A 57,671-nucleotide genomic window follows, 5' to 3' on the forward strand; every position below is an offset into this window, starting at 1 on the left:
GATATCTTTTGTAATAGTTTTTGCTACACCTGTAAATGTCATCGCACCTAAAAAATTCATAATAGCTGCCATAATAATTGCATGTCTAGGCTTTAGAGCTTTTGTTGAAACAGCCGTTGCAATAGCGTTTGCTGTATCGTGAAATCCATTGATAAAGTCAAAAGCTAAAGCGCAAATGACTACTAAAATGGTCAGTATCAAGAGTGTATCCATGATCAAACTCCTTACGCGTTCTTCATAATAATTGTTTCTAATACGTTTGCAACGCTTTGGCAGCTATCTGCTACTTCTTCAAGCTCTTCGTAAATCTCTTTATATTGAATAATCTTAATCGGATCTTTTTCACGAGAGAATAAGTTCTTAATCGCATGACGGCGAATATCATCACATTGTGACTCGTAATCCTTAATCTTAATCGCATTTGTACGAATGTCGACTAATTTTTTGTTAGACATTAATTCAACAGAGTTTGCAATCTCAATTGCACATTGATTAATTGCTTCAACGAATTTAATCATGTATTCATCAGCTTCTGTAATAGAATACATTTCGAATAGACCAGCACTGTGATCTAATCCGTCTAATACATCATCCATACTCATTGCAAGTTGTAGGATGTCCTCACGTTCAATAGGAGTAATAAACGCTTTGTTTAGCTCCATAATGATTTCGTGAATAAATGAGTCACCTTTTGACTCATATTCTTTCATGCGCATAGAAAATTCTTTTAAATCGCTAGCATTTTTAATTTTATACTCAACGAAAAACTGCGCGCCTTCTTTTAAATTTTCGGAAACGTTCATTAGCATTTCAGAAAATTTATCTTTTTTTGATTTAAAGACCATTATTGTTACCCCCACAAAAGTAATATATGTAAAATATATTGGCTAGTCAATTCTAACAAAAAACTGTCGTTTTTTAAAACATTTTATCGAAAAATTTACAAAAACTTAACATAACTCACATTGTTGCATTAATAATATTAATACTTAATGGTGAATATCTTACTTGTAGAATGTCCTTTTCTTGTAAAAAGTATGAATGTGAAAGAAAAGCTTTACACTATAGGAACCACTACGTTATTATAATAAATTTAAAAGGAGGTATATTCTTCCTTTTTAAAAAAAGAGTGTAAACAAACGAAGGAAGTGAACAAATGAAATTGAAGAACACTCACTTTAAAAAAATGCTTGAGTGGTTCAACAAGAGGAAGAAACTTCGTAATTCATTAATTGTATTAGGGAGTTTGTTCGCTACTATATTTATTGCTATAAATATAATAATTTCCATTCAAGATATATCTGCATTAAAACAAGCTGTTCCGCAACCGACTTTAATTTACGATGCAAATAATGAAGTTGCGACCAAATTAGCTTCTTCTAAAACAGAAGGTGTTAAAAGGAAAGATATTCCAGATGTTATGGTGCAGGCAATTGTTGCTGTAGAGGATAAGGAGTTTTTTAAGCATCGCGGTATTGACTATAGTGGAATTATAAGTGCCGTTTTTAAAAATCTCACCGCAGGAGAAGTTGTAGCAGGTGGCAGTACTATTACACAACAACTTGCGAAAAATGTATTTTTGACACAAGACCGCACATACTCACGTAAAATAAAGGAATATTTTCTAACAAAAAAAATAGAACGTACTTATACAAAAGATGAAATTATTGAAATGTATATGAATCAAATTTATTTTGGCGAAGGCGCTTGGGGGATCAAGAGAGCGGCTAAATCTTATTTTGATAAGGATGTAAAGGATTTAACAATTTCAGAAGCTGCAACGATTGCGGGATTGATTAAAGCTCCATCTGCGTATTCGCCCTATAAAAACTTTAATAAATCAATTGAACGACGGAATGTCGTATTAAGTTTAATGAAAGAACAAGGATATATTTCTGAAGAACAGTACAATAAAGAAAAAGAGACAGGGCTTGTATTAAGACGTGGTGTTGATGACAAATATAAGGGGAAATATTCTCAATATGTAGATTATATTATTAGAGAAGCAATGGACAAGTATGAATTAACACAAAATGAAATTTTAGCAGGTGGTTATCGCATTTATACGGAACTTGATCCGAAAAAACAACAAGCTGTAGAAGATGTTGTGAATAATGATAATTATTTTAAAGATAGTGGTTCAGATCAGCTCATGCAAACTGGAGTGGTTCTTATGAATCCGAAAACTGGCGGTGTTCCGGCTTTAGTTGGGGGCCGAGGTCCGTATCAATTTTTACAGTTTAATCATGCAACGCAATTAAAAAGGCAGCCAGGTTCAACATTAAAGCCTCTTGCTGTGTATGTGCCAGCGTTAGAGGAAGGATATGAAGTATACGATGTATTAAAAGATGAACCGTTTAATATCAAAGAATATGCACCACAAAATAGTGATCATACGTTTCATGGTAATGTGACTATGTATGAAGCTGTGGCAAAGTCGTACAATGTTTCAGCTGTTTGGCTATTAGAGCAAATAGGATTAGATAAAGGATTGAATTCTTTAGAGCGATTTGGTATCCCATTAGAGCCTGAAGACCGTACGTATCCGATTGCTTTAGGCGGGATGCATGTAGGGACTTCTCCATTTGTAATGGCTCAAGCATACAGTGCGTTGGCAAATGATGGTGTTCAAGTGGAAGCTCATGCCATTAGAGAAATCCAAAATGCTGAAGGGGAAACAATTGGAAAATGGTATAAGAAAGAGACACGTGTAACGAGTGAGAAAATTGCTCAAAAGATGACATACTTATTAAAAGGTGTTGTCGAAAAAGGAACGGGTGAAAAAGCGAAAGTTAATAATATTGATACCGCAGGCAAGACAGGGACTACCCAGCTTGTAAATGGACCAAGCACTGGTGCGAAGGATTCGTGGTTTGTTGGATATACACCGGATTTAGTAGGTGCGATTTGGGTAGGATATGATAAAACAGATAGCGAGCATTATGTTCCGGGAGGGAGTCAAATTACGACGACGATGTTTCGGGATATTATGAAAAAGGCGAATGCAAACCCAGCTCAAAAAGCATTCCAGTTATCGCTAATACCTGAGGCTGACTACAAAAAACAATTGCAAACAATTGAAGAGGAAAAACGAAGAAAAGAAGAAGAAAAGCGAAGAAAAGAAGAGGAACAACAAAGAAAACAAGAGCAACAAGAATGGTTTGATAAAGTGAAGGAGTGGATTCCATCATTATGGTAAAAGAAAGAGGCGAATAACGAGATTCGCCTCTTTTTTCTGTGGAAAATAAAGTGGAAATTTGATTAGTGGGATTTTGGCAATCTCCACTGATTATTAGTCCACACCAATCGGGATAGATGATATTACTCGTTTAATGTAACATTTGCATTACCAAAATATTGAGAATCGTATGTGACGATTATTTCCCCCCTACTAATAGGTTCATAAGGCAATTCTTCTTCGAAATGACCATTATTTTCATTATGGATAGTAAGCGTTATTTCATCAATGTCTTTATTTTTATATTGATCTTTAATTGTTTCAGCAATTTGAAGTAGGTTTTCGTAACTAGAAGCTTTTGTAATAACCATTCCTTTTATAACCTTTTTTTCGTTATGAGTATCAGAAGAATAAGGGACGCTACTTTGCTTTGTATACAGAAGTTCGTATGGAACTGTTTTTCTCTCTGCTTTTGATATAGTGGAATATTTTAGAGTTAAAGAAAATCCTACACATAAAATAATGCATACCATAAGACCAATCCAAATGCGTATTAGTGATATAACTCTCATTTTCATCCCTCTTTCATATCTTTGACTTCACTATTTATCATACAAAATGAGGATTAAGATAGAGTAAATTTGAGGTAAAGAAACGTAAAGAAGGAGCACTTATCCTCCAAAATAAGTGCTCCTTTCTATTTTAGCAAGAATAATTAAGAGATAGAGAAAGATTTATATAATACAAAGAAGAATAGGATAGAATAAAAAACTACACGCCAATTGTTAAGTTGTATCTAACAATTGGCGTGTAGTTCGTGGAACAGTCTATTATTTGTATTGATTTATTCTTTCATGATTTGTGCTAGGGAAAATTGGAATAGAAATAGTGAAAGTTGTACCGTTTTGATTACTAGTCATTTTTAATGTACCGTTATGATTTTGAATAATCTTCTTCGTTACTGATAAGCCCAATCCTGTTCCTGAATCTTTTGTTGAGAAGAATGGATCAAAGATATATTCTTGAATAGCTGGAGGAATACCAGTTCCATTATCTGTGAATGTAATCCGGACGAAGTTATCTAGGCGATAACTAGTGATTTGAATAGAAAGAGGTTTTTCACTTTGAGCATCGACAGCGTTTTGAAATAGGTTTAAAAAAACTTGTACGAGTTCATGACGATCAATATTGACTAAAATATCATCTAAGTCATTAGAAAACTTATAATCAATTGAAATGTTATGCAAAAAGACTTCACTAGCTAGTAACTGTTGAATATACTCGCGTAAAAATGTATTAATGGGAAATGATTCTCTTGTACATTCGCGTGTTTTTGAAATAGCTAAAAATTTTGTAATAATACTATTTGCACGATCTAATTCAGGAATAAGTAAATTTTTAAATAAGTCTTTATTAGATGAAGAAACACTATCTTGTAAAAATTGTAAGTATCCCCGTACTGTTGTAAGTGGGTTACGTACTTCATGTGCAATCCCAGCTGCAATTCGCCCTGCTAATGAAAATTTTTCTGCATCACGTTCTGTGTTCAAATAATGGAAGACGCTAATTACTCTAAAAATCTCTCCGTTATAATCACGAATAATTCGGTTATTTACAATACCGTAGTTTTTGTCTAAAACCTCTTCATTATATATTTCAGTTCCTGTTTTTAATGTTTCAATAGCTTTAATTTTTTCTTCAGGCAAGTTTAGCAATTGTTGAATTGGCTTTCCAATGATTTCATTTCGTATTACGCCAAAATCATCTGCAGCAGCTTGATTACATAAAGTGATATTCCCTTTACTATCAATAAAGGTCACATGATGTGAAAAAGCGTCAAAAATATGAAGAAAGTGTTCTTCAAGTTGTTCAAATAAAAATAATGAATCGCAAGTAAGTTGAAAATCAGCCTCTTTATTCTCTTTTCGTATGTTTTGAATGGAATGGGTTGTTTTTGTTTTTTTTATTTGTAAACCAATATGTGGACTTTTATATGTGAAATGATGTGGCAATTGATTCACAAGTTCTTCATAAAAACGTACTTTATTTTCTAGTTCTTCAATTCGTTTTTCATGAGATAAAATAGCATCGTTTGGAAGCATAAATAAGTAACTCCTCAATTTAAAAATTCTTCCATCTAGTATATCATATTTTTATACGGATACTCTTAAAGAAAGAGCTACTTAATAAAACTGATTAGCCGAAGTGATTGGGGAGTAGGCAGAGTGAATGCAAGATGAAGGTAGAAAGGGAGGAATATGTTTGCTTTTCATTGGAGTGACAGGGTGGGGAGATCATGATTCTTTATATATAAATCCCTATGAAAATAGAAATAAATTACGAACATATAGCGAGAATTTTCCCATTGTGGAAGTAGATAGTTCATTTTATGCGATGCAACCTGCACGAAATTATACAAAATGGGCGATGGAAACACCAAACGATTTTTCTTTTATCGTAAAAGCATATCAAGGAATGACAGGACATATGAAAGGTGAGATTCCTTTTTCTACGTTCGATGAGATGTTTGATGTGTATAAACAATCCATTCTTCCTTTAATAGAGGCGAATAAATTAAAAACCATTTTATTTCAATATCCACCATGGTTTGATTGCAAAAAGAAAAATGTAGATTTCCTTCGATATACAAAAGAAAAAATGGAAGGTTTCCCGTGTGCAATAGAATTTCGAAATCAAACATGGTTTTATCCAGAAATGAGAGATAAAACGGTACAGTTTTTAGAACAGGAGAAATGGATTCATACGATTTGTGATGAGCCACAGGCGGGAATAGGTTCGGTACCACTCGTGTTAGAAGTAACGAATTCGGATATGGCTTTAATACGTTTTCATGGAAGAAATGTTCATGGATGGCTTGATAAAGGGGAAAATTGGAGAGCGGTTCGCTGTTTATATCGTTACAACAATAAAGAATTGGAAGAATGGGTAGAACGACTAGAGCAATTAAAAAAGAAGACAAAAGACATATACGTACTATTTAACAATAATTCAGGGGGGGATGCAGCGGATAACGCGAAACAGCTTATGGAAATGATGAACATTACATATGGTGAGCCGAAACCTGAGCAATTAAATTTGTTTGAATGATAAAACAAGAAAGGCACTGTACAAACAGGGGGAATGTACAGTGCCTTCCTATATGAAAAAGAGGGGTAACAATGTTACTGAGCGTTTGGTTGATTCATCAATTGTTGGCTTCGTAATAAATGATAATGGTTATCATTATCATTGTCAATAGTTTTTCGAAAAATAAGTAAAAAAATTTTTATATTTTGAATAGAAATAAAAAAGAACAGCGATTAATGCTGTTCTTTTCCGTTGATGAATTGTTGTAAATCAAAAGGAGTTATCGCTTGGATAAATTCTTTTGAGATGAGTGTTTGAACAAGAGTGCTCTCAGAAATGCTGGCACCTGTTTTCTTTTCGTAAGCTTGTTTTAATAAATCGAGTTTTTCAGCCGTTTCTTGTGGTAATTCAATTGTAAGTGTGTTCATAATTTCTCCCCCTTATTATTAGAGTACCACTACAATATAAGAGAGACAAGAAAAGAGAACATAAAAAAGGTTACCAAATTTTCAAATGGTAACCTTTTTTATGTATAAGAGGTATTAAGCAATACCGATATACTTTAAAGTTTTTGATGGAGTACTATGATCAAAGAAGTGTTGTAAAAATGCAATGTCAACACCTGATTTGTATGCACAATAGCCCCAAGTTTTTCGAAGTGTATGTGAGCTAATCCCTTCTAATCCAACTTCTTTTGCAGCTTTGTTTAAAATGTACCATGCATGTTGTCTCGTAATAGATTTTGTGCCTTTTTGAGACTTTAATAATGGCTCATTACGTTTCCAAGTTTTACGTTCTTTCATGTAGTCTTCGATTGCGTGCTGTAAGTCTTCATTTACAGCAAACCATTTATGTTTCTTTACTTTTTCATTGTAAAATAAAATGGAATGGCGAACATTTTCATTTTCATCGATTACATCACTAACTTTTAATTGTAAGATTTCACTTACTTTTAAGCCAGAATTTACAGCTAATACGAATAATAAGCCATCACGTTTCGAAGATTGTAAAAGTATATTTTTGATAGTTTCTAATTGTTTTTCATTTTGAATAGGTTGTCCTGCTTGTTTCATTTCACGCACTCTCCTCTTTTATATGTGTAAAGGAAAGGATTAACTTGTTTCTTACTATAAAGGGAGAGTGTGAATTTCATGTGAACTCCTAGTGAAATTAAGACAAATTATTTGACTTCTTTTACTTTTTGTAAATTAAAATAAAATACAACGCTATTAGTCGTATTATATACACCGTATTCGGCGTGATGGAGATCTAAAATGTTTTTCACAATAGATAATCCAAGGCCAGTACCTCCAGTATGACGGCTACGAGAAGCGTCTAAACGATAGAATCGATCCCAAATTTTTTCCAGACTTTCTTCTGGGATAGGATTTCCTGTATTTTCGATTTCAACTTGTACTGTATCTTCCATTTCTATAACAGAGACTTGAATTTTTTCTCGATCTGGCGTATAGCGAATGGCATTGCTTAGTAAGTTCACAACTACTTGCTCAATGCGACTACGGTTCGCTATAACAAATATAGAAGAGTCTACATCGATGTTCACTTGTAAATGCTTTTCCTCCATGCTAAATAATAACTTTGTATAGACTTGTTGAATTAATTCACCGATTGAGAATGTCGTCATTTCTAGTTTGTACGTGCCAGATTCTAATTTTGCTAATTCTAACATTTCAACAATTAGTCTGTTCATATTTTCTGTTTCTTCTAAAATAACATCGGTATAATAGGTCGTATCTTTACTAACGCCATCTTTAATTCCTTCTGCAAAACTTCTAATTACACTGAGTGGTGTTTTTAATTCGTGTGATACACCAGAAATGAATTCTTTTCTTGTCTTTTCCAATTGACGTTCACGTTCAATGTCTTGTTGTAATTTTGTATTGGCGACATTTAATCGATCGATTCGGTCTTTTAAGTTTACTGATAATGTATTAATACTACCAGAAAGCCCGCCAATTTCATCATCTGCTGTAACAGGTAATTTCTCGCTAAAATCAAAATTAGCCATTTTTTTTGTAACGCGATTAATCTTAATTAATGGCTTTACAATGATTTTTGAATAGTAGAAGGATAACAAAATAATCACGAGAAATACAATGATTAAGGCATAGACATAATAATCTTTTAAGACGAGCATAGCTTCATTGACAGGTTGTAAAGATGCTATCGCAAAAGCGTATTCTGTAATTTTTCCGTTTTCCATAATAGGTTTTACAAAGATACTATTTTTTATATTCTCTCCGCCATCTAGTATATAAGTGTTTAATTCCTGTGAGTTAGCAGTTCCATCTCTAATAATCTCTGCAAAATATTGAACGGCTTGTAATGTTTCAAGATCATTTGCAAGACGAACATCTGCTTTAGTTGGAAGCTGTAACTTAGATACAATACCAGTAAACTCAATTTGAGTTGGAGTTTTGTATCGGTTTGTAAGTCTATTTTTAGAAGGGTTGCCATTAATGGATTGAAAATCTGAGTTGACATTTTCGTTTTGCCATCGATTATAATTCGTTGTCAATTCTAGTGGCGTTATTATATTATCTTGTACAAAACCGACGACGTTTATCACTCCATCTTTTTTCAATCCTAAGTTTTCGAATTTATTATATTCTTCTGGTGTTAAAAGATTATTGAGTGGAATGGAATATGTTTTATTATTTTTAGGATTAATAACATCAATATAGAAATTGTTGTCACTTTTAATAATGCCGTTCGAATTTAAAAATTGCATTTCAGCATTTGTTTTATCATGAAATTCTTGTTTTAGTTTTCTAATCTCTTCATAACTTTTATCACTTTTTTCATAATTATCTACGAATTTTTCAAAAGCAGTTTGAACGGTTTTTACTTTTTTATTAATATAAAATTTCTCTAAAAATAGAGATTGTCCTAGGAAAAATAGGAGGAATATGATTGTGAATAATGTTGACGTTAATAAGAATAGTTTAAAGACGATACTTCTGTTTTTCACTGCGTCACCTCTTATGAGAAATACTGTAAATGATTACTTTATTATAACAAACGTTACAAGAAAGTAGAGGAGAAAATCTGTCTCTTCTGAAAGTAGTTTTTTATATAAAGTCATATAAAAAGAACTCGCCAGACGTATGACAAGTTCTTTAGTGTGTTACTGTTGAATTGCTGCATCTAAAGCGATTTCAATCATTTCGTTAAATGTAGTTTGACGCTCTTCAGATGTTGTTTCTTCGCCAGTGAAGATATGATCGCTTACTGTTAATACAGATAATGCATTGACACCATATTTCGCTGCTAATGTGTAAAGAGCAGTTGTTTCCATCTCTACTGCTAATACACCGTAATCCCCAAGTTTTTTAACCATGTCCATGCTTTCGCGGTAAAATACATCTGCAGTTAAAACATTGCCAACACGAACGTGTAATCCTTTTTCAGTTCCTGCATCGTAAGCTTTCTTTAAAAGGTCAAAGTTTGCAGCTGGTGCAAAATCAAAACCTGGGAATGTTAAACGGTTCATATTAGAATCAGTACAAGCTGTCATTGCAATAATAACGTCACGTACTTTTACGTCTTTTTGAATTGCGCCGCAAGTTCCAACGCGAATTAAATTTTTAACTCCGTAGCTTTGGATTAATTCGTTTACATAAATAGAAATAGAAGGAACACCCATACCTGTACCTTGAACAGATACACGTTTTCCTTTATAAGTTCCAGTGAACCCTAACATACCACGCACGTTATTATAGCAAGTAACGTCCTCTAGAAATGTTTCAGCGATATATTTTGCACGTAATGGATCACCAGGTAATAGAATAGATTCAGCGATTTCACCTTGTTTTGCTTCAATATGTACACTCATGAAAAGTCCTCCTTATAATGTATTGATAGAAATCAATATCATTTGCATTATACACTACGAATCCGTTCAATTAAAATCTTTTTAATTATTTGTAATATGTTCAAAATAGGAGGATTTCATAAATCATAATCTAGAATATATATGTAAGAAGTTTTGTATGAATAGAGACAGTAAAAATGGTAGGTGATGTTTTGAAAAACCTTGTCATTGGACTTGTTGCGTTGTTATTTGTTGTAGTAGGCGGATTTTACATAAAAAAGTATCAGGAAACCACAGAGACTGTAGGTGATGTTCAGGAAGTAAAATGGGATGTGTCAAATGGAAAGGGAAATGAGAAAGTTGATATTTTATTTCAATTGCGAAATAAAAATAATAATGAAGTTCGTGGTGTGAATGATCAAATTCGGGCAGTTATTGTAGATGGGCAGTTAAAACATGTACAACAAATGAAACCTACATTTGCGGGGAATGGTTCATATAAGTTATCTTCCAAAATAGCGAAAGATGAAGGGTATACAATATTTTTATATGAAGAAGAAAATAAGTCCGTAGAATCATTCGCTAAGAAAGATTTTGGGAAAGAAAAAGAAGAGAACAATAAGAAAAAGGTGAAAACCCAAATTGATAGTGTACTTACAAAAAAAATAGGAGAGTATGAAGTTTCTCTTTTATTTGGTGCATTGCATCCGAATGAACCGGCGACGTTAACATTTCAATTCCAAGCAAAAAAGGGTGAAAAATTGAAATTACATTCAGAGAGAGGAGAAGTGGAGGCGCTCTATATCGTGGACGAAACGAGAGAAAACTTTTTATACGCAATACCAGTTGATACAGATGAGCAATTACAATATCGCATTACATTTCCTGTAGAAGGAACATATAAAATATGGGGAGATTTTTATATAAATGGTAAGAAATATGAAAAGGAATTTATTGTACAAGTTCAAAAAAGAAAAAACAGCTAAATGTTTAGCTGTTTTTTCTTTTTCCTATTAATTTTGTTACAGAGAGCATTGTAATTGGTAAAGAATGATTCTTCCTAAATGCTAAATATTTACCGCTCCATGCTGGTTTATATTTTTCTTTAAAGTGTCGTAATCCGCTGAAACTATACGTATAACGAACATTATTAAAGATTGCAGCAGCAACTCGTTCAGACCAAAAAGATTGTGTTGATAAACCAACATTTGAAAGTGGTGCCATACCAATATTAAAGGAGTGGTAGTTATTTTCTTTTGCCCAGTGGAATAAGTGGATGAAAATTGCATCCATAATTCCGCTAGGCGCATCTGGATAATAGCGCATTAAATCAACAGACAGTGATCCGCTTTGATATACGGGCATAAAGGTTGTGAATGCGATGATTTTTCCTTCTGCATCAGATAATGTAGCGATAGGAGCACGGCTAATATATTCACGATCGAAGTATCCGAGTGAAAAACCTTTCTCTTTTTTCCCCCCAAGCCATGCATCTGAAACTTTCCTTAACTCTTCATATAATTCGTCTGAGAATGGCGGCTCATGAATAGCGAATGTATAGCCTTCTCTTTCAAAACGATTGAAAGTAGCCCGCATACCAGCGCGTTTTTTTCCTGTTATTGTAAATGTATTTAAATCAACGACAGCTTCTTCACCAAGTTTAAAGAAGTTATAACCAAAATCATGGTATAAACTCATCCATTTACTTTCGATTTGATAGAATACGCAAATGTATCCAAATCGATCAGCCTCAGCTAAAAACTCTTGCAACACAGTACGGTAGGATGATGAATCACCAATTGGATCACCTAGTACAACAAGACGTTTCCCAGTTATGGAGAAGAGAAGGAGCGCTTTCCCATCACTACTGAAGAAGCATTGTTTATCTCCTAAGAAGCCTAAATGACTAAGTACATTTCCGCCATGTTCATCTAAAAAGTTTTGCAATCTTTTATCGTTAGCTGGTTGCCCGGGAAATTCATTTCGATAACGATTGGCAATGAGTGAGCCAATCAGTAAAAAAGTAGGAACGAAAAAGGCAGCGGCTAATGCGCTTCGTTTCACTTGTGTAATATTACGAACGACAAAATCAGGTTTAAAAGCTTCTTTTGCACCTGCAAATAAAATACCTAGGTTTTTATATAAATATAACGTTACAAGTAAGAATATAAAAACTTTTACGATATCAGAAAGGGAGACTTCTATTTTCTCGCGTACAAATCTTTTTCGAAGCATATATAATACAGCGAGTACGATTAATAAAATAAATGTTTCTTCAATATCAATTCCTTTTAGTGTATTAAAGATAGCCGCTCCAATTAAAGAAACAATCGTCATATAATAAGAACGTTTTGTTCCGTAATATATCCCACGTGAAAGGATTAGGAGGAGAATACCGAATGTTAGCGATAAGCTAAAAGAAAATTGAATGAGATATTTTGGAGCTAGAATATGTAAGGCGTGCGCCCTGTTTATACTTGTTGGTAGAATGGTCGACAAAATAACCATTAAGCCAGCAAATACTGTTAAAGCAGCAGATGCCCATGAACCTAGTTTTCCTAAAAAGTCACGCTGCAAAGTCCATATAACACCAGTTGTTTCTAATGCAGGCGCAATAAAAGGCTTATCTTCAAATTTTTTAATGGCTGCTCCAGTCATTTCAAAAGCTGCAAAAATGAGACCGAGGCAGAAAGGTAAGATGTAATAGACAAGGCGGTATAATAACATAGCAGGCAGTAATACACCTGTATCAATGCCGTATTGTCCTAGTCCAGTTATGAAGACAAGGTCAAATGATCCAAGACCACCAGGAACAAGACTTACGACACCAGCTAAAGCAGCAATGACATACACACCTAAAAACTTTTGAAATTCGATATCAATTCCAAATAATATTAAAATGACGTACATAACAATACCAGCAGATACCCATTCGACTAATGAAACTAATGAGTATAAAACAGTAGGATTTTTCTCTTCTGCTTCTTCTTCTAGTCCTTCGGTTTGTTTTGTTTTTCTATTTTTAAGTTTAGAAAAGCCAATGTATATAGGGACGAAAAGAGCAAAGAAAATAAGAACAGGCCATAGCCACGGCTTTTCATGTAAAATAAAGCGAGTGTCTAATATTCCGATAAGGCCGAGGAATGAAAGAATGGCCAACCCGTTAATAAAGGCAGTTGTCATCCAGGCGATACTTTTAATAAGTTTGCCATTTTCCTTTATGTATGGACGGTACAGCATCGTGCGCACACCAGCTCCAACGAGACCGCCAAATCCGATAAATCCATTTAAAGTATTAGCAATCCATGAGATACGGAAAATCTTTTGGACAGGTATATCAGCCTTTAAGTAACGAAGCATCACATAGTCATAAAAGAACATTGTTGATACAGCAAATGCACCAAGTGTAATTGCTAAAAAGACTCCTCCAGTTGGAATATTTTTAATGGAATCAATCGCTTCTAAGAAAGAAATGCCTGCTAATTCTTTTTTTGCTTGAAAAAATACAATTGTTAATACAACAAATGGGAAGATTATTTTCCCGATTTGTAAGAAACGTTTCCATGAAAACGACATAAATACAACTCTCCTTGTATAAGAAAACTGAGACAATATTATTATTATGACAAACTTCAATAAAAATAAAAAGGTAAATTCCTGTATAGGGAAGCTATTTTTTATATAGGTATATTTAAAAGAATATTTCGTTTGTCAGAAAATTAGGTTAAAATAAAGTGAAAGAAGGAAGAGAGGGGAAACAGATGATAATAATAGGTTATGCGGGGTATGAATTAGAGAAAGCAAAACCTAATACATCAGAAGATTTTTTTAATAGATCTGAAGTGACATACATATTAAATGGTAAGGAGAAAACTTTTTCAGTTTTATACGTTCGATATTTTGAAGAAGTTTTACAAGAAATTACTCTTTTTGAAGGAAATCCAGTATGTAAAGTAGAAGAACAAGACATATATTTGCGGGATATTGTAGCGATATCTTGTTTAGTAAAAGATAAGGAGCTTCGCACACAAAAACGTTTGTATCTCAATAATATAGAAGAATTTCAACAATATTTTGATGCCGATACAGTGGTGAAAGTACAAGAAATATTGGCTGAATTACATAAAAATAAAAGAGTAGAAATTGCGTGAAATGGCAAAGGAGAGAGAAGAAATGTCTAATTTGATGGTTGAAAATCAAACAGAACAAGTTTCTATGTTTTTAGAAGATGTTATTACTTTGATAACCAATTATGTAAATTATCATACGTTGCCTTCTTTATTAGAAGAGACACCAGCAGGGAACGAGCAATATTATAAAGGGTTATTAGCATCAATAAGACGTCTTCTCGTTTTTTGTGAAGAGGGACATGATGCGTGTTTTGTTTTATTGAATAGCCAGCCATTTCGAAAAACAGCAGCTGAAAAAATTTTGTATAAGATTTATCATCAAGTAATTGCAGAGTTTTTTTCACCAAAGAGCGATCACTGGTATGAAAATAGTCGTTCTGCATATACAGGGAAAAACTCTATCGTTTTTCAACAAACACCACCTGCATCTATAGGGCAAGTGATGAAGAGTTTAGAAGGTAAATTTCAATTGATGCGTGAAGAACTAGAATATTATGAGACGGATTACCAAACAAAGATGTTACACAAATACTAATTAAGGAAAAGAAGCTAAGAGGACTTAGTTTCTTTTCTTTTTGTACAGTTATATAAGGGATTTTCTTTGAATATATTTAAGTGGATAGCATTAAGGAGGTGTAACATGAGTCAGCAAGGTGTATTTACAGATTACTTTCATGAAGTAGAAAGCTGGTGTGAAAGTGTTCTTCACGTATTAGATAGCCGTGCAATGGAAGTGTATGATGTCCATATGCTTGCTTATAAAATTCAAACGTTATTAGAGCGCATGAAAGAGCATGAATACGATACAGATGCGGAGTTTATGTATGAAATAAGTGATGATGTAGAACATATTCAGCATCACCTGCAGGAAGTATTTATGCAGGACGAGGGCGAATATGAACTGCATGAAAGAGGGGATAGTGAACGGGCTGTTCCGATTGGAGGACATACACTTCCCCCATTACCTTATCCGTATAATGCGTTAGAACCGTATATTTCTAGAGAGATTATGATGTTACACCATGATAAACACCATCGCAGTTACGTGGAAGGATTAAATAAGGCAGAGAAGATGATGGAAGAAGCGAGAAAAACCAATCAATTTGATTTGATTAAGCATTGGGAAAGAGAAGCTGCTTTTCATGGATCAGGTCATTATTTACACACAATATTTTGGGGTAATATGAAAAAAGATGGTGGTGGAAGTCCAAGAGGTGCTTTTTCACAACAGATCGAACAAGATTTTGGGAGTTTTTTACGTTTTCAAAAACATTTTACAGAAGCAGCCTCAAAAGTAGAAGGTTCAGGCTGGGCGATTCTCGTTTGGGTACCCCGATCTGGAAGGTTAGAAATTTTGCAGAGTACACTTCATCAATTATTTACACAATGGGATACGATACCACTCCTTGTACTAGATGTATGGGAACATGCGTATTATTTACAATACCAAAACCGAAAAGATGAATATATTAAAAATTGGTGGAATGTTATAAATTGGCCTGACGTAGAAAAAAGATTTGAAAGTGCGAAACAAATTGAATGGACACCGTATTAGACGCATATTTTATGCGTCTTTTTTATTAGAAGGAGAAGGAAGATTTCGTTCATATTTTAAAAGGCCAAGCATACACTTGTACAAAAAGTGCCAAAAGGACGTGGGGGGAAATATGAGACGAATTTGTGTAATAATCACGCTTTTTATTATGTACGCAAGTGTTATGCCGATTCCTACATATGCAAAAATGAATAGCAATGTGAGTGCTCGAAATGCAGTATTAATGGAACAACACTCTGGTCGTGTATTATACGGAAAAGCAGAGCATGAACCACAAAAAATTGCTAGTATAACAAAAATTATGACAGCATTGTTAGCTGCTGAATCAGGAAAGATGAAAGAACTAGTATCAGTTAGTAATGAAGCAGTACGAGTAGAAGGATCGGCAATTTATTTGAAACCTGGACAAAAAGTGAAGTTAGAAGATTTAGTCTACGGACTTATGCTTAGGTCTGGTAATGACGCAGCGCAAGTAATTGCTGAAAATGTGGGTGGGAGTATAGACGGGTTCGTATATTTAATGAATGAAAAGGCAAAAGAAATTGGAATGAAAGATACTCACTTTTCAAACCCTCATGGCCTGGATGGAGATGGATCACATTATTCGTCGGCTTATGATATGGCACTTTTAACGAAATACGCAATGGGGAACGAGACCTTTAAGAAAATTTTTGGGACAAAAACGTATAAATCAGATTCTTGGGATTATCCATGGAAGAATAAACATAAGCTGGTGACGTCTTATTATGAATTTGCAACAGGAGGAAAAACGGGCTTTACGAAGAAAGCGGGAAGAACGCTTGTTACAACGGCATCAAAAGATGGACTAGATTTAATAGTCGTAACTTTAAGTGCTTCTAGTGATTGGGATGATCATATGAATTTATTTGACAAAGGGTTTGAACGTTTCAAGCAAACAAAAGTTTTAGGACAAGGAGCACTCGCTGAAATAAATGAAAAGAAATATGCCAATCATGTTTATACGAAAAATAGTTTTTCTGTACCTTTAACAGAAGAGGAAAAAAAGAGCGTGGTATTAAAAGTTGAACTGGATACAAGTGTAAAACTTATGGACGGAGTAAAGGTTGGAAAGACAGATGTTTATGTTGGTAATGAGAAAGTTGGAGAACGGAATTTATTTTATAGTAAGCGGAAGTTAGTAGCTACAACAGGAATGTATTGGAATAATGTGAAAGAAATTTTTTCTTACATGATAGGTGTTGGGAACGATGGTTAATCTAGTCTGGGCAGCGATGGCGGTCATAGGGATTGTGTATGCCATGATAAACGGAACGATGGAAGAAGTAACTAAAGCTATATTTGAAGGATCAAAAGATGCGGTAACGATTTGTATAGGACTTATTAGTGTTTTAGTATTTTGGCTTGGTTTAATGAAAATTGCAGAGGAAGCAGGGTTGTTAAAGAAGTTAGTTACACTTTTTATGCCGATAGTAAAAAGATTGTTTCCAGAAATACCAAAGGATCATCCGTCAATGGGATTTATTCTATCCAATATGATGGCGAACTTTTTTGGATTAGGTAATGCAGCAACCCCCCTTGGTATTAAAGCGATGGAGCAACTGAAAGAATTAAATGGAGGAAAGGATTCAGCAAGTCGTTCTATGGTGACGTTTCTAGCACTAAATACATCTGCTATTACATTAATTCCTACTACTGTCATTTCGATTCGAATGACTTATGAATCAGCGAATCCTACTGAAATTGTTGGGGTAACATTCATTGCACAAGTACTCTCTATGATAGGAGCAATTTGGATTGACCGCTATTTTTACCGAAGAAGGAGTAGAAAGGGGCGGAAAAAATGAGTATTGTAAATACAATTTCATTATGGGTAATCCCTTGTGTAATCGGTTTTATCCTTTTATATGGCACGATAAAAAAAGTTCCGACGTATGAATCGTTCGTTGAGGGAGGAAAAGAAGGGATTCAAATTGCAGTTTCAATTTTACCGTTTATGGTTGGAATGCTTGTATCCATTTCGATTTTTCGAGCGTCTGGAGCGTTAGATGCGATGATATCTGTAATGAAGCCGATGTTAGACTTAATTCACGTCCCAGCGGAAATTGTTCCACTAGCACTTATACGTCCAATTTCGGGATCTGCTGGTTTAAGTATTACGACTGATTTAATTGCGACATATGGGCCGGATTCGTTTATTGGGAGATTGGCTTCCACGATGCAAGGGAGCACAGATACGACTTTTTATATTTTAACAGTATACTTTGGAGCTGTTGGGATTAGGAAAATGGGAGATGCATTAAAAGTAGGATTGTTTGCAGATTTAATCGGAATTATTTGCTCGATTGTGTTTGTTTCTCTATTGTTTCGGTAATACTATTCATTTTTTGTGCTATTTCGCTTATAATACGTATACGACCACTATTAACGTGTAGTTTAATAGTGGTTTTTTTATGTGGTATTTTTGACAAAATGATGAACTTTTATTGTGAGAAATATGAAAAATGTGGACAATAATAAAGGATAAAAACATGGTTTGACCTTTATATGTTTATTATCATCGCTATGTTGTTTAAGTGAGATAGAGTGAATAGCCGCAAAGCGTATGCGGTTGCCAAGTCTTTCTAATGTAAGGTAAGATAAATTCGAGGTGAAAAAAAGAAATGGAACGATTACAAAAAGTGATTGCACAAGCAGGTATTGCATCGAGAAGAAAGGCTGAGGAATTAATTCAGCAAGGAAAAGTGAAAGTTAATGGGAAAATAGTGAAAGAGTTAGGAACAAAAGTAACTCCTCAAGATAAAGTAGAAGTAAATAACATCCCTCTTGAAAAAGAAGAACCTGTTTATTTTTTACTATATAAACCAACTGGTGTAATTTCAAGTGTATCAGATGATAAAGGAAGAAATGTTGTAACAGACTTTTTCCCTGAAATTAGACAACGTTTATTCCCAATTGGACGTTTAGATTATGATACGTCTGGCGTATTATTGATGACAAACGATGGAGATTTCGCGAATGTATTAATGCATCCGAGATATAAAGTTGAAAAAACATATGTTGCGAAAATTAAAGGGCCATTAACAGGTGAAAAAATTCGCATGTTAGAACGAGGTGTTGCATTAGAAGATGGAAAAACAGCACCAGCAAATGTGAAAATTATTTCTTGGGACAAGCGTAAAGAGATGGCAATTGTACAATTAACGATTCATGAAGGACGTAATCGTCAAGTACGTCGTATGTTTGAAGCGTTAGATTGTAAAGTAGTGAAATTAAAACGTGAACGTTATGCTTTCTTAGAAGTAGGGAGCCTGCGACCTGGTGATGCAAGAGAATTGACACCACATGAGGTGAAACAGTTACGTGCGCTTGCTTCTACAAAGCCAAGATAAGCTATAGAGTTAAAATTTCACCAGTGGAGTGCTCTGCTGGTGATTTATTCAATACAACATTTACAGAAAATAATACATACATTTGTCGAAGAAAGGAGAGGCAATATGAAAAAAAATCGCTTATTATTTCGTGTAATCATTATGCTCATTTTATGTGGTGCTGTAGGATTTACACTCTATCAAGGATTTTTCGCTGATAAAGAGAAAATGAAAATCGGAAAAGAAGCACCAAATTTTGTTGTGACGGATTTAGAAGGAAAGAAAATTGAGTTAAAGGACTTAAAGGGAAAAGGGGTATTTTTAAACTTTTGGGGAACTTGGTGTAAACCTTGTGAAAAAGAAATGCCTTATATGAATGAATTATATCCAAAGTATAAAGAAAAAGGCGTTGAAATTATTGCGTTAGATGCAGATGAAACAGATATTGCAGTAAAGAATTTTGTGAACCAATATGGATTGAAATTCCCAGTTGCAATTGATAAAGGACAAAAGATTATAGGGACATATGGAGTGGGCCCATTACCGACAAGCTTTTTGATTGATAAAGATGGAAAAGTAGTGGAGCAAATTATAGGTGAACAAACGAAAGAACAGTTAGAAGGATATTTAAAGAAAATTACTCCGTAAGAAAGAAAGCCTTTACATACGAGGTGCATACCAATAGTGCCTCTGGTTTAAAAATTCTGAGTATTGCGGTAACTTGAGGTTAGAATATACAATAGTACATATAGATACAGGGGCGGTGAGAGTGTTGAAAGAAATTAAGTGTGAATGTGGACATGTTAATCCGATAGGAACCGTTTTTTGTGAAGCTTGTGGGAAACCATTTGAAAGCAATGAAAATGTAAAACTATTGGATATGCGCTATGAGGGGAGTGCTCGGAGATCTCTCACGCAAACAAAAACGATAGTCGATAAAATTTGGAGCTTTTTCTCTTCTGTAAAAGTGGGCGTATGGCTAATCGTAATTACTTTAGCTGCTTCAGCGATAGGAACTATTTTTCCGCAAGAAATGTACATAACTCCAGGGATTGCACCAGCTGAATATTATAAACAGGAATACGGATTTTTAGGGCAATTATACTATCAATTAGGATTTAATAATTTATACGGTTCATGGTGGTACATGATGTTAATTGCTTCTATAGGGATTTCACTAGTGATTTGTAGTTTAGATCGTGTCATTCCGCTTTATAAAGCTTTAAAAAAGCAAGGTGTAAAAAGACACCCAAGCTTTTTAAAGAGACAAAGATTATACGGGACTGGCACTCCGCAAGATGGTGACTTGGAAAGATTACAAATGAATTTAAAGAAAAGAAACTATAATGTAAAAGTGGAAGACGGAAATGTTTTAGCGGAAAAAGGACGTTTTTCACGCTGGGGTCCATATGTAAATCATATCGGTCTTATTATCTTTTTATTCGGTGCAATGCTACGTTTTTTACCGAGTATGTATGTAGACGAAGCACTTTGGTTACGTGATGGTGAAACGAAAGAAATACCAGGAACTGATGGACAATACTATTTGAAAAACGAAAAATTTATAAAGGAAGTTTATGATAAGAGTAAGGATAAAGAAGTTTATGATGAGGCAATTGATCGTGTTGGTGATAAAATGATTGCGAAAAACTTCCAAACGAATGCTGTATTATATAAAGCGGTAGGAGAAAATATAGCAGGAGAAAAACCGAAACTGGAAAAAGTAAAAGACGTGGAAATTCGAGTGAATGAGCCACTGAAATTTGATCGATTTGCTGTTTATCAAGTGGATTATAAAGAAAGTGAATTTAAAAGCATGTCTTTTAATTTACAAAATAAAGAAACTAATCAAAAGTGGGGACCGATTAAAGTAAATTTAGCGAATCCAACAGAAAAATACGATTTAGGAAATGGTTATTCTCTAGAGCTATTAAGTTATTTCCCAGATTTTTATTTTGATGAGAATGGAAAACCGAATACAAAAACGAAATTACCAAACAATCCTGCATTCGTATTTAAAATGTTTACGCCTGAGACGCCAGATGGTGAAGTGAGTTTTGTTGGTATTCAGCAAAATATAGAACCTGATGGGAACAATAAATATAAAATGTCATTCGCAGGTGTGGAAATGCAAAATGCAACAGCACTTACTGTAAGGAAAGACTTAACGCTTTGGATTCTCGGTATTGGAGGATTTATATTTATGGTTGGTGTGATTCAAGGTATGTATTGGAATCATCGACGTATTTGGATACAACGTGTTAATGATGAATGGTGGGTTGCAGGGCATACGAATAAAAATTGGTTCGGTTTAAAGAAAGATATTGAAAGAGTACTAGAAGGTACAGCAATTCCGCAACCAAATGATAAAGTAATTGATAAAAAAATTAGTTAAGGTGGGGAAACGATATGGTGCAAATAAGTAGTAACTTTCTCTTTACCGCATTTATTTTATATTTAATTGCAACTCTATTTTTTGGGGGAGCAATTAAAGAAAAGGGTCATAAATGGGCAAATATAGGAATAACAATCACAATTTTAGGATTTATTGCACAAACAATATATTTTATTACAAGATGGATTGCATCAGGTCATGCACCAGTTAGTAACTTTTTTGAATTTGGTACATTTTTCGGTATGATGCTTGTTGGGGCATTTATTGTGATGTATTTTATGTACCGCGTAAGTATAATTGGATTATTTGCATTACCAGTTGCGCTTTTATTAATTGCCTATGCAAGTATGTTCCCAAGGGAAATATCTCCGCTTATTCCATCTTTAAAAAGTAATTGGTTACATATTCACGTGACGACTGCAGCTGCAGGACAAGCGATTTTAGCAATTAGTTTTATTACGGGCGTGATGTATTTATTGAAAAATGTAGATCAATCAACGAAAAGTAAGCGTACATTTTGGCTAGAAACGGTAGTATTTACACTTGTTTGTACAGTAGGATTTATTGCGGTAACAACGGTATTCTCTAGTATGAAATATGAAGCGAAGTTTCAATGGGTTGATAAAAATGAACAACAAGTTGAGATGAAGTATAATCTTCCGGCTTTAGTTGGACCGCATGAAGGAAAGCTATTGACAGAAAATAAATTAGAGCCGACAGTTGAAGTTCCGGCGATTGTAAATGCCAAAAAATTAAATACTGTTATTTGGTCAGTGATAGTTGGAACGCTACTTTATATTGTATTAAGACTTGTTTTACGCAAACGAGTATCAGCGGCACTTCAGCCGTTAGTAAAAAATACAAATAGTGATTTATTAGATGAAATTGGATATCGTTCTATAGCAATTGGATTCCCAATATTTACATTAGGGGCGTTAATCTTTGCGATGATTTGGGCTCAAATCGCTTGGACACGTTTTTGGGGCTGGGATCCAAAAGAGGTTTGGGCGCTTATTACTTGGCTCTTTTATGCTGCGGTACTACATTTACGCTTATCAAAAGGATGGCATGGAGAGAAATCAGCGTGGTTAGCAGTAATTGGTTTTGCAATCATTATGTTTAACTTTATTGTAGTAAACTTAATTATCGCGGGTTTACATTCATATGCATAGAGAAATAAAATAGGAGAGTGTATGTCACTTTCCTATTTTATTTTTGTCAACTTTTCTTCTTTTTTGAGAAAAACATGACAAAGTAGCGGTTGATTTTGTAAAATGATGTCGAGGACATTATATACTGTTCAAAAAAAATACATAGTTTTGGAAAAAAATTGAACAAAATTTATTATTCTTGTGAAGCATAGTATGGGAAGTGAAACATTTAGAGGATTGCTTAAATAAACGAGAATAGCGCAACATAATAGTGTAGAAGGGTAGGTGTGAACCGTTGTTGTAAAAATACGCAGCGGGTAGAAATGGAAAATGAATCAAGAATTTTAATTGTAGATGATGAGGATCGTATCCGCCGTTTATTAAAAATGTATTTAGAAAGAGAACAATACACGATTGAAGAGGCAGATAATGGTGATACAGCTTTAGAAATGGCGTTACAAAATGATTATGATTTAATCCTATTGGATCTTATGATGCCTGGTAAAGACGGTATCGAAGTGTGCAAAGGGGTTCGTGAGAAGAAAGCAACACCAATTATTATGCTGACAGCAAAAGGTGAAGAAGTAAATAGAGTACAAGGGTTTGAAGTAGGAACTGATGATTATATTGTGAAACCATTTAGCCCGCGTGAAGTAGTGCTGCGTGTGAAAGCGGTATTACGTCGTTCTGTACCAACAACATTCTTTACACAAGATACAACGACAAAAGATGTTACTGTATTCCCGCATTTAACAATTGATAATGATGCACATCGTGTTACAGCAGATGGAAATGAAGTGAACTTAACACCAAAAGAATATGAATTACTGTTATTCTTAGCGAAAGCTCCTGATAAGGTATTCGATCGTGAGCAATTGTTAAAAGAAGTATGGCAATATGAATTCTTCGGAGATTTACGTACAGTTGATACGCATGTAAAGCGTTTACGTGAGAAGTTAAGCAAAAAATCACCAGATGCAGCGAAGATGATTGTTACCGTTTGGGGCGTAGGTTACAAGTTTGAGGTTGTGAACGACTGATGCTTTGGAGAAGTGTAGTAGGGAAGTTATGGATGACCATATTACTTCTCGTTTCGTTTGTTCTTGGATTTGTTGCGATTTTACTTTCACAGTTTTTTAGAACGTATTATGTTGATATGAGCGAAGCTAGACTTCAGAAAGTCGCGACAAGTGTTTCAGAGTTAATTGAAGAAGGTGCCGATGTAAAAACGATTGAAAATATCGCGTACAAATTCTCTGATCCACTTTCAAGGATCATTATTGTAGAAGATGGTAAGGAAATATCTTCTTCGCCGAAACAAGAAGGGTTAGTCACTCTTACAATGGATGATTTGAAAGAAGATAAAGAATTAGCGGCTGTTTTTACAGACAAAAAAGAAATTAAGAATAACATTAGAAAAGCTTCTAATAGTAGAAAGATTAAAAATACTGAAAATGATATTATGATCGTCGGGAAACCGGTGCAGTCAAAAAATCAAAGTGCTGTGTTCGTATATGAATCTTTACAAGTTCCGATACAAGGTATGGAGAGAACGACTGACTTCATTTTCTTATCAGCAGGTATTGCGATTATTTTAACAACGTTCTTCGCATTCTTCTTATCTACGCGAATTACAGCACCACTCCGAAAGATGCGTGAGGTTGCTTTTGAAGTGGCGCGTGGAAAGTTTGATGCGAAAGCTCCTATGGTATCTCAGGACGAAATTGGTGAGCTTGCAACGGCCTTAAATCAAATGGGTAAGCAGTTGAAGTTTAATATGAATGCTTTGCAGCAAGAAAAAGAGCAGTTAGCTAGCATTTTGAGTAGTATGGCAGATGGAGTTATTACGTTAAATCAAGAAGGTGAAGTTGTTGTTATTAATCCACCGGCTGAACATTTCTTACAAGTTTGGCAAGAAGAGAAAGAGATAGAGCTCAGTAAAAAACTACCTTCTGAACTTGTTGAACTATTCCATCTTGTTGTAGAAAGTGAGCAACAACAAGTTGTTGAAATTAATTTGCAAAAAGGGAACTACGTAGTTCTTATGACGCCGCTTTACAATCAAACGAAAATTCGTGGGGCTGTAGCAGTGTTGCGTGATATGACGGAAGAACGTCGTCTTGAGAAGATGCGTCAAGACTTTATTGCGAATGTATCACATGAACTTCGTACACCGATGGTAATGCTTCAAGGGTATAGTGAAGCGATTTTAGATGATATTGTGCAAACGAAAGAAGAAATTAATGAATTTGTTCAAATCATTTATGATGAATCTGTTCGTTTAGGTAAACTTGTAAATGAGTTATTAGATTTAGCGCGTATGGAAAGTGGTAATGTAGAGTTACATATAGGTGAAGTAGATATTCATCCATTTGTCGAAAAAATTGGTCGTAAATTCCAAGGGATTGCAAAGGATAAAGAAGTTGAACTAACAGTTGATTTCCGAAGTCCAATTGAACAATATCCGTTTGATGCAGACCGTATGGAACAAGTGTTGACGAATTTAATTGATAATGCAATCCGTCATACGAATGCAGGTGGGCATGTGACACTTGTAATTGATACGAAAAATAATGGCCTTACTTTCGAAGTGCAAGATTCAGGCGCAGGCATTCCAGAAGAAGATATTCCATTTTTATTTGATCGTTTTTACAAAGCTGATAAAGCAAGAACACGCGGGAAAAAAGGTGGAACGGGACTCGGGCTTGCGATTGCTAAAAATATTGTTCAAGGTCATGATGGGAAAATTTCTGTCACAAGTGTTGTTGGAGAGGGAACTACATTCTCTGTATATTTACCGAATCGTATAATTTAGATATGTGTTTTTAAGGTTGATAATGAATAAAGTTCTACTGTTGTTTATTTTTTTGTAAACTCAATTAAATAAATAATAGTAGGACTTTTTTTCTATCTTAGTCGAAATAAGAATAATAAGAGAGGTGCTGTGAAGAAATGAAATTATACACAAAGACAGGAGATAAAGGAACAACAAGTGTAATAGGTGGTAGGGTGGATAAAGATGATATTCGTGTAGAAGCATATGGCACAATAGACGAGGCGAATTCTCATATTGGATATGCAATGACTATGCTCCAAGATCAATCTTTTGGAGATATTTACAAAGAACTTGAAAATATTCAACATGAACTATTTGATTGCGGAGGAGACTTGGCGATAGTAGAACAAAAAATTCCTTATAAAGTGACAATCGAAATGGTTGAAAGTCTAGAAAGAAGGATTGATTTGTATATAGAAGAAGCACCACCATTAGAGCGCTTTATTTTGCCCGGTGGTAGCGGGGCGGCAGCTGCTATTCATATTGCGCGTACTGTTGTAAGAAGAGCAGAGCGCTCTATAGTATCGTTGCAAAAAGAAGGGAGAATAAATGAAGTCGTCCTAAAGTATGTAAATAGATTATCTGATTATTTGTTTGCGATAGCTAGAGTGATAAATGCTCGATTACAAGTAAAAGATGTGGAGTATAACCGCAGTGCATTAGTTTTTCGTGATAGAAAAGAGAAGGAAGTGGAGTGATTCACTTTCTATTTTCGTATACTTTTTTCTGTAATATACCAAAATAGAGAAGGTATGGCGGTAATTAGAAAACGGAGGATGTATATGAAAGTGTTAAAATATGGCGTCATGTTATTGGTTGTATTGTATTTATCTCAATTACATGTTTACGCAGAAGAAAATCGATGGACATGGCCTGTTGAAGGTCAGATAAGTGATTATTTTGGGACAAGGCATGGGAAACACTATGGTATTGATATAGCAGCACCGATCGGAGCACCTGTGACAGCTATTCAAGATGGTAGGGTGACAAAGTCTTATTATTCAAGTAGTTATGGAAACGTTGTATTTATTAAACATGGAGAATATGAGGCTGTGTATGCACATTTAAATAAGAGATATGTAGGCCAAGGGGATTATATTTCAAAAGGAGAAATACTCGGAGAAGTAGGAAATACAGGAGAATCGCGAGGTGCGCATTTACATTTAGAAGTTCATCAAGGAAGATGGACGATGGCGAAAAAGAATGCAATGAATCCATTGGTTGTTTTAAATGAACAAAGGAATGAAGTCGTCTCTTCATCATTATATGTCGTGCAAAAAGGAGATACTTTAGTCGGTATTGCACGGAAATTTAGTATGACGATTAAGGAAATTAAAGAAAAAAATGGGTTGCAGCAAGAGCAAATTTATCCAAATCAACAATTATACGTGAAGTAAAGGGACCGTCAAAACAGTATAACTTTTGAATAGATTTATTTTCTTTTTTGATAAGATTATGATAGTAAATGAATTTATATCGACGTTTCGACAAGGAATATCGATTTAACAACAAAATATAACAATAAGAGTAACCTATTCCAAATAGAAAACCGTCCCAAAAGATATTTTGGGACGGTTTTTTTTACCAAAAAATAAAGACACATATAAATCCAGAAATAGCTAAGTAGCTATATAAGTAAAAGACTTTTGTTCTTGTTTTCTCTTTTGTCCGGAACAGTACAATCGTCGGTTCAATTAAACCGATTGTCAGACAAAGTAGGCCAAGTAGCATACAGCCAATTGAAATAGAGTACAGGGCGATTTGTGGTGCTTGAAATGGAATCATCCATTTTAATAAAAATGCAATAAGTGCAGTGTAGCAAATGCTGCCGATGTATTTATTCAATGGTGTATTAGAACGAAAACCAGGAAGTTTTTTTAAGAAAGAGCGGGAAACAACTTCTGTTTGTAAAGATGTATGCTCTTCGATAATTTTTTGAGCTTCTTTTCCTTTTTGGAAAAGGGATAAAATCCAGTTTCGCTCGCCTTGAAAAATAAATTGAGAAGTTGTCAAATAGTGATCAACCTTCACTTTCTTCCAACTCTTCCATGGATGACGCTCACACAATTTTAATTTACTTTCTGTTTTTTTATCATACTGATAAATACTGATGCCATCTTCATCGAAAGCAGCATAGTATGTCCCGTTTGAGAATGTGCCTAAATCAATTGGACAGTAGAAAAGTAATTCTTTTTTTAAGTAAAAGTATTCTTTTCTTAAGTTTTTTTTCATTGCTTCTCGAACAGAATGTCTCTTTTCTTTCTTCATGACATTTCCTCCATAATTCAGAAAATGTTCTTATCTTAACAATTCAACATCTTATCACTTTTCATTATATATGACTAGGGGATTCATAAGAGAAATACCGAATAATAAAAAATATGGATTGTATTGTAAAATATTTTGCGATTTCTTTTAATTGAAAAAGTAAATAACTAATTTTAAATAAGTTACAATTTTTTAGTTCACAATGATATGAGGTTGTTGTATAATGAAGTGGAAAATAGAATATCGGTCTATCTTCGGGGCAGGGTGAAAATCCCGACCGGCGGTGATGAACTAGTTATAATTTTGTTCTAAGCCCGCGAGCCGTTAAGGCAGGATTTGGTGTGATTCCAAAGCCGACAGTATAGTCTGGATGGGAGAAGATGGAGGTTCAAGCGTTCAAAAAAGATATGTATTTGAACGTCTGTTTGATGTGCCTTAAATTCTCCCTTTGTGTAAAACACAAAGGGTTTTTTCATTCTATGAAAAAATAGGCATAGCAGAACCTTTCCACTTTCCATGAGATGATCGATGGAAAAGGAGAGAGAAAGATGAAACAAAAAAACAGTGTAGTGCAGATGGTGAGTGTAGCGATGCTAAGTAGTATTGCATATTTACTGATGATGTTGGATTTCCCGTTCCCAGGGCTTCCGCCATTTTTAAAAATTGATTTTAGTGATGTACCAGCTCTAATTGCAGCAATTATTTTCGGACCAATTGCGGGGGTAATTGTAGAGGCGATAAAGAATATTTTACATTACGGGATTCAAGGAAGTTTAACGGGAGTGCCAGTTGGAGAAATTGCTAACTTTATTGCAGGATGTTTATTTATTGGACCGGCAGCTTTCTTATTTAGAAAGTATCGTACTGTCAAGAGTTTAACGACAGGATTAATGCTAGGGACAATTACGATGGCACTAATTATGAGTGTATTGAATTACATCATCATATTCCCAGCTTACACTTGGTTTTTAAATTCACCAGCTATGTCTAGTGAGGCGATAAGAACAACAGTTGTAACGGCAATCTTACCGTTCAATTTGATTAAAGGTATTGTTGTGACAATTGTATTTGTAGCGTTATTCTCACGCCTGAAAGTATGGGTGTTTGCAAAAATGAAAAATGCATAAAATATAAAATAAAACCATTAGTAGTATGGAACTACTAATGGTTTTTTATTAAGTAGAATGAAAACAGAAAACAAAAAATACCCCTCATCAATATGAGGGGTATTTTTTGAAGTTAATAAAAGACTATTCGAATTTTAAAGAGTCGCCGTCAAATGATTCATCAGCAACTTTAATTGAGTCAGTTGGACAACCTTCGAATGCATCCATCATATCTTCAATTAATACATCTGGAATTTCAACGATACCTTGGTTATCGTCTAAAGTTACAAATGCAATACCTTCATCATCATAGTCATAAATGTCTGGTGCAGCAGCGCCACAAGCACCACATGCAATACAAGTATCTTTATCAACGATTGTATATTTTGCCATCTTTTTTCCCTCCTGATAATATGTATGTGAAAAGCTCGCCATAAAAATTATAATCTTATTGTAAAACGGTTTTTAAAACTTTTCAACATAAAATTATAATGATAATGCTTATCAATTGGGGTGTCAACTTGTTTTTGAATTATGTCATAAGATTTTCAAAATACGTAAATGCTATTTCGTTTGATACAATAGAATATATACAAGTATATGGTGCCAATATGATAAGTTTAATGAGTAACAGTAGACGGTGCCAATCATAGTAAAAAAGAATTGGGTTAGATTGGAAGGTGGAAGCGGTAATGCAACTACAATATACTTTATTGTATTGTTTAAAACAATTGAATGGTGAAAGAACCGTTTCTTCTATTTATTATTTGTTAAAAGGAAAACGTTCTTCGCAAACGTTACAAGATGGAAATATGTTCCGGATATCTTTTTTGTTTGGGATATACAAATCTTTAAATAGATCTAGCTATGATCAGGAAGTTGCAAAGTTGTTGCAAGCAGATTTTATTCAAGAAGTACATGAAAATACATATGTGTTAACGGCTACAGGTAAAGCACAGTTACATAAATGGGAAGATGCTTATGCGTTTCCAACTCATTTACATGGTTTGGATTATGGCGAATTAGGTGAAACGTTTTGGAAAAGATTATCACTAATTATTCAAACTATATCAAATTTACAACAGAATAATACGAAATTTATCCCGATTCAACAAGACACAGAAATAATGGTATGGGTGAAGTATTTTCTAACGGGAACACCATATAAGAGAAATGAATTGGCGAAAAGGTTATGGAAAGAAATATATACTATTCTAGAAAGAAGTAATGTGGTAGAAGCGACGATTGTAACATATCGACTAACAGGATATGAACGTATCGGCTGTACATTGCAACAATTAGCGGAAATTACGAAACAAGATATATTCAGGGTGTATTTTTTATTTTGGGGGACAATTCACTTCTTTATACAAGTAGTTCGCGATAAAGAAAATGAATTTCCACTATTAGCTGAAATTATATCTTATCCAAATGAAAGAGCTGAATTATTTAGTTTATCAACGAAAAAAACATATAATTTCTGGAGACAAGGGCGTTCTTTAGAAGAAATAGCGACAATTAGAAATTTAAAGGTTGCAACTATAGAAGATCATTTTGTTGAAATTGCTTTGCGGGAAAATGAATTTTCCATTGAGATGTTTATGGAAAAATACAAAATAGATAAAGTGAAAAAAGTAATTGAGACATTACAAACACGTAAGTTGCGTGTATTGAAACAAGCGGTCGGAGAAGATATCTCTTATTTTGAAGTCCGTCTTGTATTGGCGCGGATGGAGGGTATAAATGAAACTTGAGGAATATTTATATAAGTGGTTTGGATATTCTGAATTTCGTCCAGGACAAAAAGGGGTTATTACAGACATATTGGAAGGAAAAGATGTGATAGCAATGCTTCCGACTGGAAGAGGAAAATCTATGTGCTATCAACTTCCGGGCTTAATACAAGAAGGAACAGTACTTGTTGTATCACCATTACTATCTTTGATGGAAGATCAGGTTACACAATTAAAGTATGTTGTGAAAAACCGAGTAATTGCATTTAATAGTTTTCGGACATTAAATGAAAAAAGAGAAGCAATGAAAAAATTAGCTTCTTATAAATTTATTTTTGTTTCACCAGAAATGTTGCAATCGGAATTATTAATAAGAGAATTGAAGAAAGTTCATATTTCATTATTTGTTGTTGATGAAGCTCATTGTATTTCGCAATGGGGCTATGATTTTCGTCCGGATTATAAAAAGTTAGATCAAGTAATTGATAGCATAGGATCTCCTACGGTACTAGCATTAACGGCCACAGCGACAAAAGATGTACTGAGAGATATAGCAGAGAGTTTAAATTTAAAGAACGTCGAGCAGCATGTGTACTCTATTGATCGTCCAAATATTGCAATGGAAGTGCAATTTGTAGAGACGATAGAAGAGAAAAAAGAGGCGCTTTTGGACCAGGTAATGTATTTACAAGGACCAGGGATTGTATATTGTTCAAGTAGAGCGTGGACAGAACGTTTAACGGAATACTTACGAGGAAAAGGTGTTACTGGTGTAGCTTTTTATCATGGTGGCATGGAACATGAAGAGCGTATGTTAATTCAACAGCAGTTTATGAATAATCAGTTGCAGCTTGTAATATGTACAAGTGCTTTCGGTATGGGGGTAAATAAGTCGAATACGAGATATATTATTCATTTCCATTACCCGACTAATATAGCCTCCTATTTACAAGAAATCGGAAGAGCAGGAAGAGATGGTGAATCAAGTATAGCCATTTTACTATGTAGTCCGCTAGATCACGATTTGCCAATTTTAATAATTGAGGATGAATTGCCAAGTAAGTCACAAATACAATTTTTATTTTCGTTACTACAAGAAAGAATGTTTCAAACGAAAGAATTACGAATAGAAGATGTAGAGGGAATTTGTTATAATGCAGCAAGATTTAATGAACAATATTGGCGTTTCATCCGCTATCATCTCGAACAGTTTGGAATCATACAACAGCAAAAATTAATATTGGAGAGCTTGTCAGATGAAATAATGAACAGATTAATAGCCGAAGTAGAAATAAGGCTACGTAATAAATATAGTGAACTAGAAAATATGAAGTCATGGATACAGGTTAAAGGATGTAGACGTGAATTTTTGCTGCAACAGTTCGGTTATAGAAAAGAGAACGAGTTAAAAAATTGCTGCGACTATTGTAGTATTACAAAAACAGATTATAAAAAAAGACAAGCGCAACAATCGGATTTCGACTATAATTGGGAAACAGAGTTACAAAAGCTTTTTGGCCTAGAAAAGATGGAGGAATGATGAACATTCAAAGGCATAATATTGAAGATATGAGCCCGAAGGAAATAAGGCTGAATCTATATATAACACAGTTGATTATTATTGGTATTGGCTGTTTACTAGCGTATATATTATTTCAAGATACAAAAGCAGTGTATAGTCTGTGGAAATGGGAACCTGTGTCCATCCTTATAATAGGTGGCTTGTTAGCGATTGGTATTGTGTTATTAGATTATGTTGCGATGCGAGTATTTCCAGAGTCTTGGTTTGATGATGGTGGTATTAACGATAAGATGTTTCAAGGAATGTCGGTAATGCATCTACTCGTTATTACATTCATTATCGGCTTTGCAGAAGAATTTTTATTTAGAGGTGTCGTGCAGACTCACTTCGGAATTGTAATAGCGAGTTTAGTATTTGCAGTGTTACATATTCGGTATATCACAAAGCCATTTTTGTTTTGTTTCGTCTGTTTCATTAGTTTTGTCTTTGGTTATGTATTTGAATGGACAGGAAATTTGTTTATAACAATCTTTGCACACTTTCTTGTTGATTTTATAATGGGACTCCAATTAAGAAAATAAATGGAAGGTGGTGGTGAACAACATGAGGAAACGAATTCCTGATTTTGAAGAGGAATTAGAAGTTGAGCGAGTGGAAGAAAATGAAGGTTTACCGCCGCGTAGTGAAATTCATAGAAATAAAGAGAAAAAACAAAAGTTTAAAATGAATCACATTTTCGTCCGGGTTTTAACATTTCTATTTATATTGCTACCGATTAGTATTTTATGGTATACGGACAAATATATTCAGGTGAAAAGTGATAGTAATAATGCTGGGAAAAGTGCGTTTGAAGTAATTTTCTTTGATACAGCGAAATCTGAATCTCAGAAACAGTCTGAGAAAGTGGCGACGCATACGGTGAAAGAGGGAGAAACTTTAGAAAGTATAGCGCAGCAATATTTTTCAGATGAAAATGGGATTGAAGTAATTAAAAAGTATAATAATTTACAAGAAGATGAAGTGAGTGTTGGTCAAGAATTGAAAATTCCGATAAAAGATAAATCCACAAAGCAAGAGAGTTAGTAAAATAAGCGATTCACAACTTGTTCTAAAAATGGAGGATTGTCTTTATGAGGAGGGGAGTAAAAATATATGATATGGATAATATTATTGAGTACTCTCATATGCATCGGTATTATATTCCTTCTTGTAATGTATAAAGAAGCGATGCGTAATACTGTATTGGAACATACTTTAGTATTTAAAGAATTTCCGGAAAGTTTTCAAAAAGTGAATGTGTTTTTTATTTCTGATATTCATAGAAGAATCGTTTCAAGTTCGTTAATTGAACAAGTAAAAGGAAAAGTAGATCTCGTCATTATTGGTGGTGATTTAGCAGAAAAAGGCGTGCCCTTATCGAAAATTTCTGCAAATATACAAAAGTTAAGAGCGATAGCTCCTGTATATTTTGTATGGGGAAATAATGATTATGAGATTGAATACCATGAATTAGATGCTTTGTTATTAGAAAATAATGTGAAAGTTTTAGATAATACAAGAGTTGTATTTGAATCTGAATTAGGAGAGAAAATTTGCTTACTCGGTGTAGACGATGTTGGATTGAAACGTGATCGTTTAGATTTAGCCTTGGCCGATTGTAAAGAAGATGGTTTTCGCATTTTAATTAGCCACAACCCTGATATAGTAAAGAAAATGACTGGAAAAGAACAAATTTCACTCGTGTTAAGTGGACATACACATGGAGGGCAGATTCGATTATTTCCGTCTAAAAAACATTTAAAGGGTGGCGTGTATAATTATTCAAATATGACTCTCTTTGTTAGTAATGGGTATGGAACAACATTGATTCCACTTCGCTTTCGAGCACCTGCTCAAACACATATCATTACATTATGCGGAGGGAAATGATGCCAACTCTAAATGGAAAATATAATATAAAAGCTGTTTCGAATATAATTGGAATTCAGCCGAGTACGCTTCGGGCATGGGAAAGACGATATCAAGTTATTGCCCCAAAGCGAAATCAAGCGGGGCATCGTTTATATACAGAAGAGCATATTCAAATTTTGGAATGGTTAATGGAAAAGGTTTCTTCCGGTATGATGATTGGACAAGCAGTTCAGTTATTGGAAGGGAATCGTTCGCAGAGCAACATTCAAAAAGAATTACTTTATGATAAAGAAGTTGTTTTAGTGGACGATTTACTACAAGCTTTGTTAAAATTTGATGAAATTACAACTTCTGTATTATTAAACGAGGCTTTTAGTATATATTCAACAGAAAAGGTTGTTACAAGTATTATTCTTCAAGTGACTAACAAATTATTAATGTTAAAACATAATAATGAGATTACAATGGTGCAATTTCAATATGTAGTATCATTTTTACAAACCCGTCTAGGAATGGTGTACCATAATGCGTCATCATTTTCTTCCTTACACAAAGTTATTGTTTTGGAAAATAATATGTTGAAAGGGTTTGTTTTCTCAACGTATTTACGCTTAAAAGGATATGAGGCAATATATATTAGGACGAGTTTAGAGGAAGATGGTACTCTGGTAGCTGTTGAACAAATACGCCCAAAATATTTATTTGTATCTTTTGAAGAAGGACGAGAACTTAAAGAGGCGATGAATTTTGTTAATTTGTTACAAGAAAAAAGTAAGAACCTTTCTGTTGGACTTATAGGGGAAATAGGAGCTCGAGATCAGTTGAACAGGCAAACGATCCTAATCGGTGATAAGAAAGAAGAATGGGATGAATGGTTAAAAATGTCAGAATAGTTGTTCGAAAAGAACCATCTATTTTCTATTTCATATAATAAAAATTAGATTCATTGGTTACGTAGGGAGGGTATGAGATGAGGCTGGAACGATTAAATTACAATAAGATAAAAATTTTCCTAACATTTGACGATTTATCTGAACGAGGATTAACGAAAGAAGATTTGTGGAGAAATGCACCGAAAGTACAGCAATTATTTCGTGATATGATGCAAGAAGCAAATAAGGAATTAGGATTTGAAGCAGATGGTCCGATTGCAGTTGAAGTATTTTCTCTACAAGCACAAGGCATGGTTGTAATTGTAACGAAAGAACATCAAGAAATGGATACAGATGATGAGTTCCGTGACGAGTTTATTGAAATGCAAGTGACTCTAGATGAAAGCGAGCATATACTGTATGAGTTTGCTGCACTAGACGACATAATTAACCTGTCGAATCGCTTATATAACCTTGGTGTAACTGGCGGAAAGCTGTATATGTGGGATGGGCGTTTCTATCTTTGGATGGAAGAAGAGGAGCAAATTCAATTACTGAAAGCGGATTTTATAGCTATTTTAGCGGAATATGGTAATCCGTCTACAGCGACCATTTATCGTATAATGGAGTATGGTAAGGAATTAATGGCTTCTCAAGCAATCGAACAAATACACAACTATTTTGTGAAGAAAGAAAACCTCAGCTAATGTCGAATAGCTTGAGGTTTTCTTTTTATTTCGCCAAGGATAGTGAAATTGAAATTTTGAAAACAGAGCGATGAAATAAAGTTGATTGTAGCTGTTTGTTTACGTTTTTCTTTAGTAAATATATTCGTTTTTCTTTAGTAAATATATTCGTTTTTTTATACTGTAATTGATAAAACTAAAAAATATTTAAATATTTGAGTATTTTACTTTTCTAAAAGTAATAAAAGGACTATAATAATAGTGAAAACGCTTGCAACAGAAAATAGTTTGTATATATTTGTTAGCGTTTTCTATTGCATTCCAAATTTAAGGGTGTATACTAGGCAATGAAGGTTTACTAAACAAGTGAAATTACAGGGGGTTTACTTACTATGGTAGCCGAAAAGGGAACTCAAACAAAAACACAACAACAAAGGGAACAACATTTTGAACTATTGAATTCGACACAAATTGTTATTAGTGAAGCATTAGAAAAATTGGGTTATCCAAACGAAGTATATGAATTATTAAAAGAACCAATTCGTATGATGACAGTGAAAATACCAGTTCGTATGGATGACGGGACTGTTAAAATATTTACAGGATATCGTGCGCAACATAATGATGCTGTTGGTCCAACGAAAGGTGGAATTCGCTTCCATCCGAATGTAACAGAAAATGAAGTGAAAGCACTTTCAATCTGGATGAGTTTAAAATGTGGTATTGTTGATTTACCATATGGCGGAGGTAAAGGTGGAATCATCTGTGACCCACGTGAAATGTCATTCCGTGAGTTAGAAAGATTAAGCCGTGGTTATGTACGAGCAATTAGCCAAATCGTAGGTCCGACGAAAGATATTCCGGCTCCAGATGTATTCACAAACTCTCAAATTATGGCATGGATGATGGATGAGTATAGCCGTATTGATGAATTTAATTCACCAGGCTTTATTACAGGTAAACCGCTTGTATTAGGTGGATCACATGGACGTGAAACAGCAACGGCGAAAGGTGTAACAATTTGTATTCGCGAAGCTGCAAAAAAACGCGACATTGATATTAAAGGTGCACGCGTTGTTGTTCAAGGATTCGGTAATGCTGGTAGCTTCTTAGCTAAATTTATGCATGATGCAGGTGCGAAAGTAATTGCAATTTCAGATGCTTACGGTGCATTACATGATCCAAATGGATTAGATATTGATTATTTATTAGACCGTCGCGATAGCTTCGGTACAGTAACAAAACTATTTAATAATACAATTTCAAACAAAGAATTGTTAGAAATTGATTGCGACATTTTAGTTCCAGCTGCAATTGAGAACCAAATTACAGAAGAAAATGCTAATAATATTAAAGCGAAAATCGTTGTTGAAGCTGCAAATGGTCCAACAACATTAGAAGCAACTAAAATTTTAACAGATCGCGGAATTTTACTTGTTCCAGACGTATTAGCAAGTGCTGGTGGTGTAACAGTATCATACTTTGAGTGGGTACAAAATAACCAAGGTTTCTACTGGACTGAAGAAGAAGTAGAACAACGCTTAGAAAAAGTAATGGTAAAATCATTTGATTCTATTTATGAAACAGCACAAGTTCGCAAGGTGAACATGCGCTTAGCGGCGTATATGGTCGGTGTTCGTAAAATGGCTGAAGCAAGTCGCTTCAGAGGTTGGGTATAAAATATTATATCTTGAGAAAACGTGATTTCCTTTCGAGGGAATCACGTTTTTGTGTTGAAGTATTAAATGAGGTGGTGCATATGGGCAATGAAATGATGGAGCGAGTAGAACAATTAGAAGAGAAAGTTAAGGTGTTAGAGGGTGAACTTGCAAGAGCTAAAAGCGCTCAAAAAACAAGTATCGTTCGGATGTTCGGAGGAGGATTATTGTTTTTAATATTTGGCATGGTTATAGTAGGGCCAACGATTGCTTTTGTAATCTCGATTCTTACTTGGCTTGCTGAAAAATAAAATAAAAAATAAAAAGAACGCTTGTTCTACACGAACAAACGTGCTATACTCTCCTTAGATAAACAAAACGGAAATGATTTTAAGGAGAGATAAATGATGAAAATGACAGTAGACCAAAGATTTATGATGCCAGCAGATGTTGTGGAACGAGTGGAAGTATTACGAAACAAGAAAAGTAAGCGCGGCACATTATCACAATCAGTAAATAAATTTTTCGGTTTAGATACGAAAGAAGATTGTGTTTGGTTTTACGGTTTTTATGGAGTCGCTGTAAGTATTGTGTTATTTATGGTGTTCACATCAAATATTTTCGATTTTCTCTTCGCGTAAGAAATATGCTATAAGGACATTGCTACCGAATACATATATAAGGAAGTAAGGTAATCTTCTAAAGCGGGAGTTGGTAGTAATGGCGATGTTTCCTATAGAGCGTAATTATATTGGATATGGAAGTTCACGACCGGGCATTCCTCTTTCTAAAGTAAGGTTTATTGTAAGTCATGATACAGGAAATCCTGGTAGCAATGCGATAGGGAATCGAGATTACTTTAATGAAATACAACCGAAAGCTTCGGCGCATACATTTATAGATGACAAAACAATAATGGAAATCATCCCTATAAATGAAGTTGCATATCATGTTCGATATGGTGTGCCGACAGATAATGACTTATATGGTTATGATGCGAATAAGGCTGCCATTGGGGTGGAACTTTGTTATGGCGGTGATGTTAACTTTTGGGAAGCATATACTCGTTTTACTTGGTATCATGCGTATTTATGTCAAAACTTCGGCTTGAATCCGAAAAAAGATATCATATCACATAAAACACTTGACCCAGCTAGAAAGATTGATCCTGAAAATGTATTAGGAAAACAAGGTATTAAATTTCAGCAGTTTTTAGCAGATGTCTATCGGATGTATGTTTCGTTTAGATGACAAATATATGAAAAATGAATACAATAAAGATAGGTGCCTACTGCTGTAAGTAGGTTTTTTCTTGTTTTTATAAATAGTGCACAGGTAGAAGACTAGGAGTGAACCGAGTATGCAGAAAGAAACAGCTATCATAATTGGAGGCGGTCCGTGCGGTTTAGCAGCGGCAATTTCGTTGCAAAAGGTAGGGATAAATCCGTTAGTGATTGAAAAAGGAAACATCGTAAATGCCATTTATAATTATCCAACACATCAAACATTTTTCTCCTCTAGTGAAAAATTAGAAATTGGTGAAGTGGCTTTTATTACAGAAAATCGTAAGCCAGTTCGAAATCAAGCGCTTGCGTATTATCGTGAAGTAGTGAAGCGTAAATCTGTACGAGTGAATGCTTTTGAACGAGTGGAGAAAGTTCAAAAAGATGGAGAGATTTTTAAAGTTGAGACGATAAAACGTGACGGAAATAAAGAAATATATATGGCGAAATATATTGTTGTAGCGACTGGATATTATGACAATCCAAATTATATGAATGTTCCAGGTGAGAAACTGAAGAAAGTATCTCATTATTTTAAAGAAGGACATCCTTATTTTGACCGAGACGTAGTAGTAATAGGCGGGAAAAATTCAAGTATAGATGCTGCGTTAGAACTTGTTAAAGCAGGAGCGCGCGTAACGGTTTTATATCGCGGAAGTGAGTATTCGCCAAGCATTAAGCCATGGATTTTACCGGAGTTCGAGGCTTTAGTACGAAACGGGACAATTCAAATGCATTTCGGGGCTCAGGTGAAAGAAATAACTGAGCACACATTAACATATACGGTTGATGGTGAAGCATTTACAATCCAAAATGATTTTGTATTTGCGATGACTGGTTACCATCCAGATCATAGTTTCTTAACAAACATGGGTGTTCGGATTGATGAAGAAACAGGGCGCCCGATTTATAATGAGGACAGAATGGAAACGAACGCTGAAAATATTTTTATTGCCGGTGTAATTGCTGCTGGAAATAATGCAAATGAAATATTTATCGAAAACGGTAGATTTCATGGGGATGCGATTGCGCAAACTATTGCATCAAGAGAAGAATAAAAAAAAGCTGTCGAGAAAACTTCGACAGCTTTTTTTATTCGTGCATAAACATATTTTGAATTGTTTCATGAGAATTTGTATTCTCTAATGCGACTAATAATTTAATACGCGCTTTTTGAGCATTTAAACCGTATGTGAATACAATGCCCATATCTTTTAATTGTTTTCCGCCACCTTCATACGAATATACGTCTTGAACGATACCGTTGAAGCAGCGAGAAACTAATACGACAGGAATTCCTTTATTTATTAATCGTTCTATACTAGGAAGTGTTCTTGGAGGTAAATTACCTTGTCCAAGTGCTTCAATAACAATCCCGTCTACGGGAAGACTTTCAATTGCTGCTAGCAATGTATCATCCATGCCAGCGTATGCTTTTAGAACAACCACATTTTTAGAGACTTTGTTTACTGAATATGTTTCGTGATGTACTAAAGCATGATGGAAGACGACACCGCGTTTTGTTACCATACCAATGGGTCCATATTGCGGGCTTTGGAATGTCGCGACGTTACTTGTATGTGTTTTCGTTACATTTGTAGCGCAATGAATCTCGTCGTTTAATACGACTAGAACACCTTTTTTTGCAGCTTCATTACTGCTAGCAACTTTTACAGCGGATAAGAAGTTATATAGGCCATCAGCTCCCAATTCATTACTAGAACGCATTGCTCCTGTTACAACGATTGGGATAGTTGCTTGAACTGTTAAATCAAGAAAATAAGCTGTCTCTTCTAATGTATCGGTACCATGTGTAATGACTACGCCATGAATATCGTCTTGTTTTACTCTTTCATCAATGATGACTTGTAATTGTAGCATTTCGCTAGGAGTCATATGAGGAGATGGAAGATGGAACACGTCTTCGACAATTAAATCAACATCGCCTTCTAAATCAGGAATGAATTTTAAAAGAGGATTCTTTTCGCCTGGTTGTACAACCCCAGTTTCTTTATCTTCCTCCATTGCAATTGTTCCGCCTGTGTGTAAAACTAGGATTCTTTTCAATGCTTATACCCCTTTCAAGTTGAAAAATACATTTAGAACATAACATGTTTTGAGTAAATTCGACAATGAAAATGTATAAAAGCATGCTTAGAAAATGACAATAAAATGAATTACTATAAGTGTTTTGCGGTAAGCGGTTATTAGGTTTTGTTTATATAAATTTACAAAATTAGATGTGTAAGTATAGAGAGGGAGGAGTGATTTTTTTGGAGAAAGTAGAGAAAATTATAATTCGTATATTGCTGATTCAATTTATTTGTCTTTCTGTCATCCAACTGCTTTTTATACATAAATCTTCGGTGAAATATTTATCTAAAATTGTTTATTATGAAGGTGTCATGGTAAAAAATAAAGCGGAAATCTTACAGGTGAATAGGTAGTTTTCGTTTTCTTCTATAAAGGATTATGCTACAATAATTGAGGATTTAATGACGTGAAGCAAATGAGAGGAAGCAGGGATGAATACCTGCTTTTCGTTTTGTTTTATAAGTGAAAAAATGAGGTGTTACAATGGATAAAAGAATTTCAATTGCTATAGATGGTCCAGCTGCTGCTGGGAAAAGTACAGTTGCAAAAGTTGTCGCAAAGAAACTTTCTTATGTTTATATTGATACAGGCGCAATGTACCGTACGCTTACATATGCAGCCCTTGAACAAAGAGTGGACCTTGAAAATGAAGAGAAGTTAATGGAAGTTTTAAAGAATGTAAACATTGAATTTCAGCAAGGCGAAAATACACAACTTGTATTTTTAAATGGACAAGATGTTTCTGAAGTAATTCGTACACCTGAAGTGACGAATCGAGTATCAATTGTGGCGAAGCATCGCCTTGTTCGTGAAGAAATGGTACGTCGTCAACAAGAATTAGCGAAAAAAGGCGGCGTTGTTATGGATGGCCGTGATATTGGTACACATGTAATGCCAGATGCTGAAGTGAAGATCTTTATGCTTGCTTCTGTTGAAGAAAGAGCGGAAAGAAGACATTTAGAAAATATAAATAAAGGTTTCGATTCTAATTTAGAGCAGTTAAAAGAAGAAATTGCTCAGCGTGATAAATTAGATTCAGAACGCGAAGTGTCTCCTCTGAAGAAGGCTGATGATGCATTGGAATTAGATACAACTTCTTTATCAATTGAAGAAGTTGTCCAAAAAATTATGAGCATTGTTTCAGGAGTATTTGCGAAATAAAGAAAGGGGTAATCCTCTTTCTTTTTTGTTTGTATAGAAATGTAAAGGATACGTGAATTGTGATTCTCTTTCCTTGACAAATGAGCCGATTTATAAGAAGTTAGTTAAAGAGGAACAAAATTGTCAGAATATATTCGCTATTATATTTCAAAACATACTTTCTTCAAGGTGATTTTGCTGTATACTATTTATATAGGTTTAATATATTTTCTTGTAAGCTGTATTGAAACAGAGTATGTGATGATAAATTCTTAAACATGCAAATGAAAACATTTGTTTTCATTTCGTATATACATAAAAATGCTTTGTCAATTCTGTAGGGAGGTATTTCCATGGTAGAGAAAATGAATGAAGAAGTTATGGATTCAAAAGAATTACAAGTTGGTGACGTTGTTACAGGTTCTGTAACGAAAGTTGAAGAGAAACAAGTGCTTGTAAATGTTGGATACAAAACAGATGGCGTAATTCCAATTAGTGAATTAGCTAACGTTCATATTGAAAAAGCAAGCGATGTTGTAGAATTAAATCAAACACTAGAATTAAAAATTATTAAATTAGAAGAAGATGATCTTGTCTTATCTAAACGTGCTGTTGATGCAGAAAAAGCATGGGTAGAATTACAAGAGAAATTTACTTCTGGTCATGTATTTGATGTTACTGTAAAAGATATTGTGAATGGTGGATTAGTTGTGGACCTTGGTGTTCGTGGTTTTATCCCAGCTTCACTTGTAGAAGTACATTATGTAGAAGACTTTACTGACTATAAAGGTAAAACACTAGCGGTGAAAATTGTTGAATTAGACCGTGAAAAAAATCGTGTAATCCTTTCGCATAAAGCTGTAGTAGAACTAGAACTAGATTCTAAGAAAAAAGAAGCAATCTCTTCGTTAAAAGAAGGGGACGTTGTTGAAGGAACAGTACAACGATTAACGGATTTTGGTGCTTTCGTTAACGTTGGTGGCGTGGACGGATTAGTTCATATTTCACAAATTTCACACGAACGTGTGGAGCAGCCTTCTGAAGTATTAGAGCAAGGTCAAAAGGTAAAAGTAAAGGTGCTATCGGTTGATGCTGATACACAACGTATTTCTTTATCAATTAAAGCAGCTCAGCCGGGACCTTGGGAAAATGTTACTGGTGAAATAAAAGCTGGGGATATTCGTGAGGGAGTAGTAAAACGCCTTGTTACATTCGGTGCATTCGTTGAAATTTTACCTGGTGTTGAAGGGCTTGTGCACGTATCTCAAATTGCAAATCGTCACGTGAAAAATCCAAATGAAGTATTGGAAATGGGACAAGAAGTAACAGTGAAAGTACTTGAAGTTCATGTAGCAGAGAAACGTATTTCTTTAAGTATAAAAGAAGCGCTTGAGGAAAATAATGTAACTGAAGATTACAGTCAGTATGAACCAAATGCTGATTCTGCTACTTTCCAATTAAGTGATATTATTGGTGAACAACTGAAAAAATTAAAGAAATAAAGAGGGGTACAAGTGGTAAGGGCAAAACGTAAATTAGATCATATTGAATACGCTCTTTCTACTGGTCAGTCTCGTACGCATGGCTTTCATGATATTGAATTTGTGCATCAAAGCTTGCCAAATTCAAGTTATGATACTATAACATGTGAAACAAAAATCGGCGAACTTTCACTAAGTTCGCCGATTTTTATCAATGCGATGACTGGCGGTGGAGGAGAGCAAACGTTACATATTAATGAGCAATTAGCATATGTAGCGAAACATCATAATCTTGCTATGGCTGTAGGTTCGCAAATGGCAGCGTTAAAAGATGAAAGTGAGGCGGCTTCTTATAAAGTCGTTAGAAAGGTAAATCCAAATGGGGTTTTCTTTGCTAATTTGGGCAGTGAGGCAACTGTCGACCAGGCAGAGCGTGCCGTTGCTATGATTGAAGCGAATGCATTACAAATTCATTTAAATGTCATACAAGAGTTAACGATGCCTGAAGGAGATCGTGATTTCACGGGGGTACTTCAGCGGATTGAGCAAATTGTTTTAAAGAGTAAAGTTCCTGTTATTGTAAAAGAAGTAGGATTTGGGATGAGTAAGGAAACAGTGCAACAGTTAGCGAGTATAGGTGTAACGGCAATTGATATTGGTGGACAAGGTGGTACGAATTTTGCTGCTGTTGAAAATGAACGAAGACAGCGTATGCTTTCTTATTTTAATAACTGGGGCATACAAACAACTACCTCGATTATTGAAGCAACCTCTACAAATAATAACCTCTCTTTTATTGCATCTGGGGGCATACAAACAGCGCTTGACGTAGCGAAGGCGATTGCATTAGGGGCGAATACAACTGCGTTTGCTGGATATTTTTTACGGATTTTAATGCAAGATGGTATCGAGAAGTTAGTGGATGAAATCGATCTATTACATACAGATTTAAAATTTATTATGACAGCTCTTGGGGCAAAGACGATAGAAGAGTTGCAATCGGTACCTCTTGTTCTAAAAGGCGAAACGTATCATTGGTTAATGCAGCGTGGTATTGATACTGCGCATTATAGTAGGAGATAAAAAAATCAACCGTTTGGTTGGTTTTTTTCTTTTTATAAAGTGAGATATTGTCCTATATAATTCTATAAATGGAAAAAAAGAGATAATATATTATAATTAAAATATATGAATGTTTTTTATGGAAGTTGTAATTAAAAAGGGGTTATGAAAATGAAGAAGTGTAGAAAGTGTGCTGCTGAATTATTGGAGGGGGCTAATTTTTGCCATGTTTGTGGGGAGAAACATGGCAAAAATAAGAAAGTGTGGATCTCTATTATAAGTATCATTACTATTGGAACAATGAGCATGGGTGCTTATTTGTATTATAATGGTCATTCTAATAAGAAAGTTACAGCTGATGAAAAAAGAGATGTAAAACCAAAAAATGAAGAGATTAAAAATGAAAATAGTACTATCTCTGAGAATGAGGTAAAGAAAGATTTAATCGCATATGCTGGACTTATTGAAAGTGGTGCAAATGAAGGGAAAAGTGTTGCCGAGGAATTAAGAGTGTATTTTGTAGATGCGAATCAAGATGAAGCGTACAAAGATGTAATCGCTTATATAAAGTTGTGTAACGAGAGAAAGGATTTTAAATCGGTAACATTAGACGTGAAGGTAGATGATATTAAAGAGGATAAAGATAAACAATATGAATTAACGTATTCAATGACATATAAAACGAATTATACGAATGGGAAAGCAGAACGTGTACAAACTTTTCAATATAAATGGTTAATGATAAAACAAGATAATAGATTACAATTTAAGAGCCAAAAGAAGCAAGAAAAAACTTACGATAATTTAGGGGATAAGGACGTTAATAAAAAAGGAGAAAATATATCTTCAAATACAATAGGACGTATTACGTATGATAGTGGAGATGTTAATATCCATGCACGGAATATAAGAGAAGATACAGCGATTTCTGGATATAATCAAAAAGTTGAAATTTCACTAACTTCAAATGTGAGAGAAGGGGGTTCTAGTTCAACAACAGCACAATCGACAATTAAAACGGATAATATTGCAATTGCAGTCGGGAATACATTGTATAGGAATCCAATGGTGAATGCAGGAAGTGGAATGGAAGCACTAATTTTGCCAAGGGAATTAGGAGAAGACAAAAATAATCCATCGGAAGATTCATATATAAATTATTATTTTAATATACCGAATGGGGTAGATTTAAGTGCAGCTGAAGTAGTATTACTTTCCGATCAAGGAAACATCATCGGAAGTAGAAAAGTTAAAGAGGAACGAGAAGATACTGCCGATGTGAAAAAAGAGGTTGAGCGAAAGTTAAAAGAATTAGGGGAGACGAATTATGTACGTGTAGAAGTAAAAAGTAAAGATCCTTCTCTTCATACGTATTATGTTGTTACATATTCAAAAAAACCAACAGGTGTAGTTACGATTGATGCCTCGTCAAGTGATCGAATTTATAATGCGAAAACAAAAGAATTATATTATGAGTAGAAATTATTAAAATAATTTATGTGAAAGACGGTTTCGTACAATATCGAAACCGTCTTTTGTATTTTTAGTGCTGATTTTGCTTTCGAGCTTGCTCTGGTGTATCAAGACTAGTTGCACCAGGATATTGAAGTGATTGGTCGCGATCAGATTCAACGCGGCGTGATTCTCTTAGTTTTCGTTCTTGGCGATCTTTACCCATTGTGAATAGCACCTCCTTATTAAAAGTGTTGCTGTTATATGAAAAAACTATGCGTAAAGAAAAAGGGATTAACTTTCATAAAAAGTTCCCATAATGGAAAACATAGGAGGTGAAATGATGGATGGGAGTACGTTTTATTTTATAGCTTGGATAGGGTGGATTATCGTAACTTTCTTTATGAAAAAGGATTCTATTCGATGGAAGTTAGGTGCTTGTATACTGATTTTTATCATTTTCTCTCCGTTACATGTGACGATTGTTTCATTCACTGTATCAGTAAATGCTCTTTTGCTTTGTATTATTTCTTTTATAGGAATCACGCTATATTCTATTTGGAAAAAATTATATGGCTTACTTTCGGCACTTATTATTGCAATGTTATATACAAGTTTTTATTTGTTAGAAGTATATGATCCAATTTGGATTGTGGTGGACAGATTGTTTTTGTTAAGTAGTGTTCTTGTATATGCTTCGGTTTTATTACACGGGGATCGCATATTGAGATTATGTTCCCTTTATATTGGAATGTTACAAGGTGAATTACTAGTGACACTTATTTTTCGAAAACTACATTTTCCTTATGATTACGGTAGTTTAGCATTTTTTGATATCGTCGCCGTTTCTACATTTTTCATGGCAATTTTGTTTTGGATTGCAAAAGCATCAGTATACATGGAACAGTTTAAGAGAAAAACACGTAAAAGAAAGGCGAGGGTAATACATGACTGAATATACACCGGCCATTTTATGTGGCGTAATAGCGGGGACAGTAACGAGAGTGTTAATGCTTCGGACGGATACGCGGCAATATCCGACGAGGCTTCACGGGAAAATTATCCATGTTGCGATGGGGTTAATTGCAGCTGCTTTAGGAGCAATTGCTATCCCGTCTATTTTGAAAAAAGATTTTTCTGCAATTACATTTCTTACGTTAGCAGCGACGCAATTTCGTGATGTGCGTAATATGGAAAGAAATACACTTCAACAATTAGATGGATATGAGCTCGTGCCGCGTGGGAATACATACATTGAAGGGATTGCATTAGTTTTTGAAAGTCGCAACTATTTGGCGATGTTAACATCGTTTGCAACGACGTTTGCGTATATAGGATTCCATTCATGGATTGCCGGGGTAATTACTGGTATGGTAAGTTTTTTCGTTGCGAAAAAATTAATGTCAGGTAAAAGACTTCATGATCTTGTAGAAATTGAGCATGTTCCACTTCATTTTGAAGGAGCGGGACTTTATATTGATAATATTTACATTATGAATATTGGATTGCCAGCAAGGCAAGAAGAAATTATGAAATATGGAATGGGTTTTATTTTAAAGCCGAAATCAATTGATGCGATGGTTACAATTGCAAATTTAGGACAAAGGCAAGCTATTTTGCACGATGTTTCTGTTGCTTTAGGGATATATAGAGATTCAGGTACACCGGCACTGGTACCGTTAGCAAAGCGTGATTTAGAAGATGGAAGGGTTGGGATTTTTGTCTTGCCGCAAGATCAAGATGCAGAGAAAGCGATAGGTGTCATAGGGAATGTGCCAACATTAGAAAGTGCGGTTCATATGTCATCGGAAGCCCCGAAAGGAAGGGGAGATAAGAGATGATGTTAGAAAGTGTTATTCTTGCGGTTATTACAACGAAACCGGAGAAATTTGCAGGTGGTGCTCCTTTGTTTACTTGTGAGACGACAGAGGAACTAGAATTTGTTGCAAATAATTTAGAAGCCATTTTAGATGGTATTGCGCATCGCTTACAAGAGAATGTATATATTATTGTGAAACATTAGCAACGTGTGGTATAATATGAGGTGTTTTGATACGTTGAGAATTATTCTGGAATGCAAATCCCTTCTTGCACAAAGAAGGGTTTTTTACATAATAAACAGAAGCAAGTTGAAAGGATGAAAGTATATGCCGAAACCAGTAATAGCAATAGTAGGCCGCCCGAACGTAGGGAAATCTACTATTTTCAATAGAATTGTTGGAGAAAGAGTTTCAATTGTAGAAGATATACCAGGTATAACGCGAGACCGTATTTATAGTGCGGGAGAATGGTTAAATCATGAGTTTAACATTATTGATACAGGTGGAATTGATATTGGAGACGAGCCGTTCTTGACACAAATTCGTCAACAGGCGGAAGTAGCGATTGATGAAGCAGATGTTATCATTTTTATGACGAATGGTCGCGATGGTGTAACTGCAGCAGATGAAGAAGTTGCTAAAATTTTATACCGTTCTAAAAAACCAATTGTACTTGCGGTAAATAAGGTTGATAATCCAGAAATGCGTAGTGATATTTATGACTTTTATGCATTAGGATTTGGCGAGCCATTCCCGATTTCAGGAACACACGGTTTAGGACTTGGTGATTTGTTAGATGAAGCTGCAAAGCATTTTCCAAAGATTGAAGAAGAAGCGTATGACGATGAAACAATCCGTTTCTCTTTAATTGGACGTCCAAACGTAGGGAAATCATCACTTGTAAATGCACTTCTTGGTCAAGAACGTGTAATTGTAAGTAATATAGCTGGAACGACACGTGATGCTGTTGATACACCATATAGCAAAGATGATCAAGATTATGTAATCATCGATACAGCTGGTATGCGTAAAAAAGGGAAAGTATACGAAAGCACAGAAAAATATAGTGTGCTTCGTGCACTTAGAGCGATTGAACGTTCTGACGTTGTTTTAGTCGTTTTAGACGGAGAAGAAGGAATTATTGAACAGGATAAAAAAATCGCTGGATATGCTCATGATTCAGGACGTGCTGTTATTATCGTCGTAAACAAATGGGATGCAGTGAAAAAAGACGAAAAAACAATGAAAGCATTTGAAGAAAACATTCGCGCTCATTTCCAATTTTTAGAGTATGCGCCGATTGTATTCTTATCTGCGAAAACGAAAAAACGTACACAAACATTATTACCAGTTATTAATGAAGTAAATGAAAGCCATAGCATCCGCGTACAAACGAACGTATTAAATGATGTAATTATGGATGCGGTAGCGATGAATCCGACGCCAACGCATAATGGTAGCCGCCTGAAAATCTTCTATGCAACACAAGTTGCGGTAAAACCGCCAACATTTGTTGTGTTTGTAAACGATACAGAATTAATGCACTTCTCATATGAGCGCTTCTTAAAGAATCGTTTACGTGAAGCATTCGGCTTTGTAGGGACGCCGATTCACATTATCGCTAGAGCAAGAGACTAATGGAGAGGATGTGATTTTATGACAAAAATCACAGTAATAGGAGCAGGTAGCTGGGGAACAGCGTTAGCGATGGTATTAGCTGACAATGGACATGATGTACGTATTTGGGGAAATCGTTCTGAACTTATGGATGAGATTAATACGAAACATGAGAATAGTCGATATCTCCCAGGAATTACATTGCCAAGCACAATCGTAGCCTACTCTTCTTTAGAAGAAACATTAGTAGATGTAAATACAGTACTGCTAGTAGTACCGACGAAAGCGTACCGAGATGTATTACAAGAGATGAAAGAAATTGTTACAGAACCAGTTACTTGGATTCATGCAAGTAAAGGAATCGAACCAGGTACGTCAAAACGTATTTCGGAAGTGATTGAGGAAGAAATTCCAGAGAACTTGATTAAAGATGTTGTTGTACTGTCTGGACCGAGTCATGCTGAAGAAGTAGGTTTGCGCCAAGCGACGACTGTTACGTCTGCAGCAAAGCGTATGGAAGCGGCTGAGGAAGTACAGGATCTGTTTATGAATAGCTATTTCCGTGTATATACAAACCCAGATATCGTTGGAGTGGAGCTTGGTGGAGCGTTAAAAAATATTATCGCATTAGCTGCTGGAATAACGGATGGTCTTGGGTTAGGTGATAATGCAAAAGCGGCATTAATGACACGTGGTTTAACAGAGATTGCTCGTTTAGGAAGAAAGATGGGCGGAAATCCGTTAACGTTTGCTGGCCTAACTGGTATGGGAGACTTAATTGTAACTTGTACGAGTGTTCATAGCCGAAATTGGCGTGCTGGAAATATGCTTGGAAAAGGGCACTCTTTAGAAGAAGTGTTAGAAAGTATGGGTATGGTTGTGGAAGGTGTTAGAACAACGAAAGCTGCTCATGAATTAGCAGAGAAGATGGAAGTTGAAATGCCGATTACAGCTGCTTTATATGACGTGCTGTTCAATGGGAATAATGTGAAAGATGCAGTAGGCTCATTGATGGGACGCGTGAAAAAACATGAAGTGGAAACTATACCTGATTTACTTTAAATAAAAGCGGCAGAAGTACAAAGTGTACTTCTGCCGCTTTTTATATTTTCCTTGGGTCTTTTCACCATTTTTTTATTTTTGCATAGGATGAAGAGTAACTTGAGGAGAGGGTGAAAAGAATGGATAATAACATTTTTAGTAACATTGAAAAAGAAGCGAAAGTGAATAAAGAAGATATTTTTAAATTAGCATCGTCTGTACAAAATGCGAATTTGCGTGATGAGACAGTGCTTCGTCAATTGATTCATCAAGTTGCTCTTATGGCAGGGCGTGAAGTGCCGAAAGAACAAGAGGATCAAATTGTAAAAGCGATTATTAATAATAATATGCCAGCAGATTTTGGCTCGTTAAGCAAAATGTTTAAAAAATAAAATATGAGAAACAAAGAGTTTGAGGGTTGCATATGATAGCCATGAAAGAATGGGAATAGAGCTGTTTTGGGCATATTTGGTCAACCGGAGCGAAAGGCGCAATCGCTTCGGTTTTATTTTTTATCTAGATTGGTGAGGGGTAGAAATCAGTGGGGAATGGACAAAACCCTCACTGATTAAAGTTTCACTTCATTAATTCGTAGTAAAATGTTCTTTTTTATTTGTTTAAAGATTTTAATTTGTTAAAATAGTATAAAAATAGATTGATAAAAAGGGGTGTGTATATGTCAGAAGGGCTTATAAAAATGTGGTTTTCCTTAGGGGCAATGGGATTTATGTTGGTTGCAGTAGCTTTTATTTTATTAAGTAGACATAAAATAAAGAATAAGTTTTTGAAAGGGATTACAGCGTTAGTAGCATACACTCTTATGATTGTGTCCGGAATTGTTATTTTTCTTGTTGTATTTAGTGGACCTGTGGAGCAATAAAAGAGATTTACGTAGTAAATGTTACATAAGTGGTAAGGAATACTAGCATGAAAAGGTGATTACTAGTGAAAAAAATCCATATTATTTTAATATTTTGTTGCATAAGCATTTTAACGGGGTGTATGTATCCGAAAGAAAATATGAAACAAAACGCTATTCCTTATGAAGATCAGTTACAGGTTGTTCAAAAAGCTATTACTACATATCAGGAACAAACGAATGGTTTATTACCAATTAAGACGCGTGATATGAGTACGCCGATTTATCAAAAATATCCAATCGATTTTCAAAAAATTGCTCCGAGATACATACAAGAAGCGCCAGGAAACGCGTATGAAAGTGGCGGAGTATATCAATACGTATTAATAGATGTTGAAACAAACCCGACAGTGAAGTTAATTGATGTTAGGATGGCTGAACAAATTCAGGAATTATCATTAAAGCTTAGGATGTATCGTGATGAACATCAATATCCACCTTTTAAAAAAGTGATTTCAGATGGTGTGTATGAGCTAGATTTCAAAAAACTAGGATATAAAGATGTACCGCAAGTGACAAGTCCATATTCTGGTAAAGGACTGCCGTTTGTAATTAATGAAAAAGGAGAAATTTTTGTTGACTATAGAATCGACTTATATGAAGCTTTGAAAAAAAATGAGGGGCAATTTAAGGAGGGGGAAGATATTCGGAATATACTTTTGAAAGATTCCCCGTTTGTTCCTGCATATTCTTTACCGTACACAGTGAAAAATGGAGAACCAATTTTTTTAAAATCATAAGTCATGAACCTTTCTTTTAGTGAATAAGTTCTAGAAGAAAGGTTTTTTATGTTATACAACTTGCGATGCAAACAAAAGATATTTTTAAATAGTCATATGAAATTGGACAAAATTATATGATATATTGTCCGAACTTCTAGAATACCATTATATTATATCAGATATTATAGGCAACGTTAGAGAAGGTATTAGTTGACTATAAACGCGGAATTATTCCCAAAAATATTGAGGGAGGGAATCACTTGGAAAAGGTAGATATTTTTAAAGATATTGCGGAACGCACAGGCGGTGATATTTACTTTGGAGTTGTAGGAGCTGTTCGAACAGGGAAATCAACATTCATTAAAAAATTTATGGAGCTTGTTGTTATTCCAAATATTGAGAATGAGTCAGACCGTCAAAGAGCGCAGGATGAACTGCCTCAAAGTGCTGCTGGTCGTACAATCATGACGACGGAACCGAAGTTTGTTCCAAACCAAGCGGTTTCTATCGAAGTAGATGAAGGTCTTGAAGTGAATATTCGATTAGTAGATTGTGTTGGATATACGGTTCCAGGAGCAAAAGGCTATGAAGATGAGAATGGTCCGCGCATGATTAATACTCCTTGGTATGAAGAGCCTATTCCATTCCATGAAGCTGCAGAAATTGGAACACGTAAAGTAATTCAAGAGCATTCAACAATTGGCGTCGTTATTACAACAGATGGAACAATTGGTGAAATTCCAAGAAGAGATTATATAGAGGCAGAAGAACGCGTTGTAAATGAGCTGAAAGAAGTAGGAAAACCTTTCATTATGATTATTAATACGGTACAGCCATATCATCCAGATACAGAGCAGTTACGTCAAAGTTTATCAGAAGAATATGATATTCCAGTCATTGCGATGAGTGTAGAGAGTTTAAGAGAAACAGATGTGTATAATGTACTTCGAGAAGCGTTATTCGAGTTCCCGGTTTTAGAAGTGAATGTAAACCTTCCGAGCTGGGTAATGGTGCTAAATGAAGGACATTGGTTACGCCAAAGTTATCAGGAAGCAGTTCAAGAGACTGTAAAGGATATAAAACGTCTTCGTGATGTGGACCGTGTTGTTTGGCAGTTTAGTCAATATGAATTTATTGATCGAGCAAGTCTAGCTGGCATCGATATGGGGCAAGGTGTGGCAGAGATTGATTTATATGCGCCAGATGAATTGTATGATCAAATTTTAAAAGAAGTAGTAGGAGTAGAGATTCGAGGGAAAGATCATTTATTAAAGCTTATGCTCGATTTATCTCATGCGAAAACAGAGTATGACCAAGTGGCGGATGCCCTGCGTATGGTAAAGCAAACCGGTTATGGAGTAGCAGCGCCTGCATTAGCTGATATGAGCTTAGATGAGCCAGAAATTATTCGTCACGGTTCAAGATTCGGTGTCAAATTAAAAGCGGTTGCGCCATCTATTCATATGATTAAAGTGGATGTGGAGTCCACGTTTGAGCCGATCATTGGGACTGAAAAGCAAAGTGAAGAATTAGTTCGTTATTTAATGCAAGATTTTGAAGATGATCCGTTATCAATTTGGAATTCCGATATATTCGGACGCTCGCTTAGCTCGATTGTTCGAGAAGGGATTCAAGCGAAACTATCTTTAATGCCAGAAAATGCTAGATATAAATTAAAAGAAACGCTAGAAAGAATTATTAATGAAGGATCTGGCGGATTAATTGCGATTATATTGTAAGAGAAAAATCCCTCTCATTGTAGAGGGATTTTTTCTTTTTACATATGTAATAGAAAAATAAACAGTCATTATCTAATATATTGTTGTAAATTGTCAAGTTTCATCAGATTTTCACATTTTAAGAGTAACAATTTCCTTAAAAATATTGAATTATAAAGGAGAATCGTATAATATAGGCGTTGATAATGATTTATCTACATCTTTGTAGTATAGAATTTGCAAAAATTGCCTACAAATGAAAGTAAGACTCATTTTATGATCATTATACAGTCTTATCTTTGGGAGGAGGTGAATGGCATGAACAAGACAGATTTAATCAATGCTGTTGCAGAAGCAAGTTCCCTTTCTAAAAAGGACGCAACAAAAGCAGTGGACGCTGTTTTTGATTCTATCTTAGAAGCTTTAAAACAAGGTGATAAAGTACAACTTATCGGATTCGGTAACTTCGAAGTTCGTGAGCGTGCGGCTCGTAAAGGTCGTAACCCACAAACAGGTGAGGAGATTGAAATCGCTGCAAGTAAAGTACCTGCATTCAAACCTGGTAAAGCGTTAAAAGATGCGGTTAAATAATCCTTACATATTAACAGGGAAGAAGAGTTTCCTTTTTGGAAACTCTTCTTTTTGCTTTTAAAAACATAAATATGCTAGAATGTGTTCGTATCACTTTTAGGTTTTTCGGGAGGGCTAGCGGATGGCAAAAGTTAATTTAGAACAAATTGAACAAGCGGTACGTCTTATTTTAGAGGCAATCGGAGACGACCCAAATCGCGAGGGAGTACTTGATACACCGAAGCGTGTTGCGAAAATGTACGCAGAAGTATTCTCAGGGATGCATGAGGATCCAAAAGAGCATTTACACAAAGTATTCGGAGAAGATCACGAAGAGCTTGTACTAGTAAAAGATATACCATTCTATTCGATGTGTGAGCATCATCTTGTTCCTTTTTATGGAGTTGCTCACGTTGCATATATTCCACAAGGTGGAAAAGTAACGGGACTGAGTAAATTAGCTCGTACTGTAGACACAATTGCACGTCGTCCGCAACTACAAGAACGTATTACATCAACAGTAGCTAACTCTATTATGGAAGTACTAGAGCCGCACGGTGTAATGGTAGTGGTAGAAGCAGAGCATATGTGTATGACGATGCGTGGTGTGAAAAAGCCTGGTGCGAAAACAGTAACGACTGCTGTGCGTGGCGTGTTAGAAAATGATGCGGCAGCACGTAGTGAAATTTTATCTTTCATTAAAACGAAGTAAAGAAAAGCGGGAAACTGCTTTTCTTTTTTTTTTTTGTAAATAAATGATATAGTTTTAGTTGGGCAGATTGAGAATAGAAAGATTATTTAAATGAAGCGAAGATATTATTTAATTCAGTGGAAGTTTGGAAGGGATAGCCAAGTTTTGGTTATAGAAAATAGACTGTATGTGTTATAATAAGTTTTATGAATTAGAAAACAAGGGTGATTTTTTGTGTGTGACATCTACGGAGGGTATGCGGGTATAAAAGAGAAATTGATGGAGAAATTACGCCATCCTTATTTTATAAACTATATTGAAGAACCATTTATTGATGAAGAAAAAATAGCATTGCTATATGGGGCTTTAAAGAGTGCAAATTTACATATAGAACAAATTGAGCATTATGTAGTAACAATTATGCTTGTACAAATTGCGCTTGATACACATGAAAGAGTATCAAATAAAGCAGATGAAGAAGCGATTGAATCACATAAATGTCGCCAATTAACAGTACTTGCAGGTGATTACTATAGTGGGCTATATTATTATTTATTGTCTATGAATCGTGATATTGTTTTAATTCGTGCGCTTGCTGAAGGAATTAAAGAAATCAATGAACATAAAATTATGTTATATCAAAAAGCGCATAAAACGATTGATGACATAATAGAAAGCGTAATAACGATTGAGTCTGCGCTATTACAGAAAACATGTGATCATTTTCATTTATCACATTGGAAGCCATTTATAACGTATGTGTTAGGAAAAAATCGTCTTCAAAACGAATGTCAATTGCACGTTGATAAACAACATTCACCTGTTTTTCAAGCAGTTCAAGGGATTTTTGGGGATGAAGCAGATGCAGAAACGGTTATTAATGGCTGGATGATGGAATTGAGAAAGAAAGAAAATCAATTTTTAGAAAATCACACAGACATAAATGAGATAAATTCTGTGTTAAGAGATAAATCGAAGACATAAGCAATTTTACATTGGAAGAAGGTACGAGCATGCAACAATCAAAAGAAGAAAGAGTACACGATGTATTTGAAAAGATCTCTGATAAATACGATGTGATGAATTCTGTAATCAGTTTTCAAAGACATAAGGCATGGCGTAAAGAGACGATGCGTATTATGGATGTACAACCGGGCAGTAAAGCGCTTGATGTATGCTGCGGGACAGCGGACTGGACAATTGCGTTAGCTGGAGCGGTAGGAGAGCAGGGGAAGGTTGTTGGCTTAGACTTCAGTGAAAATATGTTATCTGTCGGTAAGCAAAAGGTAGAGGCTTTACAATTAAAACAAGTGGAACTTTTACACGGGAATGCAATGGAACTTCCATTTGAAGATAATACATTTGATTACGTAACGATTGGATTTGGTTTACGTAATGTACCAGATTATATGCACGTATTAAAAGAAATGGCGCGTGTAGTAAAACCAGGTGGAAAAGTAATTTGTTTAGAAACATCGCAGCCAACAATGATTGGTTTTCGACAAGGGTATATTTTATACTTTAAATATATTATGCCGTTATTTGGAAAGATGTTTGCGAAAAGTTATAAAGAATACTCATGGCTTCAGGAATCTGCTAGTACATTCCCAGGGATGAAAGAATTGGCTCATATGTTTGAGGAAGCTGGACTTGAACGTGTACAAGTGAAGCCGTTTACTTTTGGGGTAGCAGCGATGCACTTAGGTATTAAACCAGAATTAAAATAGAAAAAAGACGTTTTAGGTTAAGGTGAACAATATGAAGTTACAACTTATGTACTCTTTTTTACGATCGGATATTAATGTGATAGAAAAAGAATTGAAAAAGACGGTTGCATCTGAACAGCCATTAGTAGAAGAAGCGGCATTACAACTTATTGAAGCTGGTGGGAAGCGAATCCGTCCCGTATTTGTGTTACTTGCAGGGAAATTTGGAGATTATAAGTTAGACGCAATTAAGCATGTTGCTGTTGCGTTAGAACTTATTCATATGGCTTCTCTTGTTCACGATGATGTTATTGATGCTGCATTTTTACGACGCGGTAGTGCGACTGTGAATGCGAAATGGGGAGATCGTATTGCGATGTATACAGGAGACTATCTGTTCGCTAAGTCTCTTGAATGTGTAACAAATATCGAAATTCCAGAGGCACATCAGGCGTTGTCGCATACCATTTTAGAAGTCTGTAAAGGTGAAATTGAACAAATTAAAGATAAATATAACTATGACCAGAATTTAAGAACGTATTTAAGAAGGATAAAGCGAAAAACAGCATTATTAATTGCTGCGAGTTGTCAGCTAGGAGCAATTGCTGCGGGTGCTAATCGTGATACGGTAAATCGTCTGTTTTGGTATGGGTATTTTGTAGGGATGTCTTATCAAATTATTGATGACATTCTAGATTTCGTTTCAACGGAAGAGAAACTTGGAAAACCCGCTGGTGGTGATTTATTGCAAGGAAATATTACGCTTCCTGCTTTATACGCTATGGAAGATCCAATACTTCGTAAGAAAATCACATCTGTACATGAAAATACAACAGCGGGTGAAATGAAAGAAATTATTGATGCTGTGAAAAATAGTGCAGCTATTGATAAATCGTTTGCGTTTAGTGAACGTTATTTACATAAAGCATTGGAGATAATAAAACCACTCCCGCGCGGACAAGCAAAGTATGCATTACAAAATGTAGCAAAGTATATTGGAAAACGAAAATTTTAGTGTTTTTTCTAAAAAATAAAAAAATCTCTCCTTTTCAAAACTATTGCACAATTGTGATAAGGGTGTT

The 57,671-nt window shown here is 34.9% G+C and carries 62 protein-coding genes and 1 riboswitch (1 of these 63 running past the window's edge); of the genes, 49 read left to right on the forward strand and 13 right to left on the reverse strand.

The features are described from left to right. Positions 1-213, reverse strand: the beginning of a protein-coding gene (locus MR065_RS13680) for an inorganic phosphate transporter (protein ID WP_242214037.1). 786 nt of this gene lie to the left of the window's left edge; 213 of the gene's 999 nt are visible here — the first part of the coding sequence; it begins with the start codon at positions 211-213; its stop codon lies off the left edge, out of view. Positions 214-224: 11 nt separating this feature from the next. Continuing rightward, positions 225-845, reverse strand: a complete 621-nt coding sequence (locus MR065_RS13685; protein ID WP_000231450.1) for a DUF47 domain-containing protein — start codon at positions 843-845, stop codon at positions 225-227. A 311-nt stretch (positions 846-1,156) separates the two neighbouring features. Here MR065_RS13685 and MR065_RS13690 point away from each other — a divergent pair, with 311 nt between their 5' ends. Continuing rightward, on the forward strand, positions 1,157-3,199 hold the full coding sequence (locus MR065_RS13690) for a transglycosylase domain-containing protein (RefSeq protein ID WP_242214038.1): 2,043 nt from the start codon (positions 1,157-1,159) through the stop codon (positions 3,197-3,199). Between the two features lie 122 nt (positions 3,200-3,321). Here the strand turns inward: MR065_RS13690 and MR065_RS13695 are convergent, their stop codons facing one another. Then, positions 3,322-3,750 (reverse strand): hypothetical protein, encoded by a 429-nt coding sequence (locus tag MR065_RS13695; RefSeq protein WP_242214039.1) that lies wholly within the window; start codon positions 3,748-3,750, stop codon positions 3,322-3,324. Between the two features lie 258 nt (positions 3,751-4,008). After that, positions 4,009-5,280, reverse strand: a complete 1,272-nt coding sequence (locus MR065_RS13700; protein ID WP_242214040.1) for an ATP-binding protein — start codon at positions 5,278-5,280, stop codon at positions 4,009-4,011. Between the two features lie 160 nt (positions 5,281-5,440). On the opposite strand from MR065_RS13700, the gene MR065_RS13705 reads away from it, so the two are divergent. Further along, positions 5,441-6,286, forward strand: a complete 846-nt coding sequence (locus tag MR065_RS13705; protein ID WP_097902418.1) for a DUF72 domain-containing protein — start codon at positions 5,441-5,443, stop codon at positions 6,284-6,286. A 212-nt stretch (positions 6,287-6,498) separates the two neighbouring features. Here the strand turns inward: MR065_RS13705 and MR065_RS13710 are convergent, their stop codons facing one another. From MR065_RS13710 to deoD, 4 genes are all read right to left on the reverse strand, one after another. Then, a complete protein-coding gene (locus tag MR065_RS13710) occupies positions 6,499-6,693 on the reverse strand; it encodes a DUF3924 domain-containing protein (protein WP_001094863.1) in 195 nt (64 codons plus the stop codon). Positions 6,694-6,807: 114 nt separating this feature from the next. Continuing rightward, positions 6,808-7,338 carry a tyrosine-type recombinase/integrase gene (locus tag MR065_RS13715; protein WP_000806236.1) on the reverse strand — a complete coding sequence of 177 codons (531 nt, stop codon included), beginning with the start codon at positions 7,336-7,338 and terminating at the stop codon, positions 6,808-6,810. 107 nt (positions 7,339-7,445) lie between these two features. Continuing rightward, complete coding sequence (locus tag MR065_RS13720; protein WP_242214041.1) at positions 7,446-9,257, reverse strand: sensor histidine kinase; 1,812 nt, start codon at positions 9,255-9,257, stop codon at positions 7,446-7,448. Between the two features lie 156 nt (positions 9,258-9,413). Then, positions 9,414-10,121: a purine-nucleoside phosphorylase gene (gene deoD, locus MR065_RS13725; RefSeq protein WP_000110707.1), complete on the reverse strand. Its 708-nt coding sequence runs from the start codon at positions 10,119-10,121 to the stop codon at positions 9,414-9,416. A gap of 176 nt (positions 10,122-10,297) precedes the next feature. Here deoD and MR065_RS13730 point away from each other — a divergent pair, with 176 nt between their 5' ends. Next, the gene (locus MR065_RS13730) at positions 10,298-11,086 is read left to right on the forward strand and encodes a hypothetical protein (protein WP_242214042.1); all 789 of its coding nucleotides are present in this window, start codon (positions 10,298-10,300) and stop codon (positions 11,084-11,086) included. 4 nt (positions 11,087-11,090) lie between these two features. Here the strand turns inward: MR065_RS13730 and mprF are convergent, their stop codons facing one another. After that, positions 11,091-13,676, reverse strand: coding sequence for a bifunctional lysylphosphatidylglycerol flippase/synthetase MprF (gene mprF / locus MR065_RS13735; protein WP_242214043.1), 2,586 nt, complete (start codon positions 13,674-13,676; stop codon positions 11,091-11,093). A gap of 185 nt (positions 13,677-13,861) precedes the next feature. Here mprF and MR065_RS13740 point away from each other — a divergent pair, with 185 nt between their 5' ends. From MR065_RS13740 to MR065_RS13805, 14 genes are all read left to right on the forward strand, one after another. Beyond that, positions 13,862-14,251 (forward strand): hypothetical protein, encoded by a 390-nt coding sequence (locus MR065_RS13740; protein ID WP_242214070.1) that lies wholly within the window; start codon positions 13,862-13,864, stop codon positions 14,249-14,251. Between the two features lie 22 nt (positions 14,252-14,273). Beyond that, positions 14,274-14,765, forward strand: coding sequence for a YpuI family protein (locus tag MR065_RS13745; protein ID WP_097902350.1), 492 nt, complete (start codon positions 14,274-14,276; stop codon positions 14,763-14,765). 105 nt (positions 14,766-14,870) lie between these two features. Beyond that, positions 14,871-15,785, forward strand: coding sequence for a superoxide dismutase (locus MR065_RS13750; RefSeq protein ID WP_098267200.1), 915 nt, complete (start codon positions 14,871-14,873; stop codon positions 15,783-15,785). A gap of 112 nt (positions 15,786-15,897) precedes the next feature. Next, positions 15,898-17,022 carry a D-alanyl-D-alanine carboxypeptidase DacB gene (gene dacB / locus MR065_RS13755; RefSeq protein WP_242214044.1) on the forward strand — a complete coding sequence of 375 codons (1,125 nt, stop codon included), beginning with the start codon at positions 15,898-15,900 and terminating at the stop codon, positions 17,020-17,022. After that, positions 17,015-17,611 carry a nucleoside recognition domain-containing protein gene (spmA, locus tag MR065_RS13760; RefSeq protein ID WP_242214045.1) on the forward strand — a complete coding sequence of 199 codons (597 nt, stop codon included), beginning with the start codon at positions 17,015-17,017 and terminating at the stop codon, positions 17,609-17,611. Before dacB ends, spmA begins: the two co-directional genes overlap by 8 nt. Then, positions 17,608-18,138 carry a spore maturation protein SpmB gene (gene spmB / locus MR065_RS13765; protein WP_002201161.1) on the forward strand — a complete coding sequence of 177 codons (531 nt, stop codon included), beginning with the start codon at positions 17,608-17,610 and terminating at the stop codon, positions 18,136-18,138. The genes spmA and spmB overlap by 4 nt, the downstream gene beginning before the upstream one ends. Positions 18,139-18,427: 289 nt before the next feature. Beyond that, a complete protein-coding gene (gene rluB / locus MR065_RS13770; protein ID WP_097902347.1) occupies positions 18,428-19,156 on the forward strand; it encodes a 23S rRNA pseudouridine(2605) synthase RluB in 729 nt (242 codons plus the stop codon). Between the two features lie 105 nt (positions 19,157-19,261). Beyond that, a complete protein-coding gene (gene resA / locus MR065_RS13775; protein ID WP_242214046.1) occupies positions 19,262-19,783 on the forward strand; it encodes a thiol-disulfide oxidoreductase ResA in 522 nt (173 codons plus the stop codon). 121 nt (positions 19,784-19,904) lie between these two features. Beyond that, entirely contained in the window at positions 19,905-21,530 is a 1,626-nt protein-coding gene (gene resB / locus MR065_RS13780) for a cytochrome c biogenesis protein ResB (RefSeq protein ID WP_242214047.1), read from the forward strand. Positions 21,531-21,544: 14 nt separating this feature from the next. Continuing rightward, a complete protein-coding gene (gene resC, locus MR065_RS13785) occupies positions 21,545-22,702 on the forward strand; it encodes a cytochrome c biogenesis protein ResC (RefSeq protein ID WP_242214048.1) in 1,158 nt (385 codons plus the stop codon). Between the two features lie 302 nt (positions 22,703-23,004). Then, on the forward strand, positions 23,005-23,721 hold the full coding sequence (gene resD, locus MR065_RS13790) for a DNA-binding response regulator ResD (RefSeq protein ID WP_000426862.1): 717 nt from the start codon (positions 23,005-23,007) through the stop codon (positions 23,719-23,721). Further along, positions 23,721-25,496, forward strand: coding sequence for a sensor histidine kinase ResE (gene resE, locus MR065_RS13795; protein WP_097902343.1), 1,776 nt, complete (start codon positions 23,721-23,723; stop codon positions 25,494-25,496). The genes resD and resE overlap by 1 nt, the downstream gene beginning before the upstream one ends. Positions 25,497-25,633: 137 nt before the next feature. Next, the gene (locus MR065_RS13800; protein ID WP_242214049.1) at positions 25,634-26,215 is read left to right on the forward strand and encodes a cob(I)yrinic acid a,c-diamide adenosyltransferase; all 582 of its coding nucleotides are present in this window, start codon (positions 25,634-25,636) and stop codon (positions 26,213-26,215) included. A gap of 84 nt (positions 26,216-26,299) precedes the next feature. After that, positions 26,300-26,914 carry a peptidoglycan DD-metalloendopeptidase family protein gene (locus MR065_RS13805; protein WP_242214050.1) on the forward strand — a complete coding sequence of 205 codons (615 nt, stop codon included), beginning with the start codon at positions 26,300-26,302 and terminating at the stop codon, positions 26,912-26,914. A 184-nt stretch (positions 26,915-27,098) separates the two neighbouring features. Here MR065_RS13805 and MR065_RS13810 read toward each other — a convergent pair whose 3' ends face one another. Then, entirely contained in the window at positions 27,099-27,785 is a 687-nt protein-coding gene (locus MR065_RS13810; protein WP_242214051.1) for a hypothetical protein, read from the reverse strand. Between the two features lie 246 nt (positions 27,786-28,031). After that, positions 28,032-28,171, forward strand: a riboswitch (FMN riboswitch). Between the two features lie 162 nt (positions 28,172-28,333). Here MR065_RS13810 and MR065_RS13815 point away from each other — a divergent pair. Then, a complete protein-coding gene (locus tag MR065_RS13815; protein ID WP_097902339.1) occupies positions 28,334-28,912 on the forward strand; it encodes an ECF transporter S component in 579 nt (192 codons plus the stop codon). 123 nt (positions 28,913-29,035) lie between these two features. Here MR065_RS13815 and MR065_RS13820 read toward each other — a convergent pair whose 3' ends face one another. Continuing rightward, positions 29,036-29,284: a ferredoxin gene (locus tag MR065_RS13820; protein WP_001151994.1), complete on the reverse strand. Its 249-nt coding sequence runs from the start codon at positions 29,282-29,284 to the stop codon at positions 29,036-29,038. Positions 29,285-29,583: 299 nt separating this feature from the next. Here MR065_RS13820 and MR065_RS13825 point away from each other — a divergent pair, with 299 nt between their 5' ends. The 12 genes from MR065_RS13825 to MR065_RS13880 all read left to right on the forward strand — a co-directional run bounded on the left by MR065_RS13825 (position 29,584) and on the right by MR065_RS13880 (position 39,614). Beyond that, a complete protein-coding gene (locus MR065_RS13825) occupies positions 29,584-30,645 on the forward strand; it encodes a YpbB family protein (protein ID WP_242214052.1) in 1,062 nt (353 codons plus the stop codon). Next, positions 30,635-32,164, forward strand: a complete 1,530-nt coding sequence (locus MR065_RS13830; protein ID WP_097902337.1) for a RecQ family ATP-dependent DNA helicase — start codon at positions 30,635-30,637, stop codon at positions 32,162-32,164. Before MR065_RS13825 ends, MR065_RS13830 begins: the two co-directional genes overlap by 11 nt. After that, the gene (locus MR065_RS13835; protein ID WP_098267213.1) at positions 32,164-32,727 is read left to right on the forward strand and encodes a CPBP family intramembrane glutamic endopeptidase; all 564 of its coding nucleotides are present in this window, start codon (positions 32,164-32,166) and stop codon (positions 32,725-32,727) included. The genes MR065_RS13830 and MR065_RS13835 overlap by 1 nt, the downstream gene beginning before the upstream one ends. Before the next feature lie 22 nt (positions 32,728-32,749). Next, on the forward strand, positions 32,750-33,229 hold the full coding sequence (locus tag MR065_RS13840) for a LysM peptidoglycan-binding domain-containing protein (RefSeq protein WP_097902335.1): 480 nt from the start codon (positions 32,750-32,752) through the stop codon (positions 33,227-33,229). A 69-nt stretch (positions 33,230-33,298) separates the two neighbouring features. After that, positions 33,299-34,075, forward strand: coding sequence for a metallophosphoesterase (locus tag MR065_RS13845; RefSeq protein ID WP_098989185.1), 777 nt, complete (start codon positions 33,299-33,301; stop codon positions 34,073-34,075). Further along, complete coding sequence (locus MR065_RS13850) at positions 34,075-34,950, forward strand: MerR family transcriptional regulator (RefSeq protein ID WP_141436218.1); 876 nt, start codon at positions 34,075-34,077, stop codon at positions 34,948-34,950. Before MR065_RS13845 ends, MR065_RS13850 begins: the two co-directional genes overlap by 1 nt. A gap of 77 nt (positions 34,951-35,027) precedes the next feature. Further along, complete coding sequence (locus MR065_RS13855) at positions 35,028-35,636, forward strand: genetic competence negative regulator (RefSeq protein WP_242214053.1); 609 nt, start codon at positions 35,028-35,030, stop codon at positions 35,634-35,636. A 371-nt stretch (positions 35,637-36,007) separates the two neighbouring features. After that, a complete protein-coding gene (gudB, locus tag MR065_RS13860) occupies positions 36,008-37,294 on the forward strand; it encodes a Glu/Leu/Phe/Val family dehydrogenase (protein WP_242214054.1) in 1,287 nt (428 codons plus the stop codon). 80 nt (positions 37,295-37,374) lie between these two features. Continuing rightward, positions 37,375-37,584 carry a hypothetical protein gene (locus tag MR065_RS13865; protein WP_242214055.1) on the forward strand — a complete coding sequence of 70 codons (210 nt, stop codon included), beginning with the start codon at positions 37,375-37,377 and terminating at the stop codon, positions 37,582-37,584. 93 nt (positions 37,585-37,677) lie between these two features. Further along, positions 37,678-37,914 (forward strand): DUF3961 domain-containing protein, encoded by a 237-nt coding sequence (locus MR065_RS13870; protein ID WP_242214056.1) that lies wholly within the window; start codon positions 37,678-37,680, stop codon positions 37,912-37,914. A gap of 79 nt (positions 37,915-37,993) precedes the next feature. Continuing rightward, positions 37,994-38,524, forward strand: coding sequence for a peptidoglycan recognition protein family protein (locus MR065_RS13875; protein ID WP_242214057.1), 531 nt, complete (start codon positions 37,994-37,996; stop codon positions 38,522-38,524). Between the two features lie 109 nt (positions 38,525-38,633). Then, positions 38,634-39,614, forward strand: coding sequence for a YpdA family putative bacillithiol disulfide reductase (locus tag MR065_RS13880; protein WP_242214058.1), 981 nt, complete (start codon positions 38,634-38,636; stop codon positions 39,612-39,614). Between the two features lie 34 nt (positions 39,615-39,648). Here the strand turns inward: MR065_RS13880 and ansA are convergent, their stop codons facing one another. After that, positions 39,649-40,623: an asparaginase gene (ansA, locus tag MR065_RS13885; RefSeq protein ID WP_277927411.1), complete on the reverse strand. Its 975-nt coding sequence runs from the start codon at positions 40,621-40,623 to the stop codon at positions 39,649-39,651. 206 nt (positions 40,624-40,829) lie between these two features. On the opposite strand from ansA, the gene MR065_RS13890 reads away from it, so the two are divergent. The 5 genes from MR065_RS13890 (at position 40,830) to MR065_RS27740 (ending at position 45,812) form a co-directional block, all read left to right on the forward strand. Next, positions 40,830-41,003: a DUF5359 family protein gene (locus MR065_RS13890; protein WP_242214059.1), complete on the forward strand. Its 174-nt coding sequence runs from the start codon at positions 40,830-40,832 to the stop codon at positions 41,001-41,003. Positions 41,004-41,133: 130 nt separating this feature from the next. Beyond that, positions 41,134-41,811, forward strand: a complete 678-nt coding sequence (gene cmk / locus MR065_RS13895; protein ID WP_242214060.1) for a (d)CMP kinase — start codon at positions 41,134-41,136, stop codon at positions 41,809-41,811. 332 nt (positions 41,812-42,143) lie between these two features. Beyond that, the gene (rpsA, locus tag MR065_RS13900) at positions 42,144-43,292 is read left to right on the forward strand and encodes a 30S ribosomal protein S1 (protein ID WP_242214061.1); all 1,149 of its coding nucleotides are present in this window, start codon (positions 42,144-42,146) and stop codon (positions 43,290-43,292) included. Positions 43,293-43,304: 12 nt separating this feature from the next. Continuing rightward, positions 43,305-44,354 (forward strand): type 2 isopentenyl-diphosphate Delta-isomerase, encoded by a 1,050-nt coding sequence (locus MR065_RS13905; RefSeq protein WP_097902322.1) that lies wholly within the window; start codon positions 43,305-43,307, stop codon positions 44,352-44,354. 150 nt (positions 44,355-44,504) lie between these two features. Then, positions 44,505-45,812, forward strand: coding sequence for a hypothetical protein (locus tag MR065_RS27740; protein WP_396022372.1), 1,308 nt, complete (start codon positions 44,505-44,507; stop codon positions 45,810-45,812). Positions 45,813-45,876: 64 nt separating this feature from the next. Here the strand turns inward: MR065_RS27740 and MR065_RS13915 are convergent, their stop codons facing one another. Beyond that, positions 45,877-46,011 (reverse strand): YpzI family protein, encoded by a 135-nt coding sequence (locus MR065_RS13915; RefSeq protein ID WP_000513901.1) that lies wholly within the window; start codon positions 46,009-46,011, stop codon positions 45,877-45,879. A gap of 117 nt (positions 46,012-46,128) precedes the next feature. Here MR065_RS13915 and MR065_RS13920 point away from each other — a divergent pair, with 117 nt between their 5' ends. The 14 genes from MR065_RS13920 to hepT all read left to right on the forward strand — a co-directional run bounded on the left by MR065_RS13920 (position 46,129) and on the right by hepT (position 57,604). Further along, positions 46,129-46,740 (forward strand): YphA family membrane protein, encoded by a 612-nt coding sequence (locus MR065_RS13920; protein WP_242214062.1) that lies wholly within the window; start codon positions 46,129-46,131, stop codon positions 46,738-46,740. Continuing rightward, positions 46,733-47,626 (forward strand): YIEGIA family protein, encoded by an 894-nt coding sequence (locus MR065_RS13925; protein WP_242214063.1) that lies wholly within the window; start codon positions 46,733-46,735, stop codon positions 47,624-47,626. Before MR065_RS13920 ends, MR065_RS13925 begins: the two co-directional genes overlap by 8 nt. After that, positions 47,623-47,808 (forward strand): capping complex subunit for YIEGIA, encoded by a 186-nt coding sequence (locus MR065_RS13930; RefSeq protein WP_097902319.1) that lies wholly within the window; start codon positions 47,623-47,625, stop codon positions 47,806-47,808. The genes MR065_RS13925 and MR065_RS13930 overlap by 4 nt, the downstream gene beginning before the upstream one ends. A 124-nt stretch (positions 47,809-47,932) precedes the next feature. Beyond that, positions 47,933-49,243 carry a ribosome biogenesis GTPase Der gene (gene der, locus MR065_RS13935; protein WP_097902318.1) on the forward strand — a complete coding sequence of 437 codons (1,311 nt, stop codon included), beginning with the start codon at positions 47,933-47,935 and terminating at the stop codon, positions 49,241-49,243. A gap of 18 nt (positions 49,244-49,261) precedes the next feature. Next, positions 49,262-50,284 carry an NAD(P)H-dependent glycerol-3-phosphate dehydrogenase gene (locus tag MR065_RS13940; protein WP_242214064.1) on the forward strand — a complete coding sequence of 341 codons (1,023 nt, stop codon included), beginning with the start codon at positions 49,262-49,264 and terminating at the stop codon, positions 50,282-50,284. 119 nt (positions 50,285-50,403) lie between these two features. After that, the gene (locus MR065_RS13945) at positions 50,404-50,655 is read left to right on the forward strand and encodes a stage VI sporulation protein F (RefSeq protein ID WP_141436217.1); all 252 of its coding nucleotides are present in this window, start codon (positions 50,404-50,406) and stop codon (positions 50,653-50,655) included. Positions 50,656-50,939: 284 nt separating this feature from the next. After that, positions 50,940-51,143 (forward strand): DUF2768 domain-containing protein, encoded by a 204-nt coding sequence (locus tag MR065_RS13950; protein ID WP_242214065.1) that lies wholly within the window; start codon positions 50,940-50,942, stop codon positions 51,141-51,143. A 65-nt stretch (positions 51,144-51,208) separates the two neighbouring features. Next, positions 51,209-51,922, forward strand: coding sequence for a hypothetical protein (locus tag MR065_RS13955; RefSeq protein WP_097902315.1), 714 nt, complete (start codon positions 51,209-51,211; stop codon positions 51,920-51,922). Positions 51,923-52,164: 242 nt separating this feature from the next. After that, positions 52,165-53,643, forward strand: a complete 1,479-nt coding sequence (spoIVA, locus tag MR065_RS13960) for a stage IV sporulation protein A (protein WP_000416521.1) — start codon at positions 52,165-52,167, stop codon at positions 53,641-53,643. A gap of 297 nt (positions 53,644-53,940) precedes the next feature. After that, entirely contained in the window at positions 53,941-54,213 is a 273-nt protein-coding gene (locus tag MR065_RS13965; protein ID WP_001043860.1) for an HU family DNA-binding protein, read from the forward strand. A gap of 121 nt (positions 54,214-54,334) precedes the next feature. Beyond that, positions 54,335-54,904: a GTP cyclohydrolase I FolE gene (folE, locus tag MR065_RS13970; protein WP_071744906.1), complete on the forward strand. Its 570-nt coding sequence runs from the start codon at positions 54,335-54,337 to the stop codon at positions 54,902-54,904. Between the two features lie 213 nt (positions 54,905-55,117). Then, a complete protein-coding gene (locus tag MR065_RS13975) occupies positions 55,118-55,867 on the forward strand; it encodes a heptaprenyl diphosphate synthase component 1 (protein WP_141557831.1) in 750 nt (249 codons plus the stop codon). Between the two features lie 29 nt (positions 55,868-55,896). Beyond that, a complete protein-coding gene (menG, locus tag MR065_RS13980; protein WP_097902314.1) occupies positions 55,897-56,610 on the forward strand; it encodes a 2-heptaprenyl-1,4-naphthoquinone methyltransferase in 714 nt (237 codons plus the stop codon). Positions 56,611-56,641: 31 nt separating this feature from the next. Then, entirely contained in the window at positions 56,642-57,604 is a 963-nt protein-coding gene (hepT, locus tag MR065_RS13985; RefSeq protein WP_097902313.1) for a heptaprenyl diphosphate synthase component II, read from the forward strand. Positions 57,605-57,671 lie beyond the last annotated feature (67 nt).

The sequence above is a fragment of the Bacillus cereus group sp. BfR-BA-01383 genome (assembly GCF_022663495.1).
GTDB lineage: Bacteria > Bacillota > Bacilli > Bacillales > Bacillaceae_G > Bacillus_A > Bacillus_A cereus_AU.

Bases quoted from the DNA above. Each gene is read 5' to 3' on its own strand.
- MR065_RS13685 (WP_000231450.1), bottom strand. From the start codon at position 845: ATGGTCTTTAAATCAAAAAAAGATAAATTTTCTGAAATGCTAATGAAC.
- MR065_RS13690 (WP_242214038.1), top strand. From the start codon at position 1,157: ATGAAATTGAAGAACACTCACTTTAAAAAAATGCTTGAGTGGTTCAAC.
- MR065_RS13695 (WP_242214039.1), bottom strand. From the start codon at position 3,750: ATGAGAGTTATATCACTAATACGCATTTGGATTGGTCTTATGGTATGC.
- MR065_RS13700 (WP_242214040.1), bottom strand. From the start codon at position 5,280: ATGCTTCCAAACGATGCTATTTTATCTCATGAAAAACGAATTGAAGAA.
- MR065_RS13710 (WP_001094863.1), bottom strand. From the start codon at position 6,693: ATGAACACACTTACAATTGAATTACCACAAGAAACGGCTGAAAAACTC.
- MR065_RS13715 (WP_000806236.1), bottom strand. From the start codon at position 7,338: ATGAAACAAGCAGGACAACCTATTCAAAATGAAAAACAATTAGAAACT.
- deoD (WP_000110707.1), bottom strand. From the start codon at position 10,121: ATGAGTGTACATATTGAAGCAAAACAAGGTGAAATCGCTGAATCTATT.
- MR065_RS13730 (WP_242214042.1), top strand. From the start codon at position 10,298: ATGGTAGGTGATGTTTTGAAAAACCTTGTCATTGGACTTGTTGCGTTG.
- mprF (WP_242214043.1), bottom strand. From the start codon at position 13,676: ATGTCGTTTTCATGGAAACGTTTCTTACAAATCGGGAAAATAATCTTC.
- MR065_RS13740 (WP_242214070.1), top strand. From the start codon at position 13,862: ATGATAATAATAGGTTATGCGGGGTATGAATTAGAGAAAGCAAAACCT.
- MR065_RS13745 (WP_097902350.1), top strand. From the start codon at position 14,274: ATGTCTAATTTGATGGTTGAAAATCAAACAGAACAAGTTTCTATGTTT.
- MR065_RS13750 (WP_098267200.1), top strand. From the start codon at position 14,871: ATGAGTCAGCAAGGTGTATTTACAGATTACTTTCATGAAGTAGAAAGC.
- dacB (WP_242214044.1), top strand. From the start codon at position 15,898: ATGAGACGAATTTGTGTAATAATCACGCTTTTTATTATGTACGCAAGT.
- spmA (WP_242214045.1), top strand. From the start codon at position 17,015: ATGGTTAATCTAGTCTGGGCAGCGATGGCGGTCATAGGGATTGTGTAT.
- spmB (WP_002201161.1), top strand. From the start codon at position 17,608: ATGAGTATTGTAAATACAATTTCATTATGGGTAATCCCTTGTGTAATC.
- rluB (WP_097902347.1), top strand. From the start codon at position 18,428: ATGGAACGATTACAAAAAGTGATTGCACAAGCAGGTATTGCATCGAGA.
- resA (WP_242214046.1), top strand. From the start codon at position 19,262: ATGAAAAAAAATCGCTTATTATTTCGTGTAATCATTATGCTCATTTTA.
- resC (WP_242214048.1), top strand. From the start codon at position 21,545: ATGGTGCAAATAAGTAGTAACTTTCTCTTTACCGCATTTATTTTATAT.
- resD (WP_000426862.1), top strand. From the start codon at position 23,005: ATGGAAAATGAATCAAGAATTTTAATTGTAGATGATGAGGATCGTATC.
- resE (WP_097902343.1), top strand. From the start codon at position 23,721: ATGCTTTGGAGAAGTGTAGTAGGGAAGTTATGGATGACCATATTACTT.
- MR065_RS13800 (WP_242214049.1), top strand. From the start codon at position 25,634: ATGAAATTATACACAAAGACAGGAGATAAAGGAACAACAAGTGTAATA.
- MR065_RS13805 (WP_242214050.1), top strand. From the start codon at position 26,300: ATGAAAGTGTTAAAATATGGCGTCATGTTATTGGTTGTATTGTATTTA.
- MR065_RS13810 (WP_242214051.1), bottom strand. From the start codon at position 27,785: ATGAAGAAAGAAAAGAGACATTCTGTTCGAGAAGCAATGAAAAAAAAC.
- MR065_RS13815 (WP_097902339.1), top strand. From the start codon at position 28,334: ATGAAACAAAAAAACAGTGTAGTGCAGATGGTGAGTGTAGCGATGCTA.
- MR065_RS13820 (WP_001151994.1), bottom strand. From the start codon at position 29,284: ATGGCAAAATATACAATCGTTGATAAAGATACTTGTATTGCATGTGGT.
- MR065_RS13825 (WP_242214052.1), top strand. From the start codon at position 29,584: ATGCAACTACAATATACTTTATTGTATTGTTTAAAACAATTGAATGGT.
- MR065_RS13830 (WP_097902337.1), top strand. From the start codon at position 30,635: ATGAAACTTGAGGAATATTTATATAAGTGGTTTGGATATTCTGAATTT.
- MR065_RS13835 (WP_098267213.1), top strand. From the start codon at position 32,164: ATGAACATTCAAAGGCATAATATTGAAGATATGAGCCCGAAGGAAATA.
- MR065_RS13840 (WP_097902335.1), top strand. From the start codon at position 32,750: ATGAGGAAACGAATTCCTGATTTTGAAGAGGAATTAGAAGTTGAGCGA.
- MR065_RS13845 (WP_098989185.1), top strand. From the start codon at position 33,299: ATGATATGGATAATATTATTGAGTACTCTCATATGCATCGGTATTATA.
- MR065_RS13850 (WP_141436218.1), top strand. From the start codon at position 34,075: ATGCCAACTCTAAATGGAAAATATAATATAAAAGCTGTTTCGAATATA.
- MR065_RS13855 (WP_242214053.1), top strand. From the start codon at position 35,028: ATGAGGCTGGAACGATTAAATTACAATAAGATAAAAATTTTCCTAACA.
- gudB (WP_242214054.1), top strand. From the start codon at position 36,008: ATGGTAGCCGAAAAGGGAACTCAAACAAAAACACAACAACAAAGGGAA.
- MR065_RS13865 (WP_242214055.1), top strand. From the start codon at position 37,375: ATGGGCAATGAAATGATGGAGCGAGTAGAACAATTAGAAGAGAAAGTT.
- MR065_RS13870 (WP_242214056.1), top strand. From the start codon at position 37,678: ATGATGAAAATGACAGTAGACCAAAGATTTATGATGCCAGCAGATGTT.
- MR065_RS13875 (WP_242214057.1), top strand. From the start codon at position 37,994: ATGGCGATGTTTCCTATAGAGCGTAATTATATTGGATATGGAAGTTCA.
- MR065_RS13880 (WP_242214058.1), top strand. From the start codon at position 38,634: ATGCAGAAAGAAACAGCTATCATAATTGGAGGCGGTCCGTGCGGTTTA.
- cmk (WP_242214060.1), top strand. From the start codon at position 41,134: ATGGATAAAAGAATTTCAATTGCTATAGATGGTCCAGCTGCTGCTGGG.
- rpsA (WP_242214061.1), top strand. From the start codon at position 42,144: ATGGTAGAGAAAATGAATGAAGAAGTTATGGATTCAAAAGAATTACAA.
- MR065_RS27740 (WP_396022372.1), top strand. From the start codon at position 44,505: ATGAAGAAGTGTAGAAAGTGTGCTGCTGAATTATTGGAGGGGGCTAAT.
- MR065_RS13915 (WP_000513901.1), bottom strand. From the start codon at position 46,011: ATGGGTAAAGATCGCCAAGAACGAAAACTAAGAGAATCACGCCGCGTT.
- MR065_RS13920 (WP_242214062.1), top strand. From the start codon at position 46,129: ATGGATGGGAGTACGTTTTATTTTATAGCTTGGATAGGGTGGATTATC.
- MR065_RS13925 (WP_242214063.1), top strand. From the start codon at position 46,733: ATGACTGAATATACACCGGCCATTTTATGTGGCGTAATAGCGGGGACA.
- MR065_RS13930 (WP_097902319.1), top strand. From the start codon at position 47,623: ATGATGTTAGAAAGTGTTATTCTTGCGGTTATTACAACGAAACCGGAG.
- der (WP_097902318.1), top strand. From the start codon at position 47,933: ATGCCGAAACCAGTAATAGCAATAGTAGGCCGCCCGAACGTAGGGAAA.
- MR065_RS13940 (WP_242214064.1), top strand. From the start codon at position 49,262: ATGACAAAAATCACAGTAATAGGAGCAGGTAGCTGGGGAACAGCGTTA.
- MR065_RS13945 (WP_141436217.1), top strand. From the start codon at position 50,404: ATGGATAATAACATTTTTAGTAACATTGAAAAAGAAGCGAAAGTGAAT.
- MR065_RS13950 (WP_242214065.1), top strand. From the start codon at position 50,940: ATGTCAGAAGGGCTTATAAAAATGTGGTTTTCCTTAGGGGCAATGGGA.
- MR065_RS13965 (WP_001043860.1), top strand. From the start codon at position 53,941: ATGAACAAGACAGATTTAATCAATGCTGTTGCAGAAGCAAGTTCCCTT.
- folE (WP_071744906.1), top strand. From the start codon at position 54,335: ATGGCAAAAGTTAATTTAGAACAAATTGAACAAGCGGTACGTCTTATT.
- menG (WP_097902314.1), top strand. From the start codon at position 55,897: ATGCAACAATCAAAAGAAGAAAGAGTACACGATGTATTTGAAAAGATC.
- hepT (WP_097902313.1), top strand. From the start codon at position 56,642: ATGAAGTTACAACTTATGTACTCTTTTTTACGATCGGATATTAATGTG.